The 57671-nt window shown below is 68.2% G+C and carries 49 protein-coding genes, 2 tRNA genes and 1 pseudogene (2 of these 52 cut by a window edge); 30 read left to right on the top strand and 22 right to left on the bottom strand.

Annotation, left to right across the window (positions count from 1 at the left end):
- Positions 1–902 carry the 3' portion of a DUF5787 family protein gene (locus ACQUSM_RS02850; protein ID WP_435115533.1) on the top strand. It extends 109 nt beyond the left edge of the window, so only the last 902 of its 1011 coding nucleotides appear in the window; the start codon falls outside the window, past its left edge; it ends in the stop codon at positions 900–902.
- A 38-nt stretch (positions 903–940) separates the two neighbouring features.
- Here the strand turns inward: ACQUSM_RS02850 and ACQUSM_RS02845 are convergent, their stop codons facing one another.
- The gene (locus ACQUSM_RS02845; RefSeq protein WP_435115531.1) at positions 941–2779 is read right to left on the bottom strand and encodes an ABC transporter substrate-binding protein; all 1839 of its coding nucleotides are present in this window, start codon (positions 2777–2779) and stop codon (positions 941–943) included.
- A 103-nt stretch (positions 2780–2882) separates the two neighbouring features.
- On the opposite strand from ACQUSM_RS02845, the gene ACQUSM_RS02840 reads away from it, so the two are divergent.
- Genes ACQUSM_RS02840 through ACQUSM_RS02815 form a run of 6 tightly spaced genes read left to right on the top strand, consistent with a single transcriptional unit; the run spans position 2883 to position 8717 of the window.
- Complete coding sequence (locus ACQUSM_RS02840; RefSeq protein WP_435115529.1) at positions 2883–3926, top strand: ABC transporter permease; 1044 nt, start codon at positions 2883–2885, stop codon at positions 3924–3926.
- A gap of 4 nt (positions 3927–3930) precedes the next feature.
- On the top strand, positions 3931–5370 hold the full coding sequence (locus tag ACQUSM_RS02835) for an ABC transporter permease (RefSeq protein ID WP_435115527.1): 1440 nt from the start codon (positions 3931–3933) through the stop codon (positions 5368–5370).
- A complete protein-coding gene (locus ACQUSM_RS02830; RefSeq protein WP_435115525.1) occupies positions 5367–6452 on the top strand; it encodes an ABC transporter ATP-binding protein in 1086 nt (361 codons plus the stop codon). The genes ACQUSM_RS02835 and ACQUSM_RS02830 overlap by 4 nt, the downstream gene beginning before the upstream one ends.
- Positions 6445–7779 (top strand): ABC transporter ATP-binding protein, encoded by a 1335-nt coding sequence (locus tag ACQUSM_RS02825; RefSeq protein ID WP_435115523.1) that lies wholly within the window; start codon positions 6445–6447, stop codon positions 7777–7779. The genes ACQUSM_RS02830 and ACQUSM_RS02825 overlap by 8 nt, the downstream gene beginning before the upstream one ends.
- A complete protein-coding gene (locus tag ACQUSM_RS02820; RefSeq protein ID WP_435115521.1) occupies positions 7779–8177 on the top strand; it encodes a DUF7555 family protein in 399 nt (132 codons plus the stop codon). Before ACQUSM_RS02825 ends, ACQUSM_RS02820 begins: the two co-directional genes overlap by 1 nt.
- 45 nt (positions 8178–8222) lie before the next feature.
- Positions 8223–8717, top strand: coding sequence for a DUF7529 family protein (locus tag ACQUSM_RS02815; protein WP_435115519.1), 495 nt, complete (start codon positions 8223–8225; stop codon positions 8715–8717).
- A gap of 23 nt (positions 8718–8740) precedes the next feature.
- Here ACQUSM_RS02815 and ACQUSM_RS02810 read toward each other — a convergent pair whose 3' ends face one another.
- From ACQUSM_RS02810 to ACQUSM_RS02790, 5 genes are all read right to left on the bottom strand, one after another.
- Complete coding sequence (locus tag ACQUSM_RS02810) at positions 8741–9187, bottom strand: hypothetical protein (protein ID WP_435115517.1); 447 nt, start codon at positions 9185–9187, stop codon at positions 8741–8743.
- Positions 9188–9257: 70 nt separating this feature from the next.
- Positions 9258–10160: a hypothetical protein gene (locus tag ACQUSM_RS02805; RefSeq protein WP_435115515.1), complete on the bottom strand. Its 903-nt coding sequence runs from the start codon at positions 10158–10160 to the stop codon at positions 9258–9260.
- A 274-nt stretch (positions 10161–10434) separates the two neighbouring features.
- Positions 10435–10505, bottom strand: a tRNA-Gly gene (locus ACQUSM_RS02800).
- Between the two features lie 159 nt (positions 10506–10664).
- Positions 10665–11690, bottom strand: coding sequence for an NAD(P)/FAD-dependent oxidoreductase (locus ACQUSM_RS02795; protein ID WP_435115513.1), 1026 nt, complete (start codon positions 11688–11690; stop codon positions 10665–10667).
- Between the two features lie 93 nt (positions 11691–11783).
- Complete coding sequence (locus ACQUSM_RS02790; protein WP_435115511.1) at positions 11784–12758, bottom strand: MBL fold metallo-hydrolase; 975 nt, start codon at positions 12756–12758, stop codon at positions 11784–11786.
- Between the two features lie 113 nt (positions 12759–12871).
- Between ACQUSM_RS02790 and ACQUSM_RS02785 the strand changes: the two genes are divergently transcribed.
- Entirely contained in the window at positions 12872–13969 is a 1098-nt protein-coding gene (locus tag ACQUSM_RS02785; RefSeq protein WP_435115509.1) for a J domain-containing protein, read from the top strand.
- Between the two features lie 6 nt (positions 13970–13975).
- Here the strand turns inward: ACQUSM_RS02785 and ACQUSM_RS02780 are convergent, their stop codons facing one another.
- Positions 13976–14611 carry a uracil-DNA glycosylase family protein gene (locus ACQUSM_RS02780; protein ID WP_435115507.1) on the bottom strand — a complete coding sequence of 212 codons (636 nt, stop codon included), beginning with the start codon at positions 14609–14611 and terminating at the stop codon, positions 13976–13978.
- 100 nt (positions 14612–14711) lie between these two features.
- Here ACQUSM_RS02780 and ACQUSM_RS02775 point away from each other — a divergent pair, with 100 nt between their 5' ends.
- On the top strand, positions 14712–15215 hold the full coding sequence (locus ACQUSM_RS02775; RefSeq protein ID WP_435115505.1) for a DUF5797 family protein: 504 nt from the start codon (positions 14712–14714) through the stop codon (positions 15213–15215).
- Positions 15216–15269: 54 nt separating this feature from the next.
- Here ACQUSM_RS02775 and ACQUSM_RS02770 read toward each other — a convergent pair whose 3' ends face one another.
- The 3 genes from ACQUSM_RS02770 to ACQUSM_RS02760 all read right to left on the bottom strand — a co-directional run bounded on the left by ACQUSM_RS02770 (position 15270) and on the right by ACQUSM_RS02760 (position 18074).
- A complete protein-coding gene (locus ACQUSM_RS02770) occupies positions 15270–16634 on the bottom strand; it encodes an MFS transporter (protein WP_435115503.1) in 1365 nt (454 codons plus the stop codon).
- Between the two features lie 95 nt (positions 16635–16729).
- Complete coding sequence (locus ACQUSM_RS02765; protein WP_435115501.1) at positions 16730–17530, bottom strand: HD domain-containing protein; 801 nt, start codon at positions 17528–17530, stop codon at positions 16730–16732.
- Between the two features lie 43 nt (positions 17531–17573).
- A complete protein-coding gene (locus tag ACQUSM_RS02760) occupies positions 17574–18074 on the bottom strand; it encodes a redoxin domain-containing protein (RefSeq protein ID WP_435115499.1) in 501 nt (166 codons plus the stop codon).
- Positions 18075–18160: 86 nt separating this feature from the next.
- Here ACQUSM_RS02760 and ACQUSM_RS02755 point away from each other — a divergent pair, with 86 nt between their 5' ends.
- From ACQUSM_RS02755 to ACQUSM_RS02745, 3 genes are all read left to right on the top strand, one after another.
- The gene (locus ACQUSM_RS02755; RefSeq protein ID WP_435115497.1) at positions 18161–18445 is read left to right on the top strand and encodes a Sec-independent protein translocase subunit TatA/TatB; all 285 of its coding nucleotides are present in this window, start codon (positions 18161–18163) and stop codon (positions 18443–18445) included.
- 45 nt (positions 18446–18490) lie between these two features.
- Positions 18491–18563 (top strand) — tRNA-Arg (locus ACQUSM_RS02750).
- A gap of 264 nt (positions 18564–18827) precedes the next feature.
- Positions 18828–21359, top strand: a complete 2532-nt coding sequence (locus ACQUSM_RS02745; protein ID WP_435115495.1) for a heavy metal translocating P-type ATPase — start codon at positions 18828–18830, stop codon at positions 21357–21359.
- 610 nt (positions 21360–21969) lie between these two features.
- Here the strand turns inward: ACQUSM_RS02745 and ACQUSM_RS02740 are convergent.
- Complete coding sequence (locus ACQUSM_RS02740; RefSeq protein WP_435115492.1) at positions 21970–22560, bottom strand: AsnC family transcriptional regulator; 591 nt, start codon at positions 22558–22560, stop codon at positions 21970–21972.
- Between the two features lie 107 nt (positions 22561–22667).
- Here ACQUSM_RS02740 and ACQUSM_RS02735 point away from each other — a divergent pair, with 107 nt between their 5' ends.
- The 9 genes from ACQUSM_RS02735 to ACQUSM_RS02695 all read left to right on the top strand — a co-directional run bounded on the left by ACQUSM_RS02735 (position 22668) and on the right by ACQUSM_RS02695 (position 33316).
- A complete protein-coding gene (locus tag ACQUSM_RS02735; RefSeq protein ID WP_435115490.1) occupies positions 22668–26045 on the top strand; it encodes an ATPase, T2SS/T4P/T4SS family in 3378 nt (1125 codons plus the stop codon).
- Positions 26046–28076 carry a type II secretion system F family protein gene (locus tag ACQUSM_RS02730; RefSeq protein WP_435115488.1) on the top strand — a complete coding sequence of 677 codons (2031 nt, stop codon included), beginning with the start codon at positions 26046–26048 and terminating at the stop codon, positions 28074–28076. It begins immediately after the preceding gene.
- Complete coding sequence (locus tag ACQUSM_RS02725; RefSeq protein WP_435115486.1) at positions 28073–28570, top strand: DUF7287 family protein; 498 nt, start codon at positions 28073–28075, stop codon at positions 28568–28570. The genes ACQUSM_RS02730 and ACQUSM_RS02725 overlap by 4 nt, the downstream gene beginning before the upstream one ends.
- Complete coding sequence (locus ACQUSM_RS02720) at positions 28567–29181, top strand: DUF7288 family protein (protein ID WP_435115484.1); 615 nt, start codon at positions 28567–28569, stop codon at positions 29179–29181. The genes ACQUSM_RS02725 and ACQUSM_RS02720 overlap by 4 nt, the downstream gene beginning before the upstream one ends.
- On the top strand, positions 29169–30122 hold the full coding sequence (locus ACQUSM_RS02715) for a DUF7261 family protein (protein ID WP_435115482.1): 954 nt from the start codon (positions 29169–29171) through the stop codon (positions 30120–30122). The genes ACQUSM_RS02720 and ACQUSM_RS02715 overlap by 13 nt, the downstream gene beginning before the upstream one ends.
- On the top strand, positions 30115–30648 hold the full coding sequence (locus tag ACQUSM_RS02710; RefSeq protein WP_435115480.1) for a DUF7266 family protein: 534 nt from the start codon (positions 30115–30117) through the stop codon (positions 30646–30648). Before ACQUSM_RS02715 ends, ACQUSM_RS02710 begins: the two co-directional genes overlap by 8 nt.
- A gap of 82 nt (positions 30649–30730) precedes the next feature.
- Positions 30731–32128 (top strand): DUF7289 family protein, encoded by a 1398-nt coding sequence (locus tag ACQUSM_RS02705; RefSeq protein WP_435115478.1) that lies wholly within the window; start codon positions 30731–30733, stop codon positions 32126–32128.
- Positions 32129–32215: 87 nt separating this feature from the next.
- Positions 32216–32752 (top strand): helix-turn-helix domain-containing protein, encoded by a 537-nt coding sequence (locus ACQUSM_RS02700; RefSeq protein ID WP_435115476.1) that lies wholly within the window; start codon positions 32216–32218, stop codon positions 32750–32752.
- A 36-nt stretch (positions 32753–32788) separates the two neighbouring features.
- Positions 32789–33316: a phosphopantetheine adenylyltransferase gene (locus ACQUSM_RS02695; protein ID WP_435115474.1), complete on the top strand. Its 528-nt coding sequence runs from the start codon at positions 32789–32791 to the stop codon at positions 33314–33316.
- Here ACQUSM_RS02695 and ACQUSM_RS02690 read toward each other — a convergent pair whose 3' ends face one another.
- From ACQUSM_RS02690 to ACQUSM_RS02680, 3 genes and pseudogenes are all read right to left on the bottom strand, one after another.
- The gene (locus ACQUSM_RS02690) at positions 33317–33625 is read right to left on the bottom strand and encodes a transcription initiation factor IIB family protein (protein ID WP_435115472.1); all 309 of its coding nucleotides are present in this window, start codon (positions 33623–33625) and stop codon (positions 33317–33319) included. It abuts the gene before it with no gap.
- A 37-nt stretch (positions 33626–33662) separates the two neighbouring features.
- On the bottom strand, positions 33663–34061 hold the full coding sequence (locus ACQUSM_RS02685; RefSeq protein ID WP_435115470.1) for an acyl-CoA thioesterase: 399 nt from the start codon (positions 34059–34061) through the stop codon (positions 33663–33665).
- A 44-nt stretch (positions 34062–34105) separates the two neighbouring features.
- Positions 34106–34288 (bottom strand): annotated as a pseudogene (locus ACQUSM_RS02680) (HVO_2922 family protein); the annotation flags it as partial.
- Positions 34289–34408: 120 nt separating this feature from the next.
- Here ACQUSM_RS02680 and ACQUSM_RS02675 point away from each other — a divergent pair.
- The gene (locus tag ACQUSM_RS02675) at positions 34409–37486 is read left to right on the top strand and encodes an FAD-binding and (Fe-S)-binding domain-containing protein (protein WP_435115468.1); all 3078 of its coding nucleotides are present in this window, start codon (positions 34409–34411) and stop codon (positions 37484–37486) included.
- 136 nt (positions 37487–37622) lie between these two features.
- Here ACQUSM_RS02675 and ACQUSM_RS02670 read toward each other — a convergent pair whose 3' ends face one another.
- Positions 37623–38705, bottom strand: coding sequence for a pyridoxal phosphate-dependent aminotransferase (locus ACQUSM_RS02670; RefSeq protein WP_435115466.1), 1083 nt, complete (start codon positions 38703–38705; stop codon positions 37623–37625).
- Positions 38706–38763: 58 nt separating this feature from the next.
- Positions 38764–39171, bottom strand: coding sequence for a GIY-YIG nuclease family protein (locus ACQUSM_RS02665; protein ID WP_435115463.1), 408 nt, complete (start codon positions 39169–39171; stop codon positions 38764–38766).
- A gap of 75 nt (positions 39172–39246) precedes the next feature.
- Here ACQUSM_RS02665 and ACQUSM_RS02660 point away from each other — a divergent pair, with 75 nt between their 5' ends.
- The 3 genes from ACQUSM_RS02660 (at position 39247) to dnaK (ending at position 44286) form a co-directional block, all read left to right on the top strand.
- Positions 39247–41586 (top strand): DEAD/DEAH box helicase, encoded by a 2340-nt coding sequence (locus ACQUSM_RS02660; RefSeq protein WP_435115460.1) that lies wholly within the window; start codon positions 39247–39249, stop codon positions 41584–41586.
- Positions 41587–41652: 66 nt separating this feature from the next.
- Entirely contained in the window at positions 41653–42246 is a 594-nt protein-coding gene (gene grpE / locus ACQUSM_RS02655; RefSeq protein WP_435115457.1) for a nucleotide exchange factor GrpE, read from the top strand.
- Between the two features lie 135 nt (positions 42247–42381).
- Positions 42382–44286, top strand: a complete 1905-nt coding sequence (gene dnaK, locus ACQUSM_RS02650) for a molecular chaperone DnaK (RefSeq protein WP_435115454.1) — start codon at positions 42382–42384, stop codon at positions 44284–44286.
- Positions 44287–44422: 136 nt separating this feature from the next.
- On the opposite strand, the gene ACQUSM_RS02645 is transcribed toward dnaK, so the two are convergent.
- Positions 44423–45595: an arginine deiminase family protein gene (locus ACQUSM_RS02645; protein WP_435115452.1), complete on the bottom strand. Its 1173-nt coding sequence runs from the start codon at positions 45593–45595 to the stop codon at positions 44423–44425.
- 229 nt (positions 45596–45824) lie between these two features.
- On the opposite strand from ACQUSM_RS02645, the gene ACQUSM_RS02640 reads away from it, so the two are divergent.
- The 4 genes from ACQUSM_RS02640 (at position 45825) to ACQUSM_RS02625 (ending at position 49496) form a co-directional block, all read left to right on the top strand.
- Positions 45825–47105: an aminoacyl--tRNA ligase-related protein gene (locus ACQUSM_RS02640; RefSeq protein ID WP_435115448.1), complete on the top strand. Its 1281-nt coding sequence runs from the start codon at positions 45825–45827 to the stop codon at positions 47103–47105.
- A gap of 78 nt (positions 47106–47183) precedes the next feature.
- Entirely contained in the window at positions 47184–48344 is a 1161-nt protein-coding gene (gene dnaJ, locus ACQUSM_RS02635; protein WP_435115445.1) for a molecular chaperone DnaJ, read from the top strand.
- A gap of 44 nt (positions 48345–48388) precedes the next feature.
- Positions 48389–48709, top strand: a complete 321-nt coding sequence (locus tag ACQUSM_RS02630; RefSeq protein WP_435115442.1) for a cupin domain-containing protein — start codon at positions 48389–48391, stop codon at positions 48707–48709.
- A gap of 55 nt (positions 48710–48764) precedes the next feature.
- Positions 48765–49496, top strand: a complete 732-nt coding sequence (locus ACQUSM_RS02625; protein ID WP_435115439.1) for a hypothetical protein — start codon at positions 48765–48767, stop codon at positions 49494–49496.
- On the opposite strand, the gene ACQUSM_RS02620 is transcribed toward ACQUSM_RS02625, so the two are convergent.
- From ACQUSM_RS02620 to gyrB, 5 genes are all read right to left on the bottom strand, one after another.
- The gene (locus ACQUSM_RS02620; RefSeq protein WP_435115436.1) at positions 49493–51499 is read right to left on the bottom strand and encodes an AMP-binding protein; all 2007 of its coding nucleotides are present in this window, start codon (positions 51497–51499) and stop codon (positions 49493–49495) included. The genes ACQUSM_RS02625 and ACQUSM_RS02620 overlap by 4 nt on opposite strands.
- A 162-nt stretch (positions 51500–51661) precedes the next feature.
- Positions 51662–52201, bottom strand: a complete 540-nt coding sequence (locus ACQUSM_RS02615) for a GNAT family N-acetyltransferase (RefSeq protein WP_435115433.1) — start codon at positions 52199–52201, stop codon at positions 51662–51664.
- A gap of 102 nt (positions 52202–52303) precedes the next feature.
- Positions 52304–52780, bottom strand: coding sequence for a hypothetical protein (locus ACQUSM_RS02610; RefSeq protein WP_435115430.1), 477 nt, complete (start codon positions 52778–52780; stop codon positions 52304–52306).
- 153 nt (positions 52781–52933) lie between these two features.
- Positions 52934–55411: a DNA gyrase subunit A gene (gene gyrA, locus ACQUSM_RS02605; RefSeq protein ID WP_435115428.1), complete on the bottom strand. Its 2478-nt coding sequence runs from the start codon at positions 55409–55411 to the stop codon at positions 52934–52936.
- Positions 55408–57339, bottom strand: a complete 1932-nt coding sequence (gene gyrB / locus ACQUSM_RS02600; RefSeq protein ID WP_435115425.1) for a DNA topoisomerase (ATP-hydrolyzing) subunit B — start codon at positions 57337–57339, stop codon at positions 55408–55410. The genes gyrA and gyrB overlap by 4 nt, the downstream gene beginning before the upstream one ends.
- A gap of 305 nt (positions 57340–57644) precedes the next feature.
- Between gyrB and ACQUSM_RS02595 the strand changes: the two genes are divergently transcribed.
- Positions 57645–57671, top strand: partial view of a DNA topoisomerase VI subunit B gene (locus ACQUSM_RS02595; protein ID WP_435115422.1) — the 5' portion only. Its footprint extends 2433 nt past the window's final position; the window shows 27 of its 2460 coding nt (coding positions 1–27); its start codon is at positions 57645–57647; its stop codon lies beyond the right edge, outside the window.

Genomic DNA, 57671 nt, shown 5'->3' with positions numbered 1-57671 from the left:
CGGTGATCGTCTCGCGCCAACTCGGGACGAAGAAACGTCGCTGGGACACGATCGTGATCGAGTGCGACCCCGAGGGGCTCGCGGCGCGCCGCGAGTTCGGCGACCGCACCATCGACGGCGACCTCCTCACGGTAGTCCGCCACGCGCCCGCCGAGTGGGCGTACTACCGCGACGCGCTCCCGGAGCCGGGCTACCCGTGGCGCTACGTCCGGGAGGCGATCCACCGCGCCGCCGCCCGCGGGCTGGTCGAGAAGCGCAAGAACGGCAATCGCATCGAGATCCGGCGGAAACGACCGTATCCGGACTGGGTGTCGCGGATCATCGCGATCGAGAACAAGCCGGACCTCGACGCGAGCGCCGCCGCCGCGCTGTCGGACCAGTTGGAACACGACGTCGACACCGCGCTGGCCGACGAAGTGTGGCTCGCGACCGGACGGACCGGTGAACGGGTGGAGCCGGCGCTGCTGCGGCAGTTCCCCGTCGAGGCGGGCGTGCTCACGTTCGACTTCTCGGCCGGCACGGGCGCCGACGCGGCGACGGTGGACTGGCTCCCCTCGACGCTCGACCCCGCGGCCGACGGCGAGCGGTTCGACGCCGCGGAGAAGGCGCGGCGCCGGCGACTGATCGCCGAGCGGGCCTACGGCAAGGGGTGGCGCTCGTTCACCGAGACGACGCGGCCGGACTGCCGGTGGTTCGAACTGGCACGTGCCGGCCGGGGGGTGGTGCCGGCCTGTGCCGCGAAGGGTCGCTGCCAGCGCGAGGCGGAGTGTAGCAGCCGCTGTGGCTCGTTCGAGCCGGAGCCGCCGCAGTGGCGGACGAACGGCTGGCCGATCGACGGCGGCCCCGGACAGGGCGTCCGGGAGCTGCTGGAACGGCGACGCGAGCGCGCCCGGGAACGCTAGGGCGCGTCTGGGATGTCCGAAAAAGCGAGTGGCGGAGCCTAGCGGTTCAGGCTCGTCGTGTCGTGTTTCTGCTTGTACGACCCGCCGCTGCCGAACGGATCGACGTCGACGTGGTCGTAGTGGAAGCGCTGTTCGATCGAGTGGAACACGGGGAGGTTCGCGACGTCCTCCCAGTTGGCCTCCTCCATCGCGATCGCCGCCTCGTTCCGGGCCTGGGTGTCCTCCTCGTTCGCCAGCGGGTTGTCCTGGATCGTCTGCCACGCCTCGATCGCCCGCTGGGCCGCCTCGGTGTCGTTCGGCCAGTCGACGAACATCTCCGCCACCCCCGAGGTCGGGTCCGACCGCGCGGGGTCGAGGTGTTTGACGAACGCGTCCGGCGCCGCCCACGGGACGTTCCACGCCAGCGTGAACGCCTCGACGTTCAGGGCGCGCACCCGTTCGAGCAGCGTCGAGAACGGTGCCTGCTCGATCTGCATGTTGATGTGCGCGTTGGTCAGCTTGTCACGCAGCGTGTTCGCCACGCTCAGCCACGTGCTCGACTGGTACTGGAGCCACTCCAGCTCGTAGGGGTTGTCGGGGCCGTAGCCGGCCTCCTCCATCACCTGTCGTGCCCCCTCAAGGTCGGTCTGGTTGTAGCCGTAGGGGTAGTTCTCCTCGGCGTGTTGGTCGTACGCGTCCGCCCCGCCGGGGTAGATGTTCGGCGACATCGAGTGGTACGCCGGCGCCGCCCGGTTCTTGAACACCTGCTGGGCGATCGTCTGCTGGTTCATCGCGTACGCCATCGCCTGCCGGACCGGCTTCGGCACCGCGGGCATGTTGAAGCCGATGTAGCTGTAGTTGAGCGTCGGCACGCCCACCGCGTTCAGCGTCTCGCCGTTACGGGCCTCGTACGTGCCGCGCTGGCGTCCCTTCTCGTCCGTCCGGTCGACGGTGTAGCTTTCGACGTTGAACTGGGAGGTCGGGATCGCGAACATGTCCGCGTTCTGGTTCATCGCGTAGTTGAACCGCGCCGAGGGGTCCGCGATGATCTGCCAGTGGATGCCGTCGACCTCCGGGCCGCTCCCGTGGTAGTCGTCGTACGCGGAGACGACTGCCTCCGTGCCGGACTGCCACTCCTCGAACTCGAACGGCCCGGCGCCGATGGGGTTGTCAGACGCGAACGTCCCCTGCTCCATCTCGCCGTCGTACCCCTCGATATCGCCGACGATCCCCTCCGGGTAGACGGCGAACTGGTTGTTTGCCATGACCTGCGTGGCCGAGGCGAACGGCGCCGCCAGCGTGAACTCGAACGTGTAGTCGTCGACGGCCTCCATCTCCAGCGTTCCCGGGACGTACGAGCCGTCTTCGGTCTCCTCGTGGACGATGTTCAACGCGCTCAGGATGTCCGCCGGCGCCTGCGAGTTCGGCGACGCCGCGAGCCGCTCCCACGCAAAGACGAAGTCCTGTGCGGTGACTTCGTCGCCGTTGTGGTAGGTCACGCCCTCCTTGATCTCGAAGGTGTACGTGAGGAAGTCGTCGCTGATCGAGTAGTCCGCCGCCAACCGGCTGTCGACCGGGACACCCCCGTCCACCCAGTTCAGCAGCCCGTCGAAGATCTGGGTCGTGACCTCCGAGGAGGCCGTGTCCGACGCCTGCACGGGGTCGAGCGAGCTCATCGTCGCGTTGATGAGCTGGAGCTCGTTCCCCGCGCCCCCGCCGCCGCCACCGTCGGTGTCGGTCTCGGTATCGCCGCCGCCACCGCCGCCCATGGTGTCGGTAGTGTTGCCGTCTGTCGGTTCCCCGCCGTCGGTACAACCGGCCAGCGCCGCACCGGCCGCGACCGCGCCAGTTGTTTTCAGGAACGTCCGCCGTGAGGCGTCCGTGTCACCTTGTCCCATGGTGTGGTCGAAGGAACTGACGCGGATAAACGGTTTCCAACGGGCAAGTATGTACACTATTGCAAACTCTTATCCGTGTCACGTAGTACCATACCACAGATCGATGGCCAAATGGAACTACTTCCTCCGTCGGTTACTTCTCTCGATACCCGTCCTCGTTCTGGGAACGACGGTGGCGTTCTTGATCATCCGGGTCGGGCCGATCGACCCGGCCGCGGCGATCCTCGGGCCGAGCGGCGACCCCACCGAGTACGAGCAGATCCGGGAGTCGCTGGGGCTGAACGATCCGCTGTGGGACCAGTACATCGACTACATGTGGAACCTCTTCACGTTCAACCTCGGTCAGTCGTGGGTGATCAGCCCGGGCGACGGCGCCTACGAACTGATCGCGTCGTACGCGCCGCGGACGCTGTGGCTCGGCTTCTGGTCGATCCTGATTCCGCTGTTCATCGGGATTCCGCTGGGGTTCTACGCGGGGCTGAACCCCAACACGCTGAGCGACTACTTCGCCTCCTTCGGCGGGATCGTCTGGCGCGCGATGCCGAACTTCTGGCTCGCGATCATCCTCGTGTCGGTGCTCTCCCAGTCCGAGAAGCTGTTCGGCTTCGAGTGGGCGACGTTCCTCGTCGAGACGAACATCGTCACGCCGCCGCCGCTCGACTTCCTCGGCGATCCGATGAGCCTGCTCAGGTCGCCCGGGGAGACGTGGCCGACCGTCCTCGCGGCGACCAAGCAGATCCTCCCGGCCGCGCTGGTGCTGGGATCGGCGTCGATGGGCAACGAGATGCGGATCGGACGCACCGCGGTGCTGGAGACGGTGAACTCGAACTACGTCGAGACCGCGCGGGCGAAGGGGATGAGCCGGCGCAACATCGTCTGGAAGCATATCTTCCGGAACGCGATGATCCCGCTGGTGCCGGTGATCACCGGCGAGGCGTTCCTGCTGATCGGCGGCTCCGTGCTGGTCGAGGTGGTGTTCGCGATCAACGGGATCGGCTACCTGTTCTTCCAGTCGGCGATCCAGGGCGACCTGCCGCTGGTCTCGTCGCTGCTGTTCGTGTTCATCCTGACGCTGGTCGTGCTCAACATCATCCAGGACCTGCTGTACACGGTGCTGGACCCCCGTGTCGGCTACGAGGACCGCTGAAACCATGTCTACTGAACAACCGAGAACGACGACGACGTACCGGGACCGAATACGCGACCGCCCCGTCCCGCTCGTTCGGTGGGTCGCGGGGGCGTCCGTGCTCCTGCTCGCGGAGCTCGGGGCGGTGCTCGCCGTCGTCCTGGGGACGATCGACGGGCTGGTGACGTTCGTCCTCGGGAGCAGTCCGCTGACCGGCGCCGTCGGCGCCGCCCGATCGCTCCCGACGCTGCTCTCTCGCGAGGTCGTCCCGAACCGCGGCTACTTCACCGGCGAGGAGTGGATGGGGACGTTCCTCGGGCTGGAGCCGAAGTACGCGTGGCTGCTGCGTGTCGCCCTGATCGTCGTCTACGGCGCGCTCTGGTGTGGCTGGCTCTGGTTCGGCTACGTCACGTTCCGCCGCCACTACCGCGTCGCGGACTGGACCCCGACCGACGACATCGTCGACCGACTCAGGGGCCACCAGTGGGGGAAGTTCGGGCTGGTCGTCGTGGCGCTGTTCGTCCTCATGGCGCTGTTCGCGCCCGCCGTGAGCCCGACGACGATGGAACAGAACATCCAGGACCCGTACTCCTACCAGATACAGTACTTCTCGGAGCAGACCGGCGAGGTCGAGACGACCACGGTCGGCGCCGCGAACCGGCAGTCGACCTCGAAAGGCTCGACGCTACGGAACGTCGGCCCGTGGCAGTACGACGACTTCGATCGGTTCCACCCGTTCGGCACGCTCCCGTCCGGGAAGGATCTGTTCACCTTCCTCGCGTACGGGGCGCGGATCTCGCTGTTCATCGGCGTGAGCTCGATGCTCGGGGCGGGCGTGCTGGCGATGGCGTTCGCGATGATCTCGTCGTTCTACAAGGGCGCGGTCGACCTGGCGCTGGTGGTGACCAGCGACTCGATACAGGCGTTGCCGGTGTTGATGATCCTGATCCTGGCCGCGGTCGTGTTCTCGAACACCTGGATCGCGACGCTGTACAACGGGGCCTTGCTGTTCATCGCGCTGTTCACCATGATCTACTGGCCGTACCTCTGGCGGGCAGTCCGCGGCCCGTCGTTCCAGGTCGCCGAGGAGGAGTGGATCGACGCCGCGAAGAACTACGGCCAACACCCCGCACAGATCATGCGGAAACACATGGCCCCCTACATCGTGGGGTACATGCTGATCTACGCGTCGCTGACGCTCGGCGGCGTGATCATCTCCGTGGCCGGGCTCTCCTTCCTCGGCCTCGGGATCACCCCGCCGACGCCGGAGTGGGGGCGCGCGATCAGCGTCGGGCAGCCCTACGTCGCCTCCGCGTCGTGGCACATCTCGCTCATCCCGGGGTTCCTGATCACGCTTGTCGTGACCGCGTTCAACGCGATGGGCGACGGCATCCGCGACGTGATCGACCCACAGAGTGAGCAGGGCGACGAAGCGGCTGCGGCTGCAACGGGGGGTGGCGCATGAGCCACACGCCGGAGGCTCGGGCGACGCCCGAGACCGCCGAGACGCCGATGCTCGCCGTCGACGACCTGCGGACGGTGTTCCACACGGACAAGGAGACCGTCCGGGCAGTCGAGGGGATCAGCTTCGACGTCCACGAGGGCGAAACCGTCGGCATCGTCGGGGAGTCCGGGTCGGGCAAGAGCGTGACCGCCCGGTCGATCATGGGGCTGGTCGACGCCCCCGGCCGGATCGCCGAGGGGTCGTCGATCGAGTTCCGCGGCCGCGAGCTGACCGGGCTGACCGAGGACGAGTACCGCGAGGTGCGGGGGAGCGGGATCGCGATGGTGTTCCAGGACCCGCTCACCAGCCTGAACCCGGTGTACACCGTCGGGAACCAGATCAAGGAGACGCTCAGAGTCCACCAGGACCTCCACGGCGACGAGGCCGACGAGGCCGCGATCGAGCTGCTCGAGTCGGTGAGCATCCCCGACGCCCGGCGGCGGCTCGACGAGTACCCCCACCAGTTCTCGGGCGGGATGCGCCAACGCGCGGTGATCGCGATGGCGCTGGCGTGTGACCCGGATCTGCTGATCTGTGACGAGCCGACGACCGCGCTCGACGTGACGATCCAAGCGCAGATCCTCGAACTGCTCCAGGAGCTGCAGGCGGAGCGCGACCTCAGCATCGTGTTCATCACCCACGACATGGGCGTGATCGCGGAGGTCAGCGACCGCGTGAACGTGATGTACGCCGGGGAAATCGTCGAGTCCGGCCCCGTGGGGGAGATCTTCGAGAACCCCGCCCACCCCTACACTGACGGGCTGCTCGAGAGCATCCCCGGCCGGTACCCCGACGAGACGTATCTCCGGACGATCGAGGGGGAGGTGCCGACGCCGACCGAGCGGCCGACGAGCTGTCGGTTCGCGCCGCGGTGTCCGAAGAAGTTCGACGCCTGCGAGGAGATCCACCCCGCCCCGGTCGCCGTCGAGTCCGGGGCGGAGGACCACAGGGCGGCGTGCCTCCTCTACCCCGAGGACCGGGGCAAGGAGGCGGCCGTCGACGAGCATCGACGACTGCGGGAGACGGAGGCCGACGATGAGTAACGAGAACGCGACAGTCGAGCGGGAGCAGCGATCGACGACCACCGACGACGTGCTGGTGAGCGTCCGCGACCTGAAGAAACACTACGGCGCGGACAGCCTCCTCTCGGACGACCCCGTCAAAGCCGTCGACGGCGTGAGCTTCGACATCCACCGGGGCGAGACGCTGGGGCTCGTCGGCGAGTCCGGCTGTGGGAAGACGACGCTCGGGCGGACGCTCGTCCGGCTGGAGACGGCGACCAGCGGCGACGTCCAGTTCGGGGACACCGACATCACGACGCTGTCGGGGCGCGAGCTCAAGCAGTGGCGGCGGAACGCCCAGATGGTGTTCCAAGATCCCGACTCCAGCCTCAACGAACGGATGACCGTCGGGGAGCTGATCCGCGACCCGCTGGACGTGCACGACTGGAAGACGAAAGCCAAGCGGGACGAACGGGTGCGTGAGCTGCTGGAGAAAGTCGGGCTCTCCGAGAAACACTACTTCCGCTACCCCCACCAGTTCTCGGGCGGGCAGCGCCAACGGATCGGGATCGCCCGCGCGCTCGCGCTGGAGCCCGACTTCCTCGTGCTCGACGAGCCTGTGTCGGCGCTCGACGTGAGCGTGCAGGCGAAGATCCTGAACCTCCTTCGGGACCTGCAGGAGGATCTCGGCCTGACGTACCTCCTCATCGCCCACGACCTCTCGGTGGTGCGCCACCTCGCCGACCGCGTCGCGGTGATGTACCTCGGCCACATCATGGAGCTCGGGGAGACCGAACGGCTGTTCGAGAGCCCGTCGAACCCCTACACCCACTCGCTGCTGTCGGCGATTCCCGAGCCGGACCCGTACGCGGAGACCGACCGCATCACGCTGCGGGGCGCGCCGCCGAGCCCGCGGAACCCCCCCGAGGGCTGCCCGTTCTCGACGCGGTGTCCGATGAAAATCCGGCCCGAGGAGTACCGCTCGGTCGACGACGACGCCTGGCGGGCGATCGAGGAGCTCCGGGAGATCCTCCGCGAACGGGTGCGCACCGACCGCTCGATCACGGTGATCGCGCGGGAGCTGCTCGGGCTGGAGACGCGGATCTCCGACATCGACGAGATCACCGAGGAGGTGTTCGGCGACGTGGAGCTCCCGCCGGAGCTGGCTACCCACGTCGATCGCGTGGTCGAGGACGTGAGCGACGGGAACCCCGAGGACGCCCGGCGCTACCTGAAACGCGAGGTCGGCGGGCCGTGTGACACCGACGACCCCGACTACTACACCGTCGACGACGAGGGTCGGTCCAGCTACTGTCACCGCCACGCCCCCGAGTACGAATCGCCGGCGGCCACGCTCGACTCGGAGTGATGGTAGACCGGTCGTCCGCGCTCGCGGTGTTCCTCGCCAAGGCGATCGACGGCGTCGTTTACGCCGCGCTTACCGCAGTGATCGCGTCTCTGGCCGGGCTGGCCGTCGGCGCGCTGCTGGGGGCGCCGTGGGTGGTCCTCAAGTACCTGCTGTTCGTCGGCGGCTTCCTGCAGGTCGGCGTCGGCGTCGCACAGCTCTGGCCGACCGACCCCTCGGACCTCGAAGGCCCGACGCCCGAGCAGAGCTCCCGGACGCAGGCGGTCGTCGACCGGCTCGCGCCCATCGGCCGCCTCGGGCTCCCGGTCGGCCGGCGGTTCGACGTGGGCGCGAAGCGGTTCCTCTCCGGGCTGGCCATCCTGTTCGTCTCGTTCGCGCTGGAGGCAGTGTTCGGCGTCTGACCGATCGCCGGGAGGTATTTACGTCCCATCTGCATAGCCGCACCCGTGTCAAACCCCACCGAGGACTCGCCGGCGAGCGTCGACGCGAGAAAGGACGCGTGGCGCCGGACGCTACAGGAGATGGAGTCGATCGCGTCCGAGCTCGAAGCGGAGGGGTGGGAGACCGTCGCGATCCCCGTCGGCCACGCCGCGCCCGAGCCGCCCGAGGCCGGCGAGGAGGGGCGGTTCGGCTTCGTCCACGTGATCCCGGGCAACTACGAGTCTGCGTTCCGGGAGGCGTTCGAGGCCGGCGGCTTCGAGCGCTACGACGTGTTCCGGCAGGAGATCGGCGGGAAGGTGTTCTTCCTGCTCCAGCTACTCGACCCGCCCTCGGGGAACGCGATCCTGCTGGCCGCCCAGTACGACGAACAGCACAGCGGGCCGCTGGAGTCGGCAGTCGAGGAGGAGGGCGTGGTGTACAGTCACGTCCAGAAGCTCGACGCGACCCACCTCGGCTCGTTCCGGCACGACGAGCCGGGGAAGTTCTTCCCCGGGGACTGAGCCGCCGTCAGTCGGGGGCGGACTCAGCCCTCCGCGGCGGCCTGCTCGTACAGCTCCATGTAGTCTGCTTCCGCCTGCTCCAGCTCCTGTCTGAGCCACTCGTTCTCCTCGACGAGTCGGTCGATCGTGCTCTCGGCGCCGACGACGCTACGCTCGCCGTCGATGTCCAAGGAGAACTCGGTCACGTCCTCGGAAAAGTGGTCGTTCATCGCGTCGAGGACGGTCTCGGCGATCTCCTCGTCGGACTTGCCCGCCTCCTCGAGGTCGACGATCTGCTCCCGGAACCGGGCCATCAGCTGGCTCGTCCCCTCGAGGAACTCCTTTCGCTCGCCGTCCTCCAGGTCGCCTGCGAGGCAGTCGGCGACCAGACAGAGCTGCTCGACGAGGCGCTTGGCCTCGTTGACGTTCGCGTGGTTGAGCCGGTAGATCAGCACCTCGGTGTCCTGGACGAAGCGGTTCTTCCGCTCCATTGGGCGTGTGGTCAGACGGCTCCGAGTTAGTTCTTCGCCCCGGGGATGGGCGACGGCGGGGGTCGACCGGTCACTCCGACCGTTCCTCGAACCCTTCCATCACCGCGGCGTACCCCCCGTCGCCGAGGTCGCGGAGGGCGTACGTCGTCGGGTACCAGCCGTCCGTCGGGTACTGCTCGGGCTGAGCGATCCCCTCGCGGTGGACGCCGTCGAGGTGGTTCCGGAAGAAGTCGACGGTCACCATCGGCTCGACGAAGTTCAGTTCGAACACGTCGTCCTCGTCGGTGTCTGCGGCCCCCCAGATCAGTGTCTTCAGCCAATCGCTGGCGTCGTCCGGGTTCTCGAACTCCGGTGCCCCGGTCGGAGCCATGTGCGCCCCCATGTTCGGGATCACGTTCCCACCCTCGATCAGACGGTACCCATCCGGAATCTGCCCGTCCGCCACGTCCTCGTCGGTTATCGGCGGCGGCGTGTTCGGTGCCGGGTTCCGCGGGCCGATCTCCAAGATCTCCTCCGGCGGACGGAAGTAGAAGTGGACGTCGAAGTGTGGCTTCGAGTATACGCCCCGAGGGAGGTGGCCCTCCGAGTTCCAGCCGAACCCCATGAACTCGAACGGGGCCGGGGCACTGCTCGGGAACGGGATCGCGTACAGCTTCGACATGAACCCGCCGTGGAGCTCGGTCCCGTCACCCTCCTCCAGCTCCGTCGGCGTCGGGAGGTTCGTCATCGCCCCGTCGCTGAAGTGGAGTCCGACGTACTTCGGCTTGCCCGAGGGCGTCGTCGAGGCGAACGTCCGGATCTCGCCGTCCCCGAGCGACCGCGGACTACTCCACTCGGTGATCCCCTTCGGGGGGAAGCCTCCGCCCTGACCGGGATTCTTCGCTGCCGCCGCGGTCGCCAGCACCGAACTCCCGACCGCCGCGCCGCCGACCACGGACAGGAATCGCCGCCGTTCCGTGTGTACGTTCTTCATGGTAATTCACCACACAGCTAGACCCAGTAACGTTGGAACTTAATCATTTCCCCAGTGTCACTTTCGGAGCGGAAGAGAGATGGATGATTGTGGAGGTATAGCCGGTGAGACTATCGATCACCGGCAGATCACGGCGTCGCGCTCGGGAGCTGTTCGACGCGTTCGGGGGACGGACGCCGAGGCTCCCCGGACGGCGGTGAGGGGCTCCGCGGGTCGGTACGTGGAGGGACGCTCGGTTCTACGAATCGGGGGCAGTGACGAACGACGGAGAGGATGCACCGACCGGGATTTGAACCCGGGCCATGAGCTTGGAAGGCTCAGGTCCTGCCACTAGACCATCGGTGCGCACCCGGAGTAACCACACGCAGGAATAAGGGCGTTCCCCTTCGGCCCGACCTTCAAGTACGATGCCGGGACCACGCTGCCCGTGCGCTGACCCTCGACCGCCGGCGGGGGAGCGGGAGCGCGGTGTGTCCGTCGGCGGCGCCCAGCACCGCCTGTCAGCTAGTCGTCGGCGGCCGCCGGCTCGACCTCGTCGCGGCGTCGGGCAGCCTCGCGAAGGTCGTCGGAGATCGCCGGCGTCGACGCCGGGTCGACGTCCTCGCCGTCGAGTTCGTCGAGCGACTTGGGGAACGCCCGGAGCTCGTAGTGCAGCGCGATGCCGGCCTTCGCGCCCTCGCCCATCGCGACGGGGATCTGGTTGTGGCCGGGCGTGAGGTCACCGACCGCGAACACCCCTTCCGCGGAGGTGCGGCCGTGGTCGTCCACCGCGACGTTGCCGTCGTCGGTGCGCTCCAGCCCCAGCGCGTCCGCGAGGTCGGCGTTGTAGTCCGAGCCGTACATCGGGAAGCCGCCGCGGTACGCCCGGGTCGTGCCGTCCTCGAACTCGAACGACTCCAGCCAGCCGTCCTCGCCGGTGTTCATCCCCGAGATCTCCGTCTCGATCACGTCGACCGGGTGGGCGCGGAGCTGGCGGTCGGTCTCCTCGCTCCACTCCGGTTCCTCGCCACGGAGCAGCAGGTCCACCTCGTCGGTGAAGTTGAGCATGATCATCGCGACGTGGGCCGCGCTCTCGCCGGTGCCCATCACGTACACCGGTTCGTCGACGAACATGTAGGCGTCACAGTGGAGACAGTAGTGGAGCCCCCGTCCAGTCCGGGGCAGCGGCGGTTCCGGGCGCTCGTCGGCGAACCCCGTCGCGAGCACCACCCGGTCGGCGGTGTACGACTCCTCGCCGACGGCGAGTTCGAAGCTGCCCGCCGAGCCGTCGATGTCGGAGACCATTCCGCGAACGGTGTCGGCGCCGTAGGACTCGATCTGTGCCTTCGCCGTCTGGAGCAGTTCGTTCCCGGAGGTCTCCTCGGTGATCCCGATGACGTTGTGGGTGTCCTGCATCATCGCCGCGCGGCCGCCACCGCGGTCGATCAACACCGTGTCGTGGCCGAGTCGAGTCGTGTAGAGTGCGGTCGTCAGCCCCGCCGGGCCGCCGCCGACGACGGCGACCTGATAGTCGGAGTCGGCTTCGCTCATACAACCCACTCGGCGGTTCACAGGGAAAAGGACACCACTCGTGTGCGCAGCGCGCGGGAACCCGTGGCGGCCGTCGCGCCCGACCCGGAGCAGCTACGGTTCGGGGAACAGCTCGTCGACGTCGGGATCCTCGACGACGAGACGGTAGTCGGTCGCCTCCCGCTCGACGATCCCGTGGCGCTGTAGGTGGTCGAGATGAGCGAACGCCTCGCCCGGCCCGTGGAGGATGTGAATCGTCTCCAGCTCGCCGAACAGGTGGTGGCTCACGGTCCAGGCGTCACACGCGCCGTGGCGGTCGAGCACGTCGATCACGTTCTCGGTCCGCTCGCGGTGATGGCCGAGGATCTCCCGGGCCCGACCCGCGGGGTCCTCGATCGGGTCGCGGTGGCCGGGCAGCGCGCGGTCCCAGTCCCGGTCGATCATCTCGACGAGGCTGTCGACGTACTTCGCCAGCGGCGACTCCACTCGCACGTCGGCGCCGCCGACGTTCGGCGTGTACTTCGGGAGGATGGCGTCCCCGACGAACGCCTGTCGCTCCCCCTCCCCCTCGAACGCGAACGCGGAGAGCCCGGCCGAGTGCCCCGGGAGGTGAACCGCCTCGAACTCGATACCGTTCACGTCGAAGCGGTCGCCGCCCGCGAACGGCGTCACGTCGACGTCCTCGCCCGCGAGTTCGGCGTGGCCTTCGAGGAAGGAGAGCAGCTCCTCGCGCGGGCCGTCCGGGATCTGCCACCCCTCGAACGTCTCCTGCTGGAGCGCCCGGTCCTCGATCAGCGACGCTTCCGCTCCCGAGATGAGTTCGGCGTCGGCCTCGTGGGCGTGGACCGTGGCGCCTCCGGCGTTCTGGATCATCCCCGCCAACCCGGCGTGGTCGTAGTGCCAATGTGTCAGGAACACGCGGTCGACATCCGCGGGCGTGACGCCGAACGAGGCGAGCCCGTCCACGAACTCCTCGCGCGTCGGCTCGGTGGCGACCCCGGCGTCGACGAGAACGGTCTCCTCGCCCTGCAGGAGATAGACGTTGTTCTCCCCTTCGAAGACGGTGTTCCCGAGACGGATTCGTTCCATAGCGGAACTGTTCAGCCGTCACCCAAGAGGGTTCCCACTTCGTGCGACAGCGGCCACGATCGTGGCAGGCGGAGGGCGGTAGATTCAAACACGGACTGGGCGTATCGGAAGCCATGCCGGCGGACCTCTACGACGTTCTCGGTGTCCCCGCCGACGCCCCCGCCGAGGAACTGAAGCGCGCGTACCGGGAGCGTGTCCGAAAGTATCACCCGGACGTGAACGACCACCCCGACGGCGAGGCCCAGTTCAAGCTCGTCAAGACGGCCCACGACGTCCTCTCGGACCCGGCCGAACGCAAGACGTACGACCGGCTGGGCCACCACGAGTACGTCGAGCAACACCTCGACGGCCTCCCGCCGGTGTCGGTGTTCCCGGACGAGGACCTCCCCGACGGGACGGCGACCGACGACGGATCGACGGATAGCGGGTCGGTCAGCTCCGAACCGATTGACGGGACGGCGGAGTCGACGACGAGCAGCCCCGCGGACACGTCGACCGACACCGCCACGAGCGATCGGTCCGGCGGCTCGGCCAGATCGAGCAGTAGCTACGGCAGTACGGGAAGCAGCACCTCGACGACCGAGAGCAGTTCGTCGGCCGGCGGAACGACGACCAAAGGTGGGTCCTCGACCGATCGGAGCGACGAGACCGCCGGCACGAGCCGGGACAGCTGGGACGCCGCCACCAGTTCGACGCGGACGGCGACGGCCGAGTCGTCGGTGCCGGAGGGCGTCCGTCGGCGACGCGGGCTGAAGCGATGGTACGGCGTCGTCGTGCTCTCGCTCCTCCTATATGCCGGCGGCCTCGGCGCGTACGCGCTCCCGCAGCGGGCGGCGATGCGATCGTTCGTTGGCGAGCTGACCACGTCGCCGGTCCCGACGTTCCTCGGGGCGTTCCCGCTGGGCTCGCCCACCGAGTACGTCCTCGGATCGGTGCGGGCGGCGACCGGCGGAACGCCGACGCTGGGGCTGGTGCTCCTCGCGGGGACGGTACTGCTCCCGTTGGTCGTGCTGACGACCGTCGGGCGGTTCGGCCGCGGCGCCGCGTGGGTGTACGCGCTTCCCTCGATCGCGCCGGGGCTCTGTCTCGCCGTCTGGCCCGTCGTCGCGATCCCGACGTGGGGGGCACTGCTGGGCCTGATCGTGTTGCCGCTCCTCAGCGGCGGTGGGTTCCTCGTCGACGTGGGGCGGTACCTGCTCGCGACGCGGTGAGCCGCGCTACCGGACGTGGTAGCTCTCCCCGCCGGGGAGGAACCGACCGAGATCAGTCTCCCGGCGGTAATCGGTCGACTGGAGCTCCAGCAACGCGTCGACGAGCCGTTCGGCTTCGTCTCCGTCCCAATCGGTCGGATCCTCGATCGGGAGGACGAGCCAGCCGCTGCCCAAGATCTCCTGCCCGTGGAGGCGGTCCATCTCGATCTCGGTCCGGTGGGCGCGGGCGGTGAACGTCTCGACGACGTGGCGGGTCGCGCGTTCGCCGACCGGCAGCAGGACGTGGGCCGCGATCGCGCGGAGTTCGGCGTCGAAGTACCGCTCCATCTCCGTGTACTCGGCGTCGGTCGGCGTGGCGTCGTCGGCCGGGACGCACATGTGGAGATACGAGAGGAACGTTCGGTCGACCTCGGGTTCGTCGCCGACAGTGTAGAACAGTCCCGCTTCACGGAGGGCGCCTTGGAGGCGTTCGGCCGCCGGCGTGCCGGTGAACGGGACACCCGTGTCGGTGCCGCCGTGGACGCCGGGGTGGTCACCGATAACGTGGAAGTCGGCGTTGGCGTCGCCGTAGCCGGGGACGAATCGGTCACAGGGCGGCTCCATCCCGAAGGGGTTGGACACCCGGTCGGTGACGTTTCGCACGCCCCTCCGTAGTGGGCTGGCGGGCTTAGCTGGCGCGGTTCCGGCCGGCGCCCCGCCGGGACCGGAATAGCCATACGCCCCCGCGCCCCAGCCACGGCCGATGAGTCTGAGCGACGAGGCCAGAGAGCGCCTCGCCGACATCGTGACCCTCCAGCCGACCAAGAACAAGGAGCTACAGGACCGCTGGGGGATGGAGTCGGGGAGCGACGTCCACCAGTATCTCGAATCGGAGCTGAGCGACTACTACTACCGCGACGACGACAGCCTGATCCGGGCGACCGCCGAGGGCGTCGACCTCGTCGACGTGGAGCCCAGCGTTCCCCCCGAGGAGGAGGGCGGGATCCCCGAGCGGATCAGGGTTCCCGAACTCCACGCACAGGTGCTCGACGTGCTCGCGGGCCCCGAGGAGCGCTCCGAGAGCGTCGTGAGCGTGCTCGGCAAACTCCGGGAGACGTTCGATATCGACCCCGACGTCGAGGACGTCCGGGACGCGCTGGGGAGCCTCCGGCGGAAGAACGTCGTCGAGGTGGAGTACCGCACGGTGCCGACGTTCCGGCTCGCCGCCGAGCGCTCGTCGTTCGACGTCGAGACGATCGAGAACTGACCTGCCCGGCGAAGGGACAGGGGACTGATCCGCTCCGCGCGGCGGGTCGATTTCCTAGTCGACGACCGCGGGCTCGGACTCCCCAGACATCGTGTGGGTGAGCCAGAACACCCCCGTCGCGAACAGCACGAACACCGACGCCGTGAGGAACGCCTGGACGGTGCCGACGAAGTCCTTTATCAGGCCGACGCCGACCGGGCCGACCGTCTGCCCGATCTTCCAGGAGATCGACCGCAGCGACATCGCGCTCGCGACCGAGTCGTACTTCTCGCCCTCCTCGACGAACAGCGCCATACTGGCGGGCAGCCGGATCGAGTCGCCGACTCCCAGGATCGCGTAGGCGGCGAACAGCACGAGGAAACCGCCACCCAGCTCCTGCCCGTGGCCGAAGTAGCCGAGGTAGAACCGCCCCATCGTCTCCTCGGCGGGTAGCGACAGCGGAATGAGTGCGATCCCCAGACCGTACACGAGCGCGCCCGCGGCGACGAACTTCGCGCGGTCGCCGACCTGATCGGTGAGGTCGCCGACGTACCCCTGAAGGAGCGCTTTGGTGATCTTCCCGCCCGCCAGAATCCAGCCGATCGCGAACGCGTTGATCCCGAACTCGGTCCGTGCGAGGATCGGGAGAAAGATGATCACCGCCATCTTCCCCACCGAGAACGAGAGTCGGAACAGCACCAGCGAGCGAAGCATCGGGAGCTTGAGCAGTTTCTTGATCGTCCCGATGCCCGACTGCGCCTCGGGGTCGTCGACACCCCCACCGGGGTTGTCACGCAGTTCGAAGTAGACGAGGACGAACGCGACCAACGTGACTGCCGTGAGCACGATGAACACCACGCGCGACTGGAGCGGGGCGTACATCGAGAGCAGCAGACCACCGACCAGGTCGCCCGCCAGCGAGGAGAACGCCGCGACTTGGTTGTAGGAGCCGAGCCAGCGCCCGCTCTCGTCGTCCGGGGAGATCTGCCCCACGACCGTCGAGCCCGTGATCCAGAGGATGCTGGCACCGATCCCCTGAAGCATCCGGACGAAGACGACCTGAAGCGAGCCGTTGGTCGTCCAGAGGGCGCCGGCGCCGACGGTTTCGAGCGCGGCGACGATCTCGGCGTTGATGGGGTCGCCGATGAACATGTACCCCACGAACACCAGGACGTTGATCAGCAGGCCACCGAGCAGCCAGTGTTTGGCGTTCCCGGTGTCGACCTTCCGCCCCAGCGGGAGGACGATCAGCAGCTGGACCGACGCGAACGCGGTCCCCCAGAGCCCCTCGACGAACCCGGTGGTGTCGAACGCGTTGGCGTAGAGCGCGAGCGCGATGATGATGGTCGAGTACGCCTGACTCCGGGCGAAGGCGGTGCCGGCGAGCGAGAGGAACTCCCGGTTCCGGAGCAGCGCGACGGAGTTGCCGAAACGAGCCACTTTTCGTCGGATCGAACACGACACCGACGCATAAAGGAATCCTTCGCCGCAGCCTTTTCCGGGACGGCGCCGTTTCTCGTTCGCGGCTGAGCCGCCTACAGTTCGATCCGCTCGACCAGGTCGTCGTCGCCTTTCGTGTTGATGGCGACGATGCGGACGTCCTCCTCGAGCATCGAGTCCCGCAGCTTCTCCTTGAGGAGATTGTCGACCTGGTAGACGCCAGCGGCGTTGATCATCTCGATCTCGACGAGCACCGGCGTCCCGTTGCCCGGCTGGAGGGTCACTTCCCGGATCGCCTGACTGGAGAGGGTGTTGATCCCCCGACCGCCCTCCTCGTAGGGGATTCGCGAGCGCCCCCGCTCCATGTCGAGCGCGTCGGCGACACGGATCACGCCCGCCTCACGCGTCAGCGGCGTCTCCTCGGTGTGGTGACAGAGGATCGCGTGGAGCACCTCCGCCTTCACGCGCACCTTCTCGGGCGTCTCGTAGAACCGGTCGAGGAAGCGGTCGAGGAGGTCCGCTGCCAGCGGGATGGAGTAGTAGGCGTGCTCGTCGCGGTGGACGACGTGACCCACGTCGTGCAGCGTCGCCGCGAGCGCGACGATCACCGGCTCGTCGGCCTCGTCGAGCCCCTGCTCGCTGGCGCCGTTGAACGCCACGCCGCCGGCCTTCAACAGGTCGTACAGCCGGAGCGCGCGGTTCCGAACGATCTCGATGTGCTTGCTCCCGTGGTCGTTGTACCCCTTCCGCGTGACCGCGTTGACGTTTTGCGCTTCGAGGTAGGCGACGACCTCGGGGTCCTCGATCAGCGCCGGGAGCACCTCGTTGAGTCGCTCGTCGGGGAAGGCGTGCTCCTCCTGCGGATCGTACTGGTGATCGGCGGTGTCGGTGGCCATACGTTCGGTCTCACGGAGCCGAGCGAAAAAGGTCGTCGGGTTGTCAGCCCTCGGCGGCGTCCCGGATCGCCGCCTCGACCGCCTCGTAGTCGGGCTCGTTCCCGGGGTCGTCGGCCAGCCAACGGTACGTGACGACGCCGTCGGCGTCGAGAACGAACACCGATCGGCGGGCGACGCCGTCGATGCCGAGGCGTTCGTAGCGCGTCCGGACACCGTAGTCGGCACAGATCGCGCCGTCGTTGTCGGCGACCAGCGGGAACGGGAGCGACTCCGCCGCGCGGAACTCCGCGAGCGCCCACGGGAGGTCGGTGCTCACGCCGAGGGCCGTCGCCGCGTCGCTGGCTAGCGGGCCGAGGCGGTCCCGGAACGTACAGAACTCCGCGGTGCAGGTGCCGGAGAACGCGGCGGGGAAGAAGGCCAGCACGGTCGGTGTGCCGTCGAGATACTCGTCGAGCGATCGGGGCGTGATGCCGTCGCCGTCGGCGACGGGCGCAGTGAACCCCGGCGCGTCGGCACCGACCGCCGGCGAACTGGTGTCGTCCATGACCCACCGTACGCCCTCGTCGGGAAAAGCGCTCCCCCCGATTTCCAAAAGGCCTATAGTCGGGAGTGGGGTACATCCGCATAGAGATGTTCCAGACTGCGCCGCTTCAAGTACCGATCCCCGGGGGCCCTGAGCTCGTCATCATCCTCCTCGTGCTCGTGCTCCTGTTCGGCGCGAACAAGATCCCGAAGCTGGCTCGGTCGACCGGGCAGGCGATGGGTGAGTTCCAGAAAGGCCGACAGGAGCTGAACCAGGAGCTCGAAGAGATGAAGGAAGGACCGGAGACGGAGGACGACGTGACCTCCTCGACATCCTCGGACACCGAGGACGAGGAGGAGACCGCCACCGAGACAGAGACGTCCAGTAACTAACGCCGAAGCGGGTTCTTTTGCCCCCTGGGCCGGTAGCGGCCAGTAGGGCGTGTGGCCTAGCGGACAAGGCGAGGGGTTCCTAACTCCTCGATCGTGGGTTCGAATCCCACCACGCCCGTACAGCGAGGAGCGAAGTGACGAGCGAAGCGGCATAGTGGGATACCGAAGCAGGGAGGTGGGCGAACGGGAGCGACCGAGCCGGATCCTCTACGATCACTGCCGGGAGTCGACGCCAGCCACGGTCGGAGCCGGGTCGCCACCGCAGCCGCCACACCGTGCCTCGAACGTTAATAAGTCAGCCCGCAGTTCTTACCAAAGTAGCGCATACTTCCCCGGCTATTTAGCAGCGGGATTATTAACCGATGGGCGACTACGCTCGGGTATGACCGGCGACGAACCAGACGATCCGCGGGAGCCGCCCGACGACGGGGAGTCCCTCCAACTCGAGGTCCCGGAGATGGACTGCCCGTCCTGTGCTGGGAAAGTCGAGAGCAGCGTTCGCGAACTCGACGCCGTCGAGGGTGTCGACCCGCAGATCACCACCGGGACGGTCACCGTGAACTACGACCCAGCGGGGGCGAGCCCCGCGGACGTGGCCGACCGAATCGAGCAGGCGGGCTACGCGGTCGCGTCCGAGGTCGGCGAAGCGACCGAGACGTTCACCGCCCCCGAGATGGACTGTGCCTCCTGTGCCGGCAAGGTCGAGAACGCGGTCGACGCCGTCGACGGCGTCACCGCCTACCAGACCCAGCCGACGACGGGGAAGATCACCGTCACGTTCGACCGAGAACAGATCGCCGCCGAGGCGATCACCGAGGCGATCGAGAACGCCGGCTACGAGGTAACGGAGTCGACGGCCGAGGGCGGCGAGCGGGCCGTCGCCGAGACCGAAACCGTCTGGCGGAGCCGTCGGGCGATCAAGACGTGGATCAGCGGCGTCTTCACCGCGCTCGGCCTGCTGCTGGAGTTCGTGCTCACGGGGCTGAACGCCGAACTCCTCGCCGCCGGCGGGGTGACGCTGGCGGTCGCCGACGCCCTGTTCCTCGCCGCCGTCGCCGTCGGCGGGCAGGAGATCGTCCGCGGCGGCTACTACTCGCTACGGAACCGCAACCTCGACATCGACCTGCTGATGAGCCTCGCGATCGGCGGCGCCGTCGCCGTCAGCCTCGGCTTCGGCGAGGCGCTGTACATGGAGGCCGCGACGCTGGCGTTCCTGTTCAGCGTCGCCGAACTGCTGGAACGCTACTCGATGGACAAGGCGCGGAACTCCCTGCAGGAGTTGATGGATCTCTCGCCCGACGAGGCGGCGGTCCGTCGCGACGGGGAGACGGTGACCGTCCCGGTCGACGAGGTCCACGTCGGCGACGTGGTCGTCGTGAAGCCGGGCGAGAAGATCCCCCTCGACGGCGAGGTGATCGACGGCGAGAGCGCGGTGAATCAGGCGCCGATCACCGGCGAGAGCGTGCCCGTCGACAAGACGCCCGGCGACGAGGTGTACGCCGGGACCGTCAACGAACAGGGGTATCTGGAGGTGCAGGTCACCTCGGCGGCCGGGGACAACACGCTCTCCCGGATCATCGAGATGGTGGAGGACGCCCAGTCGAACAAGACCGAGCGCGAGCAGTTCGTCGAGCGCTTCGCGGGCTACTACACGCCGGTCGTGGTCGTGTTCGCGGTGCTGGTGACGCTGGCCTCACCCTCGCTGCTCGGCGTCTCGACCACGCAGGCGATCGTCTACGGGCTGACGCTGCTGGTGCTCGCGTGTCCCTGCGCGTTCGTCATCTCCACGCCCGTCTCGGTGGTCTCGGGGATCACCAGCGGCGCGAAAAACGGCGTGCTGATCAAGGGCGGGAACCACCTCGAAGCGATGGGCGCGGTCGACGCCGTCGCCCTCGACAAGACGGGGACGCTCACCGTCGGCGAACTCCGCGTCACCGACGTGGTCCCGCTGGGGGAGCACACCGAAGCGGACGTGCTGCGGTGTGCGAAGGGGCTCGAATCCCGGTCGGAACACCCCATCGCTGAAGCGATCGTCGAACGCGCCGAGGACCGCGGCGTCGACGACCGGCGCGTCTCGGCGTTCGAGAGCATCACCGGGAAGGGTGTCCGGGCGGAGCTCGACGGCCGGACCCACTACGCGGGGAAGCCGGGGCTGTTCGAGGAGTTAGGGTTCGATCTGAACCACGTCCACGCGGCGACCGACGGCGGGCTGGTGACCAAGAAGAGCCAGCAGCTCTGTGAGCGCAACGACTGTGTGGACCTGCTGGAGACGGTCGTCCCCGACCTGCAGTCGGAGGGGAAGACGGTCGTGCTCGTCGGGACCGACGAGGAGATCGAGGGCGTGATCGCCGTCGCGGACGACGTGCGCCCGGCGGCAGAGCGCGCGGTCGCCCGCCTGCACGACCTCGGCGTCGAGCACGTCGTGATGCTGACGGGGGACAACGAGCGGACCGCGCGTGCGATCGCCGAGCGAGTGGGCGTCGACGAGTACCGCGCCGAACTGCTTCCCGAGGACAAGGTCGACGCGGTCCGAGAACTCGACGAGGCGTACGACGGCGTCGCGATGGTCGGCGACGGCATCAACGACGCCCCCGCGCTCGCGACGGCGACCGTCGGCGTCGCGATGGGCGCGGCCGGGACGGACACCGCGATCGAGACCGCCGACATCGCGCTGATGGGCGACGACCTCTCGCGGCTGCCGTACCTCTACGAGCTCTCCCACGATGCGAACGGCGTGATCCGGCAGAACATCTGGACCAGTCTCGCGGTGAAGGCGGGGCTGGCGCTGGCGGTCCCGTTCGGACTGGTGCCGATCTGGGCCGCGGTGCTGATCGGCGACGCCGGGATGACGCTGGGCGTGACGGGGAACGCGATGCGACTCTCCCGTATTCAGCCCGAGGATTTCGGGGAGTAGGCGGGTTGTCCGGGTTTCGGGACGTATCCGTGTGTGAGTATCGCGCCTCGGTCGTTGGCAACTGAGACGGCAACAGCAACGGCATCTCGTTCGCTGACCACTTGTGACCGCAGGGCGCCGAGCACGAGGTTCGTCATCAGAAATCGGAGATTTCTGATTGGCAGACGAGAGCCTGCGGCTCTCGTCGACGGCACGGCGCCGATTCCCCACCCCTCCCCCCGCGAGCGCCGTAATTGGCGCTCGCGAGGCGTCCACCGCGACCGCACCGCTGTCGCTGTCGGCGCGAAGCAGGAGCGCCCCTCGTGGGCGCGACCAGCGCGAGGGACGAGTGAGGGCGGAGTCCTCGTGAGCGAAGCGAACGAGGGCACGGCAGAGCTTGCTCTGCCGGAGCCCGAACGAGTCGGCTGGGGAGGGAGCGAGGCGGGAAAACGCGACCAACGGGAGCGGGAAACCGCCTCGATAGCGAGCGGCGAACAAAGTGAGCCGCGAGCGGTGTGGGCTGTGCGAGACGGTGCGGTCGCAAGTGGCCAGCGATCGAGCTGCTGTCGCTGTTCACGGTGACTTCGACGTACAACACCCACAATTCCCCGACCGAATCACGACAAGCCAATCATCCCGCCCCTTCCTCCATCCGCTCGTAGCGCTCCACGAACCGCGACCGGCAGGAGGAACAGCAGAAGTGGTACACGTCGCCGCCGAGCCGTTCGATCTCACCCTCGCTGTCGACGGTGTTGCCACACTCGTCACACGTCAGCGCGAACTCGACGCCGGTCAGCGCGGGGCTCCACTCCATGTCGTCGACGACCCGCACCTCGCGCTCGCGCACGTCGGCGTCGCCGACCAGATCGGCCAGCCAGTCGCGCACGCCGTCGGCCTCGGCGCGGGCGGAGAACAGCAGCTCCTCGTCGGCAGTGACGAACAGGTGCTCGACCGCGCTCGCCGCCGAGACGCGCTCCCGGAGCTCGGCCAGTCCGTCGTCGACGACGAGCCGGACGAACACGGGCACGCCGGCCCGGAGCTGCGAGCGGTCAACGTCGACCGTGAACCGCTGCAGCACGCCCGAGTCCCGCAGCCGCTGGACGCGGTCGGAGACTGCCGGCCCCGAGAGCCCCACGTCGTCGCCGATCTCGCTGTACGGCCGGCGGGCGTCCTCGGCCAGCAGTTCGATGATCCGGAGGTCGGTCTCGTCGAGGTCGCGCATGGGCGGGCTAGAGGGGCCGGGACCAAAGAGCTTCGTCGTCTCCGTTCTCCGTGTTGATACTCCCGGCCGAGAGTTTTTGCGTACGGAGTTTGTTGTCCAACTAGTCAATGGCTACCGACGAGGGGGACTCGACCCCGAGTCCACTCGATGGCGACGTGGACGACGGGGTCGAACCCGGGGAGGGGACCGGGACGGCTCCGGACGCCGTCGTCGGCTCGTACACGTGGGACGATTTCCTTCGCGAACACGGTGAGAGCGAGGCGGCGAGAGCGCTCTACCGGCGGTTCGACGAAGCGCCGGGCAGCGAGCGCTGGGGCGAGGAGGACCGCACGCTCACGCCCGAGGACTGGGAGCGGACCGACGTGGACCCCAGCGAGTATCTGGGGTTCCCGCCGTGGGAGATCGAGGCCCGGATCGGCGCCGCCGCCCGGGTCGCGGGGGACATCACCGACTACTCGGAACTGATCGGCTACGACGAGACGCCGGTCATCAAGGATATCTACGGCTGGGAGGACTACAAGCGCGAGTACTTCTACGACGAGGAGGGGGAGGTACCGACCGACAGCGACGGCGAACCAGTCGAGTTCGACCCCAGTACGGCGCTGGGCTTCCCCGCCGAAACCATCGACCGGACGATGGCCGACTGCGAGCGGGCTGGCGAGGAGCTCAAGGAACTGATCGACGAGCGAACGGTCGACGTGGACGAGGAGATCGACGAGGACGCCTTCTTCTCGGACACGCAGGGGCGGACGACCGTCGCCAACCGCTACGATCTGGAGAAGACCGTCCCGCTGGCGAAGAAAGGGCACTTCCGGGAGCGGGACCGCTACTGGGTGAACAAGCCCTACTCCTACGTGGTGATCTTCCACTCCACGAAGGAGAACGAGATCAAGTACTACGTCGTCGAGCCCCACCTCACTCAGATCGAGGACGAGCTCAGCGACTACCTGACCGACAAGCTGCGGGCGTCGATCAAGTACGAGGACGAGGGCGGCACCGCGGGCGACGAGGACCACCGGCGCTCGGTGATCGAGAGCCGGACACGGGAGTTGCTCGACCGCTACGACCTCTACGACGAGCCCGACGAGTCGGGCGAGCGCGGTGGGTTCGGCAACCGCGTCGCCGACGCGTTCGGCCTCGACCCCAGCGGCGGCGTCTCCGGCCGCATCGTCGATCTGCTGGGGTACGAGGAACCGATCGAGGGCATCAGGCAGCTGGAGGGGATCGAGGTCCGACCGGAGCCCGTGCTGCTCGAGGAGGACGAGGACACGCTCAACGAGTACCAGGTCGAGAAGCTACTGTACTACCTCGAACGGGACTTCATCGGCTACGAGCGCATCGACGGGATCAAACACGACATCAACGTCGAGGACATCTCGTGTGACGGCTACAACTCCCCCGTCTTCGTCTACCACTCCGACTACGAGCAGATCATCACCAACGTCTACCACGGCGAGGACGAACTCGACGACTTCGTCGTGAAGCTGGCCCAGCGCTCGGGGAAGGGGATCTCCAAGCGCCGGCCGCAGGTCGACGCCACCCTCCCGGACGGCTCCCGTGCCCAGCTCACGCTGGGGAAGGAAGTCTCCGACCACGGGACCAACTACACGATCCGCCAGTTCAAGGACGTGCCGTTCACGCCGGTCGACCTGATCAACTGGCAGACGTTCAGCCTCGACCAGATGGCCTTTCTCTGGCTCTGTATCGAGAACCACAAGTCGCTGATCTTCGCCGGCGGGACCGCCTCCGGGAAGACCACCAGCCTGAACGCCGTCTCGCTGTTCATCCCGTCGAACACGAAGATCGTCTCGATCGAGGACACCCGCGAGGTCGAGCTACCCCAGCGGAACTGGATCGCCTCGGTCACGCGCCCCTCGTTCTCCGACGACGACAAGGGCGACGTGGACGAGTTCGACCTGCTGGAGGCCGCGCTCCGCCAGCGCCCCGACTACATCGTGATGGGCGAGATCCGCGGGGAGGAGGGGCGGACGCTGTTCCAGGTCATGTCCACGGGTCACACCACGTACACGACGTTCCACGCCGACAACGTCGGCGAGGTGCTGAAGCGGTTCACCACCGAGCCGATCAACGTCTCGAAGACGATGTTCACGGCGCTGGACCTCGTCTCGATCCAGACCTCCACCCGTGTCAAGGGCCAGAAGGTGCGCCGGAACAAGTCGCTCACGGAGATCAACCACTACGACGCCGAGAACGACGAGATCAACGTCCAGGACGTCTACCAGTGGCAGGCCGAGACGGACGAGTTCCTGAAGATGGGCGACTCCAACACGTTGGAGGAGATCATGTTCGACCGCGGGTGGGACCGCGATCGCCTCGACGACGAGATCTTCAAGCGGCAGACGGTGCTGGCCTACCTGATCCACGAGGGGCTCAACACGTACACGCAGGTGGCGGCGACGTTCCAGGCGTTCATCAACGACCCCGAGACGATCCTCTCGCTGATGGCCAACGACCAGCTCGAGTCCTCGCTCGAGGACCTCCGGGAGATGGAGTCCGTGCTGATCGACATCGACCCCGAGAAGGAGGAGATGGTCCCCCGTCCCGACCCCAACGACGAGATCTTCGAGGAGACCGCGGCGATCCTCGAGGAGGCCGAGGAGCGACTGTTCGAGAAGTACCACGGCGAGAACCCCGACGCCGTCGCCGACGCGCTGGTCGACAGCCAGCCACAGGGCAACGTCGAGGCGACGCCCGACGCCGCCGGCGAGCTCCCCGGGGCCGAAGAGGGCGTCGACCTCGACGAGCCCGACGGGCGGGCGGCGCTGGACGACGTGGACGAGGAGAGCGAACCGGACGACTCGATGCCGGAGCTCGAACCCGGCGACGACGAACAGGCCGACAACGAGCCGACCGACGACGGGACGGTCGACGAGGAACCCGGCGACGACGAACCGATCGGCGACGAACCGCCGGACACCACCGGAACTGATTCCGACGATACCGATGCGACACGGGCCGAGCGAGAGCCCGAAGACGAGACAGACATCGACGAGGGGAGCGACGAATCAGCGACCGGTGCGACAGGATCGATCGGCGATCCGGCCGAGGACGACCAGCACGGGGACGAGGATGAGGAGCCCGACGAGCCGGCGATACAGTGGGACCGGGAGGCCGACGACTGGGACGATCCGAGCGACCTGACGATCCGCCCGGAGCCGGAGGAGTCGGAGTTCGATTCGTCAGCCGACGGCCGGGAGTCGGAGGAGTCGCTGTTCGGCTCGTCCAATACGGACGCGGAACCGGAAGAGTCGCTGTTCGAGCAGCCTGAGGACGACGCGGAACCGGAAGAGTCGCCGTTCGAGCAGCCCGACGACGACGCGGAACCGGAGGAGTCGTCGTTCGAACCGTCCGACGACGATGCGGACGACCTGGAGGATCTGTTCCAGAGCCCGTCCGACGACGAGGCGGACGATCCGAACGATCTGTTCGGGGGGTCGTCCGACGACGAGGAGGGCGAGGGGTAGATGAGCCTGGAACTCGGCGAGGGCCGTGACGACGACTGGGGGACGCTCGCGGACGCGTTCTACCCGCTGTACCGCCTCCTGTTCGACACGGAGGGCGACTTCGTCGGGAGTGTCGAGGAGAAGCTGACCGAGGCCCGGATGAATCAGGCGGTCGAACTCTACCTCTCCCGGGCGCTCGCGGTCGGCGTACTGGTCGGCGGCATGCTCTGGGCGTTCGGCAGCCTGCTGGGCTGGGCGATCTTCGAGTTCGGGCTGGTGACTCCCGAGTCGCTCAGCCTCGGTATCCCCGTCGGCAGCGCCGAAACCGCGGCGATGCTCAAGGCAGCGACGGTGCCCGTGGCGATCCTGCTCTCGGGGCTGGTGTTCGGGAGCGTCGGGTTCCTGATGGGGTTCGGTACGCTGGCGGCGATCCCCTACTCCCGTGCCTCGGGGCGGAAACGGGAGATCAACATGCTGCTCTCGGACTCGGTCTCCTACATGTACGCGCTGTCGGTCGGGGGGCTGAACCAACTGGAGATCCTCGAGTCGATGGCCGAGGCCGACGACACGTACGGCGAGGTCGCCAAGGAGTTCCAGAGCATCGTCAACGAGACGGAGTACTTCGGCACCGACTACCGGAACGCGGTGCGCAAGCAGTCGATGGAGACCCCCAGCGACGAGCTCTCGCAGTTCCTGACGGACATGCTCTCCATCATCAACTCCGGGGGGGACATGGAGCAGTTCCTCTACGACAAGAAGGAGAAACACATGCGGACCGCCAAGCAGGAGCAGGAGACCACGCTGGAGACGCTGGAGCTGTTCGGCGAGATGTACATGACGCTGTCGCTGTTCCCGCTCCTGCTGATCATCATCCTCGTCGTGATGAGCATGATGGGCAGCGGCCGCGAGATGCTCATCTACGGCACCGTCTACGCGCTGATCCCGCTGACGGGGGTCGGCTTCCTCGTGATGATCTCGACGGTGAAACAGGACGAGCCCGGCGACGGCTACCTCTCGCCGCGGAACGGGAGCGAGCGGCTCGAGGCCAGCCAGCAGGAGGGGCTGATCCACCTCGGCCTGATCGAGGCGTTCACGGGGCGGTTCAGCGTGTTCAACCGCATCAAGTCCCGCGAGGGGAACTACAAGACGAAACAGCTGCTGTCGGCGCCGCACATCTTCTTCCGGGACAACCCCCTGTTCACGCTGGCGCTGACGCTGCCGACGGCGGTGGCGGTGCTGGCCGTGCTGTTCGTCAACGGCGCGATGCCGACGGCGTGGGACGGGATGATCTCGAACCCGATCTGGGGGACGTTCGCGTGGTACTACGTCCCCTCGTACATGGTGCTCCTCCCGCTGGCGGTGTTCTACGAGTGGAACGGGCTCACCCGGCGGTCGATTACCGGGAAGCTCTCGGAGAACCTCCGGAAGCTCTCCTCGGCCAACGACACGGGGCAGACGCTGCTCGAGTCGATCGAGACGGTCTCGGACACGTCGACCGGGAAACTGGCCGACGAGTTCGAGGTGATGTACGCGAAGGTGAACTACGGGATGAGCCTGCGGGAGGCGATGGTCGAGTTCAACAACAAGTACCACATCCCGCGGCTGGCCCGGACGATCAAGCTGATCTCCGAGGCACAGGAGGCCTCCAGCCAGATCACCGACGTGCTGTCGACCGCGGCGCAGTCCTCCGAGAACCAGGACGACATCGAGCGCGAGCGCAAGTCCCGCACCCGGATGCAGGTCGCGATCATCCTGATGACGTATCTCACGCTGCTGGCGGTGATGGCGATCCTGAAGACGCAGTTCCTCGACACGATGGCGGGGCTGGGCGGGAGCGGCGGCGGCGAGGCGGCCGGTGCCGGCGGGCTGAGCTTCGGCGCCAGCATCGACACCCAGCTGCTCTCGCTGCTGTTCTTCCACGCGGTGACGCTGCAGGCGGTGCTCTCGGGGTTCATCTCCGGGTACATCCGCGACGCGCAGATCATCTCGGGGGTGAAGTTCGTCGTGATCCTGCAGACGCTGGCGCTGGCGGTCTGGGTGGTGGTCGTATGAGCCGCCCGCAGTTCGGTGCCGACCGACGGGGCCAGACCGTGCTGGACTACGCCATCGGCGTCGGGATCTTCCTCGTGGCAGTCACGTTCGTCGTCGCCACGATCCCGGGGATGTTCTCGCCGTTTCTCGGCGCCGGCGACACGCAGGTGGCCGACCGGACCGCTACCTCGCTGGCGACGGAACGGTTGGGGGCGCCCGACGAGCCGTACGTGCTCGACCGCGACTGCACGGTCGCGTTCTTCGAGCAGTTAGACGGTGGGGGCTCCGCGCCGAGCGACTGCCGGTTCGACACGAACGCGACCACGCTGCAGGGGATGTTCGGCCTCGACTCCGGGCAATCGCTTCAGGTCCGGATCGAGAACACGACCGACACCGCGGCGCTCGGGACACACCAGGCGGGGCCCGACGCGCCGAGCAGCGTCTCGGTCACCACCGCGCGGCGGGTCGTCTCGATCGACGGGGAGAACTACTGGCTGGAGGTGCGTGCGTGGTGAGCGATCGCGGACAGGCCCGCGCGCTGGAGGCGATCACCGCGGGGATGTTGCTGCTGGCCAGCATCGTGTTCGCGCTGCAGGTCACGGCGGTCACCCCCCTCACCGGCAGCACGTCCAGCCAACACATCGAGAACCAACAGGCCAAGCTCGCGGAGGGGATACTGGCGGCCGAAGCCGAGACGGGCTCGGTCGTCCCGACGCTGCTCAGCTGGAACGAGGACGGCCACTTCGACGGCGCCGAGCCGGGCGGGTTCCACGGCGGCGGGCCGCCGACGGCGTTCGGGAACGCGCTGGACCGGACGCTCCGGGAGCGGAACATCGCGTTCAACGTGAAGGTGTTCTACCTCACGGGACCGGGGAGTCGTGACTCCGAACTGCTGGTCGATCTGGGGACCCCCTCGGATCACGCCTCGACAGCCACGCGCTCGTTCACTGTGTACGACGACGACGTGCTCCACCGCATCAACGAGACGACCGAACGGACCGAACCGACGACCACGACGCTCGAGAACACGTCGATGTCGAACAGCACGTATCTGGGGTACAACGTCGACCCGGACGGCCCGGTGTACAACGTTCTGGAGGTGGAGGTGGTCGTATGGCGGATGTAGACGACCGTGGCCAGCTGATGCTCGTCGGCGCGCTCGTGCTCGCGGTCATCTTCGTGACGCTGGCGGTGCTGCTCAACGCCGCCATCTACACCGGGAACGTCGCCACCCGCGACGCCGGTCCGGGGGCGGGTGAGGCGATCGAGTACGAGAACGAGGCGACGGCGATGGCCCGGACGACTATCGGCGGCATCGACGGCGGCGGGAGCGCCACGTACGCGGAGCTCCGCGATAACTTCACCGACACCGTCGGTGAGTGGAGCCGGAGCGCCGGCACCCACGCGGTGGTGTCGCTGGCCGATGCGAGCCTGGAACTACGCGACACGGTACGCGGAACCCGAATCGCCCAGTCCACCGACCGGAACTTCACGAGCGACAGCAACGCGGAGAACTGGACGGTCGCGAACGATAGCCGAGCCCGGGCGTTCCGCCTGAACGTCACGCAGGACTCGCTCGCGTCGACGGACACGCCCGTTGCCAACGACTCCTTCCGGGTGACGTTCAACGACAGTACCGACGAGTGGGCCGCCTACCTCCACCAAGGTGGCTCTGACAACGTGTCTGTCAGCGTCGAAGCGCCCGACGGCAGCGTCGACAGCTGTACGGTCGCGCCCGGTGCCGACGACCGAGCAGTGATCGACCTCACGGGCGGCACGATCGACGGCGAAGACTGCCCCGAACTGCGCTTCTTCGGGAACCTCTCCGGGGAGTACACGATCAGCTACGTGGACGCGCTCGACGACGACGGAAACGCGCAGGTCGTCGGCACCTACGCTGTCGTGGTCGACCGGCCGCTGGACCACCTCGAAACCGGCGCCGACGTTGCCGGCGAGCCGACGGCCACCCGGACGCTGTACAGCGCCGAGCTCCGGGTGGCGTACCGGACGTCGAACGTCTACTACCAGTCGGATTTCCGGGTCGCGCCGGGTGAGCCCGATGCGTGAGGACGCCCCGGCGCCGGAGCCAGACGCCTCGATCGCCGCGGACCGCCGCGGCGTCTCGACGGCGCTCGGCTACACGCTCACGCTCTCGATCACGGCGATCCTGATCGCGGGGCTGTTGACCGCCGGCGGGACGCTGGTCGAGAACCAGCAGCGGGCGGTCGTCACCGACGAGCTGACCGTGACCGGCCAACAGCTCGCCAGCGGCTTCGAGGACGCCGACCGGCTCGCCGGGACGATGCACAACGGGACCGTCCGCGTGAACGTCTGGCTGCCCGCCGACGTGGGCTCGGGCGGGGGGTACTCGCTCGAAGTCGTGAACCACCCGACTCCCGACGACCAGCCCGCACGGGCGACGATCGTCGCCACCGCGGAGAACGTCGACGTGAGTAGGAACGTCAGCTTCCGGACCGAACACCCGGTCGCGAACCGCACGGTCCCCGGCGAGTCGGTCGAGATCGCCTTCACCGACGGGGACGGGGACGGCACCCCCGAGCTCGTCGTCTCCGAGGGTGGTGAGTCGCCGTGAGCGCTCGCGAACGGGCTGGGGCGGGTGATCGGCCGTTCTCGGAGGGGTGCACCTATTACCGTGGAGGCTGTACTCGACAGTGATGGGATCGGATACCGACCGTGGGGTTTCGAGCGTCGTCGGGGTGGTGTTGCTGCTCGGCATCACCATCATCGGCACCGGCGCCGTCGTCGGCATCGGCTCGCAGGCGTTCGTCGACGCCGAGCGGACGGCGACGACCTCACAGGCCGGCCACGCGCTCACGCAGTTCGACTCCAAAGCCGCGATCGTCGCACTCGGCGAGAGCAGCTCCCAGCGCGTCGATCTCGGTCCCTCCGGCGACGGGCAGTTCGTCACGGAGAACGACTCGGGCTGGATCCGGGTCGTCCACCACAACGCCACCGGTAACAACAGCGAGGAGACGATCTACAACGCCTCGCTGGGCTCGGTGAGCTACCGGAACGGCGACACGGAGATTGCCTATCAGGGCGGCGGCGTCTGGGAGCGCCGCGGCAACGGGAGCGTGATGCGCTCGCCGCCGGAGTTCAACTACCGCCGCGCGACGCTCACGCTGCCCGCGATCCGGGTGACCACCGAGGGGCAGGCGTCGGGGCGGACGACCGCGGTCGTCACGCAGGCCGACGACTCCCGGCGGGTGTTCCCCAACAGCTCCGCGTCGTACGACGACGGGACGGCGTACGACAACCCGATCACCGCCGGGAACGTCACCGTCACCGTCCGGAGCCGCTTCTACGAGGGCTGGGCCGAGTTCTTCCGGACCCGGACCAGCGGCAACGTGACCGTCGTCGACGACAACCAGACCGCCACCGTCGAGCTGATCACCCCCGACACCGTCGGCCAGTTCGAGTGGCTGCAGGTGGATGCGGAGGACGGGCTGACCGCCCGCGGGAAGGCGCCGGGGCACACGCTCTCGGATTTCAACGTGACGCTGGTGACGGAGGGGAACGGGAACTCGTTCAACAACCAGGAAGTGGAGTTCACGGTTACGTCGGACTCGGGGAGGGTCACGTACACGGTCGCGACCTCGAAAGGCTGCAAGCAGGGCGGCGGCCCGCTGTCGGTGGGCGTTACCTACGAGAACAGCTCCGTGACTCACGAGTGGCAGAACTCGAGCGTCACCGGATCGAGCGGCCCGATCAGGCTGGACTGCGACGGCGACGAGGGGAAGCTCGTGCTGGACTTCACGTCGGACCAGCGCCTCGAGTACCAGGGGAGCGAGAACGTCACGTTCAGCCACGACGACGCCCCCAACGAGCCGAAGACGTTCGAGCCCGGTGACTCGACCACGATCGATCAGCTCTCGAACCACTACGTCGCGCTGCTCGGCGACGAGTTCACCGTCAACGCCGACCTGAAGAGTTCGGGCTCACAGCTCGACGAGACGGGCTCCACCGGCGTTCTCGACTACGAGACGGACGGGCGGAAGTACATCGCGTACCTCCACGTGACCGAAAACGAGATCGAAGTCGAGTTGGAGTAGCTCCCCCGCGACCCAGCGGCTGGTCAGTTCCGGCGTGGCGCGGCAAACGTTTTTGAGCGCAGAGTTCTGACCTTCGAGTGAACACACATGCCCCAGGACTCAGAGACCGACGAGGACGTCAGTTCGGCACGGGAACGCCTCGAGGAGGGTGCCGACAAGGCGATCGGCGAGTTCGATCAGGGCGTCGTCGACCTGCTGGCGTGGCTGCTCGACACCGAGACGCGTGCACGGATCTACGTCTACCTGCGACAGCACCCCGCCAGCACCAGCGAGGAGGTCGCCGAGGGGACCGGGCTCTACCCGAGCACCGTCCGCGAGGCGCTCGCCGAACTCCACGAGGAAGGGACCGTCTCCCGCGGGAAACGCGAGAGCGAGGGCGCCGGCAACAACCCCTACGAGTACGACGCGATCTCGCCCAGCGAGCTCGTCTCCGAGGCGGTCGGGCAGGTCCAGAACCAGCTCAACGCCGTGTTCAACCTCGACGAGCGGCTCGATCGCGGCGAGACGGGCGACGACGGCGGCCCGGTGACGATCTCGGTCAGCGACGCCGACGGAGGAGCCGAGAACGACGACGCGAGCGACGCGGACGCGAGCGACGCGGCCGACACCGCCGAGAGCGAATGACTGCGCTTTAACCGTCGGCGGACCGATCCCCGTGGTATGCAGGTCGCCATCGGGGGGACGTTCGACCCCGTTCACGACGGTCACCGGGAGCTGTTCCGCCGAGCGTTCGAACTCGGCGATCTGACCGTCGGCCTCACGTCGGACGATCTCGCCCCGGAGACACGCCACGTCGATCGGTACGTCCGTCCCTGGTCGGAGCGCAAAGCCGATCTCGAAGCCGAACTCGAACCGCTGGCGGAGGAGTACGACCGTGAGTTCGAGATCCGGAAGCTGGAGGAGCCGACCGGCATCGCGACCGAACCGCAGTTCGACGTCCTGATCGTCTCGCCGGAGACTCAGGAGGGCGGCGAACGCATCAACGAGATCCGCGAACAGCGGGGGCACGACCCGCTCGAGATCGAGGTCGTCGACCACGTCACCGCGGCGGACGGCGACCGCATCTCCTCGACGCGGATCGTCAGCGGCGAGATCGACCGTCACGGCAACCTTACGCCCGAACGGGAGGGGCGCGGGAAGTTCCCGCCCGACGGCGTCGAGTCGGCGTCTACCTGCGACGCCGAGTAGCTACCACGTCGGCGGACGAAAGCCTGCTTCCTCCAGCAGCGGTTTCCAGCGCTGCTGGACCGAGAGCCGCGACACGTCCATCGCGTCGGCGACTGCGGTCTGTGCGCGTTCCTCGCCGGACAGCAGCGTGGCCGCGTAGAGCGCGGCGGCCGCGACCGCGGGCTTGGAGCGCTCGCTCTCGGGGACGTTGCTCAGGAACAGGTCCTCGGCGGTCGACTTGGCGTCGGCACCGAGTTCGAGGCTGTCGGCCGCGCGGTCCATCTCCGCGAGCCACTCCTCCTGTTCGACGCGATCGCGAGCGCTGTACACAGTCGTCCATCGCGGTCCGGCCCGATAAACCGTCGGCCTAGAGGTCGTGGTAGGACTCGATCGCCTCGCGCCACGCCTCGGGGATCGGGACGGACTCCTCGGCGTCGCGGTCGTACGCAACCTGCACGCTCTCGACGCTCGCCGCGAGGTTCCCGTCGCCGTCGCTGATCTCGTAGGTCATCGGGAGGCTGGACTCGCCGAGGCGGGGCACGTCGACCGCGACGGTGACGGGGCCGTCGTCGAGTTCGATCGGTCGGTGGTAGTCGATCTCGATCCGGGCGAGCACCGAGGAGACCGCCGAGAGATCGGTGTCGAGCACGTCCGCGAAGTAGTCGACCCGAGCCTGCTCGGCGTAGCTGGCGTACACCGCGTTGTTGACGTGCCCCATCGCGTCGATGTCACGGAAGCGCACGCCGACGGTGGTCTCGTAGCTCATACGCCGACCTCGCGTGGCAGCGAAAAAGGGGCACCGATCCGGGCTCAGTCCTGGACCTCGACGTCGGCGCCGGCGGCGTTGTTCTTCACGCTCTCGATCCCCTGTCGGGCTTTCTGCTTGCTCGCGTACCCCTCGCCGCTGTCGGCGACGATGTTGCCGTTGTCGTGGCGGAGCCGCCAGCGGTACTGTCCGGCGTCGTCCTCGTACAGCTCGAACGTGGCTTTCGATTCGGACATCGGTTGGTAATTACTCGCGTGCGTGAAACCTTTTCCGGCCCCCCTCCTCCACCACCCGCAACGTCCACCGGAGGGGGTGTACTTTTCCCGATACTCGCGTAACACCGTCCCATGGCAGCGGATCCGGACCCGGCGGCGGACGGCGACTTCGACTACCACGGCGGCGAGGTGGCCCGACCGGGGTTGGTCGACGATCTGGCGTCGCTCGTCGACGGCGACGTGCGCTTCGACAGCTACTCCCGACAGCTCTACGCGACCGACGCCTCGGCGTACGAGGTCACGCCGATCGGGGTCGTGTTCCCCGAGTCGGCCGCGGACGTGGCCGCCGTCGTCGAGTACTGTAGCGAACGCGGGATTCCGGTCCTCCCCCGCGGCGGCGGCACCAGCCTCGCCGGCCAGACCGTCAACGAGGCGGTCGTGCTCGACTTCACCGCCGAGATGGATGGGATCGGCGAGATCGACCCCGAGGCGGCGACCGCGACCGCCGAGCCCGGCGCGATCGTCGCCGAACTCAACGCCGCCTGTGAACCGCACGGGCTGAAGTTCGCGCCCGACCCGGCGTGGCGGGACAAGTCCGCCCTCGGCGGCGCGATCGGCAACAACTCCACCGGCTCGCACTCGCTGAAGTACGGCAAGACCGACGCGTACGTCGAGTCCTGCGAGGTCGTCCTCGCCGACGGGACCGTCACCGAGTTCGGCGCGGAGCGCGTCGGCGACCTGCGCGACCGCGCGGATCCGGACGGCGATATCGAGGCTCGCATCGCCGCGGGCGTCGTCGACGTGCTCGACGACCACGCCGGCGAAGTGCGCGAGCGCTACCCCGAACTCAAGCGGAACGTCTCGGGGTACAACCTCGACGTGCTGGTCGACGAAGCGACGGTAGACGGCGAGGTAGACGAGGACGCGACGGTCAACCTCGCGCGCCTGCTCGCGGGCAGCGAGGGGACGCTCGCGATCGTCACCGAAGCGACGGTCTCGCTCGAACCGATACCGGAGACGAAAGCCGTCGCGCTGCTGGCGTACGACGACCTGCTCTCGGCGATGGAGGACGTGACCCCCGTGCTCGAACACGACCCCGCGGCGGTCGAGGTGATGGACGACACGCTGCTCGACCTCGCGCGGGACACACAGGAGTTCGCGGACGTGGTGGGGATGCTGCCCGACGGAACGGACTCGGCGCTGCTCGTGGAGTTCTACGCCGAGAGCGACGACGACGGGCGGCGGAAGGTGGCCGACCTGCTCGCCGACCGTCGGCCGGAGACTGACAGCGTGGGCGACCCCAGCGACGATCCGCCGTCGGCGGGCGCCCCGGTCCGCGCCCACGCCGCGATGGAGGCCCACGACGAGGCCACGCGCGATCGCTTCTGGAAGATGCGGAAGGCGGGGCTGCCGATCCTGCTCTCGCGGACGAGCGACGAGAAGCACGTCTCGTTCATCGAGGACTGCGCGGTCCCGCCGGAGAAGCTCCCCGAGTACACCCGTCGCTTCCAGCAGGTGCTCGAGGAGCACGACACGTTCGCCTGCTTCTACGCACACGCCGGTCCGGGGGTGCTCCACGTCCGGCCGCTGCTGAACACGAAAAGCGAGGTGGGCGTCGACGCGCTCGCGTCCATCGCCGACGCCGTCAGCGACATCGTGGTCGACCTCGGCGGCAGCGTCTCCGGCGAACACGGCGACGGCCGCGCCCGTACGCTGTGGAACCGGAAACTGTACGGGCAGGAGCTCTGGGAGGCGTTCCGCGACCTCAAGTCGGCGTTCGACCCCGACTGGCTACTGAACCCGGGACAGGTCTGTGGCTACGCCGCCGACGAGCGCCGGCCCGACTCGCTGCCCGAGCGCGCCGACGCCGCCGAGATGACCGAGAACCTCCGGTTCGACCCCGAGTACGAGTTCGACGCCGGCTTCGACCCCGATCTCCGCTGGGAGAACGACAACGGCTTTCAGGGGATGGCGGAGCTCTGTCACGGCTGTGGCGGCTGTCGCGGCGGGCAGGAGACCACCGGCGGCGTGATGTGTCCGACCTACCGCGCGGCCGACGAGGAGATTCAGGCCACCCGCGGGCGGGCGAACCTGCTCCGGCAAGCGATGAGCGGCGAGCTCCCCGAGGAGGAGATCTTCACCGAGGAGTTCGAGGACGAGGTGCTCGACCTCTGTATCGGCTGTAAGGGCTGTGCGAAGGACTGCCCGAGCGAGGTGGACATGGCGAAGATGAAGACCGAAATCGAACACGCCCGCCACGAGCGCGAGGGTGCCGGCCTACGCGAGAGGCTGTTCGCCAACGTCGACACGCTCTCGCAGATCGGCAGCCGGCTCGCGCCGCTGTCGAACGCCGCCGCGACGCTCCCGGGCGCCCGCTGGGCGATGGAGAAGACTCTCGGCATCGCGGCCGATCGGAGCCTGCCGACGTTCCACCGCGAGAGCTTCGCCGACTGGATGGCCGATCGCGAGCCGGCCGTCCCCGAAAGCGAGGCCGAGCGGAAAGCGCTGATCCTCCCGGACACCCACACGAACTACAACGCCCCCGAACAGGGGAAAGCGGCGGTCCGGGTGCTCGAAGCCGCGGGGGTCCACGTCGAACTGGCCGCGGAGGCGGGATCCAGCGGCCGACCGCCGCTCTCGAAAGGGTTCGTCGATGAAGCCCGGAACCGCGCCCGCGAGAACGTCGACGCGCTCGCGCCCCGTGTCAAGGAAGGCTGGGACGTGGTGGTCGTCGAACCGTCCGACGCGGTGATGCTCCAGTCGGACTACCACGATCTGCTGGCCGGCGACGGCGTGGAGGCCGTCTCGAACGCGACCTACGGCGTCTTCGAGTACCTCGACGCGTTCCGGCTCGACGACGGCTTCGACGCGGCGGGCGAGGGGTCGCTGGTCTACCACGGCCACTGTCACCAGAAAGCGAGCAAGAAGGATCACCACGCGGTCGGCGTCCTCCGACGTGCCGGCTTCGAGGTCGACCCGCTGGACTCCACCTGCTGTGGGATGGCCGGGAGCTTCGGCTACGAGGCCGAACACCTCTCGATGAGCAAGGCGATCGGCCGGATCCTGTTCGATCAGGTCGACGACGCCGACGGCAACGAGGTCGTCGCGCCGGGGGCGTCCTGTCGAACGCAGCTCGGCGACCGGCCGGCCGCCGATTCGGAGCCGCCCCACCCGATCGAGGAGCTCGCGGCGGCTGTCGACGCTCTCTGACCCCGACGTTCAAGTACGAGAACGGGACCACGCTCCCCGTGACCTGACCACTGCGGCGGGGCAGCAGCGGGAGCGTGGCACCTGCCTCGCCGGCGACCTGCCACCTGTTCGCCAGCGTCGGCGCCGACGCCCGGGCTCAGAGTTCGTCGAGTACCTCCCCCAGCGTCTCCAGTCCCGATTCCACCGCCTCGGGGCTCCGACCGGCCGAGAGACGGACGCCCGAGGGCACGTCGAAGAACCGCCCGGGGATCACCAGCACTCCAGCGTTCCACGCCGCCGCGGCGAGTTCGTCACCGTCGGCACGTTCGTGTTCGACGAAGCCGAACGTGCAGCCGGCAGCGATCTCGCCGTCGAGATCCGACCGCTCCTCGACGAACGACGAGAGTAGCTCGTAGTTCCGTCGGAGCTGGGAGCGGGAGTCTGCGACTAGCTCGTCACGGTGAGCGAAGAAGCGCCGCGCGAGCGCGCGGCTGGGTTCCGCCACTGCCGGGACGTGCATGAACGCCTCGCGGGCGCGCTCGACGAACGGCTCGTCGGCGATCAGCCAGCCGACTTGGAGCCCGCCGAGGCCGTGGAACTTCGTGAACGAGCCCGTCACGACCGTGTTGGGGATCCCCGCCGCCGTAACGCCGCCAAACGCGCCCTCGGCGTCGTCCTCGGCAGTGTATGGCCCGTACACCTCGTCGACGAGGAGCCGGCTGCCGGCGTCGCCGACGGCCTCCGCGACCGACGCCAGTTCCTCGCGGGGAGTGAGCCGCCCCGAGGGGTTGTGGCGGTTCGTGACGGTGACCAACGCCGTCCGCTCGGAGAGGGCCGCGGTGATCTCGCTCGGGAGTAGCGGGTACCCCGATCGGGCGGGGCGGTCGAACCGGCTCACCGTCCCGCCGATGCCGGCCGGCGTGTGGACGAGGGGGTCGTAGCCGGGCTCCTCGACGACGACCTCCTCCCCTTCGGCCAGCGACAGCGCCGCCGCGGCCGCGAGGAAGTTCGCGTGGGTCGCGCCCGCAGTCACGAGTACCGCCGACTCGTCGACGCCGTACTCCGCGGCGATCGACGCCGACAGCGACGGCGGGTCGTTCGGGTCCGGAAGTCCCGAAAGCGGCGGCGGCGCCACCGAGCCGTCGGCCTGCTCCGTCCGCAAGTCGCTCGAGCCGAGATCGTGGTCGGCCGCCCCGGGCCGACCCTCGATCCACTCCAGGTAGGGCATCGGTTCGAACATGCTCGCCCAGTAGTGCTGTGGGGGGTTAAGCGTCACCGCCTCCCCCGTGTCGTGGCGCTCAGTCTCGATCGTGAGCAGCGCCAGCCCGCTCGGCCGCGACTTCGGCGCTTTCGAACCGGGCGAGGTGTGTCTCGCAGTCGCAGTCGGAGGCGCCAAAGCCGGGAACGGGCCCGGCCCCGAGCGTTCGCGCGACCGCGCATTCGCAGTCCTGCCCGCGCGTTCGCTCGACGCTCACCAGTTCCGTCTCGGGATGGCCGCCGAAGTAGTCGACGTGCCAGTGACGAACGTCGTGCTCGCCGGCGGCGACGTTGCGGTGGCGGTCGATTCGGGAGAAGCCGCCGCTTCCGAGGGCGCTTCCGGTGTAGCAGTAGCCGCCAGCCGGGAAGCGGTGCTCGCCGAGCGCACCGACCTCGATATCGGCGGCGCTCGGCAGCGAGAAGACGAGCGTGTACGTACCGCCGTCCATACGCCCACGTCGGCGCCACCGGTCAAAAGCGGCCGGGACCAGAACCGTCATGGCTCGCGGGCGCCGAGCGGGCGCGTGCACGACCCGCTCGACTGGCTCCGGGAGCGCCCGTACCATGCCGAGCAGGTGGCCGCTCACCGGCGGGTGCCTGCCCGGGAACCCACGTTCGCGGATCTCGATCTCGAACCCCGTCTCGAGAGTGCGCTCGCCGACCGGGGGATCGAACGACCGTTCCGGCACCAGGCCGCCGCGATCGAGGCAGTCAGGGGCGGCGACGACGCCGTGATCGCGACCGAAACCGCAAGCGGGAAGAGCCTCGCGTACACCGTTCCCGCGTTCGAGCGAGCGATGGACCACGGGGGTCGAACGCTCTACCTCGGCCCGCAGAACGCGCTCGTCTCGGACCAGCTGGAGACGCTCTCGGCGTTGGCCCGCGATCTCGGCTTCGGTTCGCGCGTCTCCGTCGACCAGTACACCGGCCGGCTCTCGAAGTCCGAGAAGCGAGACGTTCGGGACCGTCGGCCGACCGTGCTGCTCTCGAACCCCGACATGGTCCACTACGCGCTGCTCCCGCACGCCCACCGGCTCTGGGAGTGGTTCTTCTCCTCGCTCGAACTGGTCGTGATCGACGAGGTTCACAGCTACCGCGGGGTGTTCGGCTCGCAGGTCGCGCTGCTGTTGCGACGGCTCAACCGAATCTGCGAACGCTACGGCGCCGACCCCACCTACGTCTGCTGTTCGGCGACGATCGGCAACCCCGTCGAACACGCGGCGACGATCACCGGCCGTGAGCCCTCGGGGTTCACACTCGTCGACGACGACGCCTCCGCGACGGGGCCGCGGGACTGGGTGCTCTGGAACCCGCCCGAGTACGAACAGGATCGAGAGACGGGACGGCGGCGCTCCAGCCACGTCGAATCCATGCGACTGTTCACCGACCTCGTGGAGGCGGGTCAGCAGACGCTCGTGTTCACGCGGAGCCGTCAGACCGCCGAGCGCTACGCCGCAGAGTCGGCGAAGGAGCTCCGGAGCCGCGGATCGGCCGAGCTCGCGGGGAAGGTGCAGGCGTACCAAGGATCGCTGACCGACGACCGCCGGCGGGAGCTGGAGGAGCAACTCCACAGCGGCGAGCTCCGTGGGGTGTGGAGCACGAACGCGCTCGAACTCGGCGTCGACGTCGGCGGGCTGGACGCGGTGATCGTCGACGGCTACCCGGGCACCCGGATGGCGGCGTTCCAGCAGGCCGGGCGGGCGGGGCGGGGCGACGACCCCGCGCTCGTGGTGCTCGTCGCCGGGGAGGATCAGTTGGACCAGTACCTGATGCGCAACCCGGAGACGTTCTTCGAGGGCGAGCCCGAGGACGCGATCAGCGACCCGGAGAACGAGGCGGTCATGCCCGATCACGTCGCCTCGGCGGCCGCCGAGAACTGGCTCTCCCGGGACGACCGGCGACACTTCGGCGAGCCGTTCCCGGACGTGGTCGCGGATCTGGAGGACGCGGGCGTCCTAGAGCGCCGCGAGACGGGAAACGGGCTCCGGTGGACCCACGACGGGGACGAGAGCCCCCAGCACAGCATGAACCTCCGGACGATCGACGACCGGGAGATCGACCTCCGAGACGAGCGATCCGGCGACGTGATCGCCTCCCTATCGTTCTCGGACGCGCTCCGAGACGTGCACCCGGGTGCGATCTACCACCATCAGGGCCAGCGTTACGAGGTCGCGGAGTTGAATCTGGATCGCGACACCGCCCGCCTCCAGCCGACGTGGGCGGACTACCACACGCAGGTTCTGACCGAGAAGGACGTGACCGTCCACGAGGACCTGCGGGAGAAGTCGCTGTCGGCCCGACCCGACACGGCGGTCCGGTTCGCGGACGTCTCCGTGACCGAGCAGATCACCGGGTTCGAGCGCCGGGACGCCGCCTCCGGCGAAACGCTCGGTCGGGAGTCGCTCGACCTGCCGGAGACGACGCTCCGGACGAAAGCGCTCTACTGGACCGTTCCGGAGGACGTGGAAGTCGAGATGCGCGCGATGGCCGCCGAGGACGGCGACCCCGAGTACGGCTTCAACGGCGGCATCCACGCGGCCGAACACGGCGTCATCTCGCTGTTCCCACTGTACCTGCTCTGTGACCGGGCGGACATCGGCGGGCTGTCGACGCCGTACCACTCCCACACCGACCAGTCGACGATATTCGTCTACGACGGCCACCCCGGCGGCGTCGGGCTGACGAAGCGAGGATACGACCGGATCGAGGCGCTGATGGCCCGGACCGCCCGGCTGATCGACGACTGCGACTGCGCCGACGGCTGCCCGTCCTGCGTGCAGTCGCCCCACTGCGGCAACGCGAACGACCCGCTCTCAAAGCCCGAGGCGGTGTTCATGCTCGACGCGCTCACCGGCGGCGACTGAACGAGGCGACACGGATCGCGGCGCGCTTTTGCAACGCTTAAACCCACGGCGGCGCTTCCTCCAGCTATGACCGACGAGGCCGACGCGGCAGCCGAGGAGCCGACCGACGCCGAGGAAGGGGCCGAGGCTGACGCGCCGGAGGCGGAGACCGAGGAGGAACTCGACCGATCGCTGATCGAGCGCGTCGCCGAGTACGACGAGGAACTGGCCGAGGCAGTCCGGGAGGACCGCGCCGACTACGAGGAGCGTATCGAGGACTTGGAGGGGAAGCTCACCCGAAAGCAGGCCGACTTCCAGAACTTCAAGAAGCGCCAGCAGAAGAAGCTCGAACAGCAGCAGGCCCGGGCGACCGAGAGTCTGGTCGAGGACCTGCTCCCGGTCCGTGACAACCTCGCCCGCGCGCTGGAGCAGGGCGAGGACACCGACATCCGTGAGGGCGTCGAGGGGACGCTCCGCGAGCTGGACAGCGTGCTCGCCGACGAAGGGGTCGAGCGGATCGAACCCGAACCCGGCGAGGAGCCAGATCCCGAGCGCCACGAGGTGCTGATGCGCGTCGAGAGCGACCGCCCCGCCGGCACCATCGAGGAGCTCTACCGCCCCGGCTACGAGATGGGCGAGAAGGTGATCCGGACCGCACAGGTCACGGTCAGCGAGGAGTAGCGGTCGGACGACGCTTCGGGATAAATCCTTCTGCAGACCCCGGCACCGGCTTAGAGAACCGCAGGCAAGCGTAGGGGTATTCTGCGGTCGTGAAAGCAACCTTTAACCGATTCAGCCCGGAATACACGACCAAGAATGGCGAGCAACAAGATCCTCGGAATCGACCTCGGGACCACCAACTCCGCCATGGCCGTCATGGAGGGTGGTGACCCCGAGATCATCGTCAACAGCGAGGGCGACCGGACCACGCCGTCGGTCGTCGCGTTCTCCGACGACGGCGAGCGCCTGGTCGGCAAGCCCGCCAAGAACCAGGCGATCCAGAACCCGGAGAACACGATCGCCTCGATCAAGCGCCACATGGGCGAAGAGGACTACGCCGTCGAGGCCGACGGCGAGGAGTACACGCCCGAGCAGATCTCGGCGATGATCCTCCAGAAGCTCAAGCGTGACGCCGAGGAGTACCTCGGCGACGAAGTGGAGAAGGCGGTCATCACGGTCCCCGCGTACTTCAACGACAAGCAGCGACAGGCGACGAAAGACGCCGGCGAGATCGCCGGCTTCGAGGTCGAACGCATCGTCAACGAGCCGACCGCGGCGTCGATGGCGTACGGGCTCGACGACGAGTCCGACCAGACCGTTCTCGTCTACGACCTCGGCGGCGGGACGTTCGACGTTTCGATCCTCGATCTCGGCGGCGGCGTCTACGAGGTCGTCGCGACCAACGGGGACAACGACCTCGGTGGCGACGACTGGGACGAGGCGCTGATGGACCACCTCGCCGACGAGTTCGAGAACGAGCACGGGATCGACCTCCGCGAGGACCGACAGGCGCTCCAGCGGCTCAAGGACGCCGCCGAGGAAGCCAAGATCGAGCTCTCGAACAAGAAGGAGACCACCGTCAACCTCCCGTTCATCACCGCGACGGACTCCGGCCCGGTCCACCTCGAGCAGTCGGTCACACGGGCGACGTTCGAGTCGCTCACGTCGGACCTGATCGAGCGTACCGTCGACCCGACCGAGCAGGCGCTCGACGACGCGGGCTACAGCAAGAACGACATCGACGAAGTGATCCTGGTCGGCGGCTCGACCCGGATGCCGCAGGTTCACGAGCAGGTCGAGGATCTGGTCGGACAGGAGCCCAAGAAGAACGTCAACCCCGACGAGGCCGTCGCGCTGGGTGCGGCGATCCAGGGCGGCGTGCTCTCCGGCGACGTGGACGACCTCGTGCTGCTCGACGTGACCCCGCTCTCGCTGGGGATCGAGGTCAAGGGCGGCCTGTTCGAGCGCCTGATCGAGAAGAACACCACGATCCCGACGGAGGAGTCGAAGGTGTTCACCACCGCCGCGGACAACCAGACCTCCGTGCAGGTCCGCGTGTTCCAGGGCGAACGCGAGATCGCCGAGGAGAACGAGCTGCTCGGTGAGTTCCAGCTGACGGGGATTCCCCCCGCGCCCGCGGGCACGCCCCAGATCGAGGTCACGTTCAACATCGACGAGAACGGGATCGTCAACGTCGAGGCCGAGGATCAGGGCTCGGGCAACGCCGAGTCGATCACCATCGAGGGCGGCGCCGGCCTCTCCGACGAGGAGATCGAGCAGATGCAGCAGGAGGCCGAGCAGCACGCCGAGGAGGACCAGCAGCGCCGCGAGCGCATCGAGGCTCGCAACGAGGCCGAGGGCGCGATCCAGCGCGCCGAGACGCTGATCGAGGAGAACGAGGAGAACGTCGACGACGAGACGATCGAGGAGATCGAGGCCGCGATCGACGACGTGCAGGACGTTCTCGACGACGAGGACGCCACGGCCGACGAGCTGAACGAGGCCGCCGAGGAGCTCAGCGACGAGCTGCAGGAGATCGGCAAGCAGATGTACCAGGAGCAGGCCCAGGCCGGCGCGGGCGGTGCCGGTGCGGGTGCCGCGGGCGGTCCGGGCGGCATGGGCGGCGCCGGCCCCGGCGGCATGGGCGGTGACGCTGGCGGCGAGGACGACGAGTACGTCGACGCCGACTTCGAAGACGTGGACGACGAGGACGAGGACTGAAAGGACGAGTCCGAGTCGTCCATACGGAAGACGAGCGTAGCGAAGTCTTCCGGTATTTCAGAAAGCGACCGCAGGGAGCTTTCTGAACCGGACTGGGACGAAACCGACTGCGACAAACCCGATTTCTCGACCCGACTCACCTCCGCTCCAGCGGCACGGTCATACAGTTGATCCCGCCGGCGCCTCGCGTCAGCACGCCCTCCGGAATCCCCTCGCCGTCCGGCAACACCTCGACGCCGCGCTCCTTCAGGCGCTCGATCGTGCCGTTCAGGTCGGGGTCGTACGCGCCGTCCTCGTCGGTGCGGTGCATCGGGACGATCGTCCCGTCGTCGACGGTGAGGAAGTTCGCCGCCCAGCGCTCGTTCGGCCCCATCTCGACGATATCGTACCCCTGCTCGCGGAGGTAGTCGAGCGTCGACGTGGAGCGGTCGAACACGTAGCCGTCGCCCGTCTTCCGGAACACGTCGACCGTCGCTTCCTCGGCGAGCGCGGGGTCGGTGACAGCCAGCCCCTCCGCAGCGAGGTTACACCAGCCGAGCAGATGGAGCACGCGCGAACCGATCCCGTGTTCCTCGCGGTGGCGGCGATCCGCAGCCAGCGGCGCGCGCACGAGCCCCACCTCCTCGAAGCCGACCGCACCCGCGTCGAGGAACTCCCGCCCCGCCTCGTAGGTGGTCCGGATCACCTCCTCCCTCCCGTCGATCTCGGCGGAGACGCCCAGCAGGGCGAACTCGCCGGCGGGAAGGAACTCCCCGCCCTCCAGCGGTCGCTGCATCTCGTGGGAGAACTCCGCACCCAGCCCCTCCCACGCCGGGCGGACGATCGGGAGCTCGTCCTGTCGGATGGGTTCGCCCATCGCACAGAGCACCGGTCCCTCGTCGCCGACGACGACCGTGTCGCTCTGGAACAGCGTGTTCGAGATCGGCCGGCGGAGTTCGACGTTCGGCCCGTCCGGACCCTCGGTGAGTCTCGCCCGCGAGAGCACCAGTTCGAGCGTCTCCCGGTCGTCGAACTCGGCGGTCGCGGCGGCCGGATCGAGACCGTCGGGGAGGTCGACGTACTCCGCGACCAAGTCGGTGAGCGCGCCGGCGTCGGCGAGATCGTCGGCGAGCAGGTGGACCTCGACGCCCGCGCTCGCGAGCGCGTCGGTCATGCGCTCGTGCTCCCGTGCGGCCTGTGCAGGCGGGACGGGGGCGTCGAACAGGTTCGACTCCGGGTCGAGCGCACCGGACCAGAGTTCGAGGCCGGGGCGGTGGGCGCGCACGTGGGTGAGGCGGTCGTACTCGGCGCGGGCGGTGAACGATGGCATCGGTTACCACGATCTGTGTGCCGGGGTGCGTTGAATCCATCGCCGCGAACCCGTGACTTGCGCCACCGAACCACACGACAGAGGTACACTTTTCACGCGTCCGGTCCAGCGATCAGTCGATGTCTTCGACACGCGAGTCCCGCGGGTTCAGCACGGCCCGTGGACACGTTCCGCGGTGGCGGTAACAGACAGCGATTTCTCCAGCGATCCGGACGTACCGAGGTGACCGATGCGGCGCAGTGACCTCTTTCTCCCCGCGAGCCGCGAGCGCCGCGGCGAAGGGACGGCGGCGACCGAACGCCTCGTCCGGGCGGGGCTGATCCGGGAGTTCGGTAGCGGGCTCTGGGGGCTCACGCCCGCCGGGAAGCGCGTTCGGGAGAAAGTCGTCGACCGAATCCGAACCGGGATGGACGCCGTCGGCGGGCAGGAAGTGTCCCTCCCCGGCCTGCAGCAGCGGGAGCGCTGGGAACAGAGCGGCCGCTGGGGCGCCTTCGAGGGCGAGATGTTCACCCTCGCGGACCGCGACGGTCGGGACCTCTGTCTCGCACCCAGCCACGAGGAGGGGATGGTCCACCTGCTCGACGGGCTGGTGCGCTCCTACGACGATCTCCCCCTGACGCTGTACCAAGACGGGGCGAAGTTCCGTGACGACCGTGCCCGGGCGGGCCTCCTGCGCTGTAAGGAGTTCACAATGAAGGACGCCTACTCGTTCCACGGCGACGAGGCGTCGCTCCGCGAGGGGTATCGCGAGATCCGAACGGCGTACGAACGGATCCTCTCGGATCTCGGCCTGTCGTTCGTGATCGCCGACGCCGCCAACAGCGTGATGGGGGGCGACCGCTCCGAGGAGTTTCTCGCCCCCGTGCGCGACGGGACCTGCGACCTGTTGGCCTGTTCCGGCGACGGCTGTCGGTTCGGACTGAGCGACGAGTCGCCCCAGTACGGGGCGTTCGCGGACGGGGACGACTGCCCCGACTGCGGCGACCGACTCCGCGAAAGCGGCGGCGTCGAAGTCGGCCACGTGTTCGAACTCGGGACGGGCTACGCCGAGTCGATGGGGTTCACGGTCGACGGCGCCGACGGCCGCCCCCGCGAGGTCCACATGGGCAGCTACGGGCTCGGGATCGGCCGGATCGTCCAGACGATGGTGATGCAGGGCGGCACAGACTCCGACTCGGGGGACGCAGGCTGTTACTGGCCCGTCACCGAGTGGGGGTCGGTCGCACCTTATCGGGCCGCAGTCATTCCCATCGGCGACGGGGAGGTCGAGACGGTGGCTGCCGAGATCCACGACGAGCTCGGCGCGGACTGCCTCCTGTTCGACGGCGAGCAGTCCGTCGGCGAGCGTTTCGCCGAGAGCGACCTGCTGGGGCTGCCCGGGAAGATCGTCGTCGGGAACCACTACCGCGAGACCGGCGAGGTCGAGATCGAGGATCGGAACGGGGAGAGTAGCTCGGTCGCGCCCGAAGCGGCGGCGGCCGCCGTCGAGCGGTTCGGGGCCGGGGGCTGACCCCAGCGGAGTCGAGCCTCGCGCGGGGTCGGAAGCCACGCGATTCAAATAGACCGAGCCAGTTATCCCCGATAACGAATGAGCGAGGACTTCTACGAGGTGCTGGGAGTCTCCCGGGACGCCGACGAGGACGAGATCCAGCAGGCGTTCCGGCAGAAGGCTTCCGAGTACCACCCGGACGTGAGCGACGACCCCGACGCCGAGGAGAAGTTCCGCAAGGCGAAGAAGGCGAAGGAGGTGCTCACCGACGAGGAGAAGCGCCAAGCGTACGACCAGATGGGACACGAGCGCTTCGAGCAGGCCGAGAAGCGCGGCGGCTTCGATCAGGGCGCTGGCGGCGCCGGCGGCATGGGCGGTGGCCCGTTCGGCGGCGCCGGCGGCGGTGGCGGCTTCGAGGACATCTTCGAGCAGTTCTTCGGCGGCGGCCGCGGGGGCGGTCGCGGCGGCGGCAACCGCCCGCAGGCCGGCCGAGACATCCGAACCGGCATGTCGATCACGCTCGAAGAGGCCTACGAGGGCGTCAGCAAGGAGTTCACCATCGAGCGCCCCGAGGAGTGCCCCGACTGCGACGGCGCCGGCCACCCCGCCGACGCCGACGTGGAGACCTGTCCCGAGTGTAACGGGCAGGGGCAGGTGACGCAGGTCCAGCAGACGCCGCTGGGTCGCGTCCAGCAGACCCAGACCTGCCGGCGCTGTGGCGGCGAGGGCGAGCTCTACTCGGAGGAGTGTGCGACCTGTTCGGGCGACGGCGTCGTCCGGCAGGAGGCCACCCTTCAGGTCGACGTGCCCGCCGGCATCCAGAGCGGGCAGAGCCTCCGGATGAACCGCGAGGGCGCGCCGGGCGAGAACGGCGGCCCGAAGGGCGACCTGCTGATCGAGGTCGAAGTCGAGGACCACCCCGAGTTCGAGCGCGACGGCGCGGATCTGGAGCACCGACACGCCATCTCGTTCCCGCAGGCCACCTTCGGCGCGACCGTCGAGGTCCCCACGCTCGACGGCCCGGTCGAGCTCGACATCCCCGCCGGAACGCAGTCCGGCGAGCGGTTCCGCCTCCGCGGCAAGGGGATGCCCCGCCTGCGCGGGCGCGGGGACGGCGACCTCTTCGTCGACGTACAGATCGTCACGCCCGAGGACCTCAACGAGGAACAGCGCGAGGCGCTCGAACAGTTCGCCGAAGCGGGCGGCGAGGAGGTCGACGTGGACCGCGGCTTCTTCGAGAAGCTCCGAAGCTCGCTGTAGCTGCCGGGCGACTTTTGCCGCCCGCGACCGATCGTTTACGCGCGATGAGCCACGACGCCGTCAGCTACGACGACGTGGAACCGAAAGCGCCCGGGATGTACTTCCTCCGGGACGCGCTCGACTGTGAGAACCTCGGCGTCACGGTCGTCGAGGCCGACGCCGGCTGGGAGGGGATGGAGCACGCCCACGAGAGCGACGGACAGGAGGAGGTGTACGTCCTGCTCGAAGGGTCGGCGAAGCTCACCGTCGAAGGAGACACCGTCGACATGGACGCCGGCGACGCCGTCCGCGTCGACGGCGAGGACTCCCGGATGCTGCTGTTCGACGAGGACGACTCCCGGATGGTGATCACCGGCGCACCCTGAGCGCCGGCGACTGCCGACCGCCGGAGCCTTGCCGCTCCGGCCCGCTCCTTCGGCCATGGACGCCGTCGCCGACCTGCTCGCTCGCGACCGCCGGAGCGACCGCCCCGCGCTCGCCATCGGCGACCGCGAGCGCAGCTACCACGAACTGATCACGAACGCGTACAAGGCGGGCAACGTCCTGCGCTTCCACGGCGTCGGCGAGGGGCGAACAGTCGCCGCCGCGCCCGTGCCGGACCTGCCGCCCGTCCTCGCGTTCCTCGGCGCCGCTCAACTCGGCGCCGCCACGCGGTTCGACCCCGAAGCGGGCAGCGAGGCCGGCGACCGACTGCTGCTCGTTCCCGCCGCCGAACAGGCCGCCTACGATCCCGACGCCGGGAGCAAGCTCGCGGTCTTCGGCGCCGAGGCGGACGATCCCGAGACGATCGACTGGGAGGAGTCGGTCTGGAGCGAGAACCCAGCGTTCCCGCCGACCGATATCGACCCCGGGACGCCGCTGCTCGTCGCCGGCGAGCGGACGGTCAGCCACGGCGACGCGCTCGCCGCCGCGTCAGAGGTGGCGGATCTCCGGGGGCTCGACGCCGACAGCCGCGTGGTGCTCCGGGCCTCACTCGCCGAGCCGGGTGCGGTCGTCGCCGGCCTGCTCGCGCCGCTGCTCGTGGATGGGTGTGCAGTGCTCGTCGATCCCGCTGCCGACGGAGAAGCGCGGGGGGAGTTCGCGGTAGCCGCGGGCGACGCGCCCGAGCCGACACGGATCGCGCCCGAGGACGTACCGCTATCGGCGGATTAGCCGGCGTCTTTGATCTTCTCGAACGCCTCGGGGTTCTCCATCGAGGAGAGATCCCCGGGGTCCTCGTCGTTGTACGCCGCCTCGATCGCCCGCCGGATCACCTTGCCGGACTGCGTCTTGGGGAACTCGTCGACGAACAGGATCTCGCGGGGGCGGAACGGCTTGCCGTGCTCCTCGCCCACCAGCGCCCGGAGCTCCTCGGCGAGCTCGTCGCTGGGTTCGACACCCTCCTCGGGGATGACGTAGGTCACGACCGCGGTGCCGGTCGTGTCGTCCGGGACGCCCACCGCGGCGGCCTGATTCACGTCGTCGTGTTCGACGAGGACGCCCTCGATCTCGGCGGGGCCGACTTTCCGGCCGGCGACGTTGAGCGCGTCGTCCGCGCGGCCGTGGAGGAACCAGAACCCGTCCTCGTCCTTCTGGGCGAAGTCGCCGTGGTCCCAGAGATCCTCCCACGTCGACCAGTACTCCTCGAGGTAGCGCTCGTCGCCCGACCAGAGGCTCTTGGTCATCGACGGGCAGGAGTCACGCGCGACCAGGAAGCCGCGTTCGTGCTGCTCCCGCACTGAGTTGCCGTCGTTGTCGACGATGTCGATGTCCATCCCGAGGCCGGGGCCGCCCAGCGTGCCGGGCTTGAGGTCGTTGATCGGCAGCGGCATCAGGAAACAGCCACAGATTTCGGTGCCGCCGGAGATGTTGATGATCGGCGCCTCGCCGCCGCCGACCTCCTCGTAGAACCACATCCAGGACTCGGGATCCCACGGCTCGCCGGTGGAGCCGAGCAGCCGGAGGCTGGAGAGGTCGTACTGCTCGACCACCTCGTCGCCGTGCTTGCGCAGCGCCCGGATCGCGGTCGGAGAGACGCCGAACGTGGTGATCCCGTGTTCCTCGATCATCTCCCAGAACCGACCCGGGTGCGGGTGGTCGGGCGCGCCCTCGTACATGAACGTCGTGCCCGCGAAGTGGTGGTTCCCGATCAGCGTCCACGGCCCCATCATCCAGCCGATGTCGCTGACCCAGAAGAAGCGGTCGCTCGGCTGCTGGTCGAAGCCGAAGTGGATCTCCTTCGCACACTGGGTGAGCACGCCGGCGTGAGTGTGGACGATCCCCTTCGGCTCGCCCGTAGTGCCGGAGGAGTACAGCAGCATCGACTCCTGATCCGACGGCAGCGACTTGGTGTCGTACTCGCCGTCCTGCTCGGCGACGGTGTCGGCCCACCACTCGTCGCGGTCGTCGTTCCACGGGACCTCGACGTCCGGGTTCTCGCGATCACCGAGCCGATCGAACACGACGACGTTCTCGACGTGGCCCGCCTGCTCGATCGCCTCGTCGGCCCCCTCCTTCAGCCGAACTGGGCTCCCGCGGCGGTAGAACCCGTCGCCGGTGAACAGCACGTCCGGCTCGGCGTCGTCGATCCGGGTTGCGGTCGCCTCGACGCCGAACCCCGAGAAGATCGGGACCGCGATCGCGCCGACCTTGAAACAGCCATAGAGGATCGAGATGACTTCCGGCACCATCGGCATGTACAGCCCGACCGTGTCGCCGGTCTCGATGCCCGCCGCTTCGAGGTAGTTCGCGACGCGGTTTGCCTGCCGGTAGAGGTCGTGGAACGTCCGCTCGTCGACCTCGCCGTCCTCGCCCTCCCAGATGCAGGCCACCTTGTTGCGCTCGGGGGCGTCGACCTCGGCGTAGCGGTCCAGCGTGTTGTGGGCGATGTTGATCTCGCCGCCGGGGTACCAGTCGGTGAACTGGGGGCCGTCGCTGTCGTCACGGACGGTGTCGTACGCCTCGTAGAACTCCACGTCGAGGTAGTCGGGCATCTCGTCCCAGAACCAGTCGACGCCCGACTCCGGCTCGCCCTCGATCTCGGTCGTGGTTCGCTCGATCAGCGCCTCGTAGTCGTCGATGTCGTACGCCTGCATGAACTCCCAGACGTTGGTCGACTCCACGAACTCCCGGTCCGGCTCGTGGACGACCTCGTCGAACCCCTCGCTCGTTTCCATACGACGGGGGTTTTGGGGGAGCGGGGAAGTAACTTACTCGACGACCTTTTGCTGCGGGCCCCGGAGGGCCCTTGCAAAAGCTCGACCAAAAGCCTCGCACCTCCCGTTGGTCGGTGCTCGGCCCGCTCGCTCACATCCGTTCGCTCGCGGTCGACAATCTGCCTACTCTCGCCACTCCTCACGCAACAGCCCGTAGTGGATCGTGTCCACGTACTCGCCGTCGATGAACCGGTCCCGGCGAATCCGCCCCTCTTCCTCGAACCCCAGCGACTCCAACAGCCCACGCGAGGCGTCGTTGAAGTCGTACGCGATCGCCCCCACCGCCGGGTGGTCGTACGTCGCGAACGCGTAGTCGATCGCGAGGCCGACCGCTTCCGCGCCGTACCCCTCGCCGTGGAACTCGGGCGCGAGCCAGTACGAGAGGTCCGGCCGCCGGTAGCTCATGTCCTCGATGCCGACCCAGCCGACCCGGGTCAGCTCGGACTCCTCGGGCGACCCTGGGCCCGCGTCGTCCAGACAGACGAGGAACTGATCGCCCGCCGACTCGGCAACGTCGCCGAGTTCGCTCCGGCTCCGCAGCGGGTTCCCGATCGGGATCCGGATCTCGGGGTTGGCCGACGCGCGCTGGCAGAACGCGCGGTCCTCCTCCTCGACGGTCCGGAGCGTCACTCGCTCGCCCCGACTCACGCTGGCGCCAGGCATGGCTCTCCTCTCCGGCGGTCGGGGGATAGGTTTTGTGTGCTCACGACAGTCCACGGGGCGTGGACTGTTCGAGCGCTCTCCACACCCGCGACCGACCGTCGGTCAGTCCTGCTCCGCCCTCGTCCAGTGCGGAGCGCGGTTGATCTCCTGCTCGGAGTGTTCGTGGAGGATTCCGAGCACGTCGTAGATGAAGTCGGTGAGCCCCGGCGCCGTCGACGGTTCGAGCGAGATCATCGTCCCCCGGGCGTCGCCCTGAATGAAGTGGACCACGAGCGCGTCGTCGAACGCGCGGATGGTGCAGTACAGCGACCCGACTTGGAAGAGGCTCTCCTGTCTGGTTTGGGAGACGTCCTGCAAGCGGAGGTCGTCGATGATCTCCTCGACGTGCTCGTCGGTGACGCCGTCGCCGACGCCGTCGGCGGTCCGGATGTCGGCGGAGTCGTGATCGTAGTGGGCGACGGCACGCACGTTCCCTCCGAGCGCGTCCCTGAGGTAGCCGAGTAGCTCCTCCGGGATCGGCTCGGGTATCGGGTCCTCGCCGTCACTCTCTCCAGAGAGCCCCCAGTTTTCCTCGGTCATCGGGGCGAGCTACGCCCCAAAAACGTAAATCAGTTTAGGGTATTTCGGGGCGACGACGCCGAACGGCCGACACCGTCGAAGAGTTCTGCAAATTGTGAGATGTCTAGAGACGCCGAACGTCGAAAACTGTTCGAAAACGGAGGTCGCGGGGAGTTACTCGTCGATCTCGATCCGGTCGGCGTCGATCACGTCCACGGCGGCCACGCGGTCGCCGTCTTCGAGATCCATCACCGTCACGCCCATCGTGTTCCGGCCGACGATCGAGAGGTCTTCGACCGGGCAGCGCATGATCTGGCCGGCCTCGCTCATCGTCACGAGGTGGTCGCCCGGCCCGACCGCGTCGAGCGCGGTGACGCGCCCGTTGCGGTCGTTGGTCTTGATGTCGATCAGCCCCTTCCCGTTGCGGGACTGCACGCGGTAGGCGTCGAGGTCGGAGCGCTTACCGTAGCCGTTCTCGGTGACGGTGAGCAGCCACGAGGAGCGATCCTCGTCGATGCCCGCGACGGCGGCGACCTCGTCGTCGCCCTCGAGATCGACCCCGCGGACGCCGCGGGCGGTCCGACCCATCGCGCGGGCCTCCGTCTCGTCGAAGCGGATCGACATCCCCTCGCGGGTCGCGATCACCACGTCCTGCGTGCCGTCGGTGACCTCCACGTCGGCGAGCGCGTCGCCGTCCTCGAGGCTGATCGCGCGGATCCCCGTCGAGAGGATGTTCTGGAACTCTGAGACGCCGCTGCGCTTGATGTACCCGCCGCGGGTCACCATCGTGAGGAACTGCTGTTCCTCCTCCTCGCCCTCGGTGTCGATGTCGTCGGTGTTGACGACGGCCTCGATCTGCTCGTCGTCGCTCAGGTCGAGCAGGTTCACCGCGGACTTCCCGCGGGCGGTCCGGGACATCTCCGGCACCTCGTACGTCTTCAGCTTGTACACCTGCCCGTGGTTGGTGAAACAGAGCAGGTAGTCGTGGCTATTGGCCACGAACACGGAGGCGACGGAGTCACCTTCCTTCAGCCCGGTGCCGATGATCCCCTTTCCACCGCGGTTCTGGGCGCGGAACTCCTCCAGTTCCATCCGCTTGATGTAGTCGTCCTCGGTCATCACGACCACCTGCTCGGACTCGGGGATCAGATCCTCGTGGGTGACCGTGCCGGTGTCCTCGATGAACCCCGTTCGGCGCTCGTCGCCGTACTCCTCGGCGACGGCTTCGAGCTCGTCGACGATCACCGAGTCCAGTTCCTCGTCGCTGCCGAGGATGGTCTCGAGGCGCTCGATCGTCGCCTGCACGTCCTCGTACTCCTCCTCGATCGAGGTCCGCTCCATCGAAGTCAGCGAGCCGAGCTGCATCCGGACGACGTGAGCGGCCTGCTCCTCGCTGAACCCCCACTCCGACTGGAGCATCGCCTTGGCAGCGTCGCGGTCCTCGCTGTTCTGGATCGCCTCGACCACGTCCTCGGCGTTCTCCAACGCCTTCAGCCGGCCTTCGAGGATGTGTGCGCGGTCCTCGGCTTCGGCGAGATCGTACTCGCTGCGCCGGCGCACGACCTCGCGCCGGTGCTCGATGTACTCCTGGAGCGTCTCCTTCAGCGTGAGCACCTGGGGCTGGCCGTCGACCAGCGCGAGGTTGATCACGCCGAACGTCGTTTCGAGGTGGGACTCCAGCAGCTGGTTTTTGACGACCTCCGCCATCGCGTCGCGCTTGAGTTCGATCACGATGCGGATGCCGTCGCGGTCGGACTCGTCGCGCAGGTCGCGGATCCCCTCGATCTTCCCCTCGTTCACGTCGTCGGCGATCCGCTCGATCAGGCGGGCCTTGTTCTCTTGGAACGGGAGCTCGGTGACGACGATCCGGCCCTCCTCCTCGTCGACGTCGAACTTCGCGCGGATGCGGACCCGGCCGCGGCCGGTCTTGTACGCCTGGTGGACGCCGTTGCGACCGACGATGTTCGCGCCCGTCGGGAAGTCCGGCCCCTCGACGTGCTCCATCAGGTCCTCGACGGTCGCCTCGGGGTTCTCGATCAGCTCGATCGTGGCGTCGACGACCTCGCGAAGGTTGTGCGGCGGGACGTTCGTCGACATTCCCACTGCGATCCCCGAGCTCCCGTTGACGAGCAGGTTCGGGAACGCCGCGGGCAGCACGTCCGGCTCCGTGAGCCGGTCGTCGTAGTTGCTGGAGAAGTCGACGGTGTCCTTCCCGATGTCGTCCAGTAGCTCCTCGGCGATCGGCGCCATGCGCGCCTCCGTGTAGCGCATCGCGGCCGGCGGGTCGCCGTCGATCGAGCCGAAGTTCCCCTGTCCGTCGACGAGGGGGGCTCGCATCGAGAAGTCCTGTGCCATCCGGGCGAGCGCGTCGTAGATCGCGCTGTCGCCGTGGGGGTGGTAGTCCCCCATGGTGGTCCCGACGATGGAGGAGGACTTCCGGTGGCCGGAGCCGGAGGTGATGCCGTCCTCGTGCATCGCGTAGAGGATGCGCCGGTGGACCGGCTTCAGGCCGTCTCGCACGTCGGGCAGCGCCCGGCCCGCGATGACCGACATCGCGTAGTCGATGTAGCTCTGCTCCATCTCGTCCTCGACGCGGACGTGCTCGACCCGATCGGCCGGCTCGTCCCCGTCGTCGGGCGTGTCCGTGCTCATATGTCCACCCACTCGGCGTCAGTCGCGTGCTCCTTGATGAACTGCTTGCGCGGGTCGACGGCGTCGCCCATCAGCACCGAGAACATCTTGTCCGCGGCGGCGGCGTCGTCGAGCGTGATCTGCTTCAGCACCCGGTTCTCCGGGTTCATCGTCGTCTCCCAGAGCTGGTCGGGGTTCATCTCGCCCAGCCCCTTGAACCGCTGGACCTGCGTGGGGTTGCCGTCACAGACCTCTTCGATCACCTGATCTCGCTCCTCTTCGCTCATCACGTCGTACGTCTCGCCGCGGTAGCGGATGCGGTAGAGTGGCGGCTGGGTCGCGTACACGTAGCCCGCCTCCAGCAGCGGCTTCATGTGCCGGTAGAACAGCGTCAACAGGAGGGTGCGGATGTGGGCGCCGTCGACGTCGGCGTCGGTCGCCATGATGATCTTCTCGTAGCGGCAGTCCTCGATGTCGAACTCCTCGCCGATCCCCGTGCCGACGGCGGTGATGATCGCACGGATCTCGTCGTTCTCGAGGATGCGGTCGAGCCGGTGTTTCTCGACATTGAGGATCTTCCCCTTGATCGGCAGCACGGCCTGGAACGAGGAGTCCCGGGCCTGCTTCGCACTGCCGCCCGCGGAGTCACCCTCCGCGATGAACAGCTCGGCCTCGCTGGGGTCGCGGCTCTGACAGTCCGCCAGCTTCCCGGGCAGCGCGGTCGACTCCAGCGCGGACTTCCGGCGGGTGAGCTCCTCGGCCTTCTTCGCGGCCTGCCGGGCCTTCGCTGCCTCGGCGGCCTTCGCGACGATCTTCTGTGCGGTGTCGGGGTTCTCCTCTAAGTACGTCCCGAGCCCCTCGTGGACCGTGCTCTCGGTGATCCCGCGGACCTCGCTGTTGCCGAGCTTGGTCTTGGTCTGCCCCTCGAACTGCGGGTCGGGGTGTTTGACGGAGACGACGGCGGTCAGCCCCTCGCGGACGTCCTCGCCCTTGAGGTTGCCGTCGACGTCGCCGATGAGGCCCTGCTCGTTGGCGTAGTCGTTGACGACGCGGGTGAGCGCGGTCTTGAACCCCGTGAGGTGGGTGCCGCCCTCGCGGGTGTTGATGTTGTTCGCGAAGCTGTGGATCGACCCCTGCAGCTCCTCGGTGGCCTGCAGCGCCACCTCGACCTGGACGCCCTCCTCCTCGTCCTCGAAGTAGATCACGTCGTCGTGGATGGGCGTCTTGGTCTCGTTGAGGAACCGGACGAACGCACGGATCCCGCCCTCGTAGAGGAACGTCTCCGACTGCGGTTCGTGGTCCTCGTCGTCGCGTTCGTCGGCGAGTTCGATGTGGACGCCGCTGTTGAGGAAGGCGAGTTCGCGGAGCCGGCTCTCCAGCGTGGTGAACTCGAACTCCGTGGTCTCGAAGATTTCCTCGTCGGGCCAGAACCGGATCGTGGTGCCCGTCCCTTCGTCGTCCTCGAGGTCGCGGACGCGTTCGATGTCGCCCTGTGGCTCGCCGCGGTCGAACTCGTGGCGCCAGACGGCGCCGTCGCGTTTGACCTCGGCGGTCAGGCGCTGGGCGAGCGCGTTCACCACGCTCACGCCGACGCCGTGGAGCCCGCCGGAGACCTGGTAGGACTTGTTGTCGAACTTCCCCCCGGCGTGGAGGACGGTCATGATGACCTCCAGCGCCGGCCGGTCGTACTCCTCGTGGGTGTCGACGGGGATCCCCCGACCGTCGTCGGTGACGGAGACGGAGCCGTCGTCGTGGATCGTCACCGAGATGCGGTCGCAGTGGCCCGCTAACGCCTCGTCGATGGCGTTGTCGACGACCTCGTAGACGAGATGGTGGAGCCCACGGTCGTCGGTGGACCCGATGTACATGGCGGGGCGCTTCCGAACGGCCTGGAGACCCTCCAGGACCTGGATCTGGCCCGCGCCGTAGTCGGCGTTCTCTTCTGACATAGCGCGTACGACGAGAGAGGCGCCCCCGCCCGATAAAGGGCTCGCACGCGCGCGGGAGCGCGCGAACGAAAAATCGCTGCAAGCGTAGTGAACTTCGGCGATTCCCAAAGCGAGCCGACGCAGCCGAAAACTGAGTTCGGGGGTGGGGCGTGCGCCCCGATCAGCCCCCGTTTCGGGGCGCGCGCGAGCAGCGCGTTTCTGGCGGCCCGTGCGTGCCCGCCGAAATCGCGTCGTTCTCCCGGAGTTTCAGTTCCACCGAGCTACGAAAGGGACTTTACGTGGGGGCCGGGTAGCCGGTGTACAGAATGACCTCGCAGCAGACGACACTCGGC

It is taken from the genome of Halolamina sp. C58 (genome assembly GCF_051195095.1).
Lineage (GTDB): Archaea > Halobacteriota > Halobacteria > Halobacteriales > Haloferacaceae > Halolamina.
The sequence above is the reverse complement of the archived record's forward strand: the minus strand, read 5'-3'. Positions and strand labels throughout refer to the sequence as shown.

Coding starts and splice junctions, on each gene's coding strand:
- ACQUSM_RS02715 (WP_435115482.1), top strand. CDS start 29,169: ATGGCGGATGTAGACGACCGTGGCCAGCTGATGCTCGTCGGCGCGCTC.
- grpE (WP_435115457.1), top strand. CDS start 41,653: ATGACCGACGAGGCCGACGCGGCAGCCGAGGAGCCGACCGACGCCGAG.
- ACQUSM_RS02845 (WP_435115531.1), bottom strand. CDS start 2,779: ATGGGACAAGGTGACACGGACGCCTCACGGCGGACGTTCCTGAAAACA.
- ACQUSM_RS02830 (WP_435115525.1), top strand. CDS start 5,367: ATGAGCCACACGCCGGAGGCTCGGGCGACGCCCGAGACCGCCGAGACG.
- gyrB (WP_435115425.1), bottom strand. CDS start 57,339: ATGTCAGAAGAGAACGCCGACTACGGCGCGGGCCAGATCCAGGTCCTG.
- ACQUSM_RS02630 (WP_435115442.1), top strand. CDS start 48,389: ATGAGCCACGACGCCGTCAGCTACGACGACGTGGAACCGAAAGCGCCC.
- dnaJ (WP_435115445.1), top strand. CDS start 47,184: ATGAGCGAGGACTTCTACGAGGTGCTGGGAGTCTCCCGGGACGCCGAC.
- ACQUSM_RS02730 (WP_435115488.1), top strand. CDS start 26,046: ATGAGCCTGGAACTCGGCGAGGGCCGTGACGACGACTGGGGGACGCTC.
- ACQUSM_RS02640 (WP_435115448.1), top strand. CDS start 45,825: ATGCGGCGCAGTGACCTCTTTCTCCCCGCGAGCCGCGAGCGCCGCGGC.
- ACQUSM_RS02775 (WP_435115505.1), top strand. CDS start 14,712: ATGAGTCTGAGCGACGAGGCCAGAGAGCGCCTCGCCGACATCGTGACC.
- ACQUSM_RS02615 (WP_435115433.1), bottom strand. CDS start 52,201: ATGCCTGGCGCCAGCGTGAGTCGGGGCGAGCGAGTGACGCTCCGGACC.
- ACQUSM_RS02745 (WP_435115495.1), top strand. CDS start 18,828: ATGACCGGCGACGAACCAGACGATCCGCGGGAGCCGCCCGACGACGGG.
- ACQUSM_RS02835 (WP_435115527.1), top strand. CDS start 3,931: ATGTCTACTGAACAACCGAGAACGACGACGACGTACCGGGACCGAATA.
- ACQUSM_RS02765 (WP_435115501.1), bottom strand. CDS start 17,530: ATGGCCACCGACACCGCCGATCACCAGTACGATCCGCAGGAGGAGCAC.
- ACQUSM_RS02725 (WP_435115486.1), top strand. CDS start 28,073: ATGAGCCGCCCGCAGTTCGGTGCCGACCGACGGGGCCAGACCGTGCTG.
- dnaK (WP_435115454.1), top strand. CDS start 42,382: ATGGCGAGCAACAAGATCCTCGGAATCGACCTCGGGACCACCAACTCC.
- ACQUSM_RS02610 (WP_435115430.1), bottom strand. CDS start 52,780: ATGACCGAGGAAAACTGGGGGCTCTCTGGAGAGAGTGACGGCGAGGAC.
- ACQUSM_RS02740 (WP_435115492.1), bottom strand. CDS start 22,560: ATGCGCGACCTCGACGAGACCGACCTCCGGATCATCGAACTGCTGGCC.
- ACQUSM_RS02760 (WP_435115499.1), bottom strand. CDS start 18,074: ATGGACGACACCAGTTCGCCGGCGGTCGGTGCCGACGCGCCGGGGTTC.
- ACQUSM_RS02675 (WP_435115468.1), top strand. CDS start 34,409: ATGGCAGCGGATCCGGACCCGGCGGCGGACGGCGACTTCGACTACCAC.
- ACQUSM_RS02735 (WP_435115490.1), top strand. CDS start 22,668: ATGGCTACCGACGAGGGGGACTCGACCCCGAGTCCACTCGATGGCGAC.
- ACQUSM_RS02790 (WP_435115511.1), bottom strand. CDS start 12,758: ATGGAACGAATCCGTCTCGGGAACACCGTCTTCGAAGGGGAGAACAAC.
- ACQUSM_RS02645 (WP_435115452.1), bottom strand. CDS start 45,595: ATGCCATCGTTCACCGCCCGCGCCGAGTACGACCGCCTCACCCACGTG.
- ACQUSM_RS02710 (WP_435115480.1), top strand. CDS start 30,115: ATGCGTGAGGACGCCCCGGCGCCGGAGCCAGACGCCTCGATCGCCGCG.
- ACQUSM_RS02805 (WP_435115515.1), bottom strand. CDS start 10,160: ATGAAGAACGTACACACGGAACGGCGGCGATTCCTGTCCGTGGTCGGC.
- ACQUSM_RS02700 (WP_435115476.1), top strand. CDS start 32,216: ATGCCCCAGGACTCAGAGACCGACGAGGACGTCAGTTCGGCACGGGAA.
- ACQUSM_RS02755 (WP_435115497.1), top strand. CDS start 18,161: ATGTTCCAGACTGCGCCGCTTCAAGTACCGATCCCCGGGGGCCCTGAG.
- ACQUSM_RS02685 (WP_435115470.1), bottom strand. CDS start 34,061: ATGAGCTACGAGACCACCGTCGGCGTGCGCTTCCGTGACATCGACGCG.
- ACQUSM_RS02625 (WP_435115439.1), top strand. CDS start 48,765: ATGGACGCCGTCGCCGACCTGCTCGCTCGCGACCGCCGGAGCGACCGC.
- ACQUSM_RS02820 (WP_435115521.1), top strand. CDS start 7,779: ATGGTAGACCGGTCGTCCGCGCTCGCGGTGTTCCTCGCCAAGGCGATC.
- ACQUSM_RS02665 (WP_435115463.1), bottom strand. CDS start 39,171: ATGGACGGCGGTACGTACACGCTCGTCTTCTCGCTGCCGAGCGCCGCC.
- ACQUSM_RS02620 (WP_435115436.1), bottom strand. CDS start 51,499: ATGGAAACGAGCGAGGGGTTCGACGAGGTCGTCCACGAGCCGGACCGG.
- ACQUSM_RS02695 (WP_435115474.1), top strand. CDS start 32,789: ATGCAGGTCGCCATCGGGGGGACGTTCGACCCCGTTCACGACGGTCAC.
- ACQUSM_RS02795 (WP_435115513.1), bottom strand. CDS start 11,690: ATGAGCGAAGCCGACTCCGACTATCAGGTCGCCGTCGTCGGCGGCGGC.
- ACQUSM_RS02670 (WP_435115466.1), bottom strand. CDS start 38,705: ATGTTCGAACCGATGCCCTACCTGGAGTGGATCGAGGGTCGGCCCGGG.
- ACQUSM_RS02810 (WP_435115517.1), bottom strand. CDS start 9,187: ATGGAGCGGAAGAACCGCTTCGTCCAGGACACCGAGGTGCTGATCTAC.
- gyrA (WP_435115428.1), bottom strand. CDS start 55,411: ATGAGCACGGACACGCCCGACGACGGGGACGAGCCGGCCGATCGGGTC.
- ACQUSM_RS02705 (WP_435115478.1), top strand. CDS start 30,731: ATGGGATCGGATACCGACCGTGGGGTTTCGAGCGTCGTCGGGGTGGTG.
- ACQUSM_RS02825 (WP_435115523.1), top strand. CDS start 6,445: ATGAGTAACGAGAACGCGACAGTCGAGCGGGAGCAGCGATCGACGACC.
- ACQUSM_RS02785 (WP_435115509.1), top strand. CDS start 12,872: ATGCCGGCGGACCTCTACGACGTTCTCGGTGTCCCCGCCGACGCCCCC.
- ACQUSM_RS02840 (WP_435115529.1), top strand. CDS start 2,883: ATGGCCAAATGGAACTACTTCCTCCGTCGGTTACTTCTCTCGATACCC.